The organism is uncultured Brevundimonas sp., from assembly GCF_963975535.1.
Classification (GTDB): Bacteria; Pseudomonadota; Alphaproteobacteria; order Caulobacterales; family Caulobacteraceae; genus Brevundimonas.
The window spans coordinates 222323-276930 of the sequence record NZ_CAXBHE010000005.1; the positions used below are offsets into that span (position 1 = coordinate 222323).

The 54608-nt window shown below is 68.2% G+C and carries 59 protein-coding genes (2 of these 59 running past the window's edge); 39 read left to right on the forward strand and 20 right to left on the reverse strand.

All coding sequences use genetic code 11. From position 1 onward, the window contains the following. The 3 genes in view from AACZ75_RS09205 to AACZ75_RS09215 are tightly spaced (at most 50 nt apart) and all read left to right on the forward strand, a layout consistent with a single transcriptional unit that may run on beyond the window. Positions 1 to 118, forward strand: the 3' portion of a protein-coding gene (locus AACZ75_RS09205; RefSeq protein WP_339872554.1) for an EcsC family protein. 656 nt of this gene lie to the left of the window's left edge; the window shows 118 of its 774 coding nt (coding positions 657-774); its start codon lies off the left edge, out of view; the stop codon is at positions 116 to 118. 50 nt (positions 119 to 168) lie between these two features. Beyond that, positions 169 to 552 carry a VOC family protein gene (locus tag AACZ75_RS09210; RefSeq protein ID WP_339872555.1) on the forward strand — a complete coding sequence of 128 codons (384 nt, stop codon included), beginning with the start codon at positions 169 to 171 and terminating at the stop codon, positions 550 to 552. 38 nt (positions 553 to 590) lie between these two features. Next, positions 591 to 1007, forward strand: a complete 417-nt coding sequence (locus tag AACZ75_RS09215; protein WP_339872556.1) for an HIT domain-containing protein — start codon at positions 591 to 593, stop codon at positions 1005 to 1007. On the opposite strand, the gene AACZ75_RS09220 is transcribed toward AACZ75_RS09215, so the two are convergent. After that, positions 1008 to 1499, reverse strand: coding sequence for a hypothetical protein (locus tag AACZ75_RS09220; protein WP_339872557.1), 492 nt, complete (start codon positions 1497 to 1499; stop codon positions 1008 to 1010). 188 nt (positions 1500 to 1687) lie between these two features. Here AACZ75_RS09220 and sdhC point away from each other — a divergent pair, with 188 nt between their 5' ends. From sdhC to AACZ75_RS09240, 4 genes are read left to right on the forward strand one after another with little or no spacing between them, the layout of a single operon-like run. Continuing rightward, the gene (gene sdhC, locus AACZ75_RS09225) at positions 1688 to 2143 is read left to right on the forward strand and encodes a succinate dehydrogenase, cytochrome b556 subunit (RefSeq protein ID WP_339872558.1); all 456 of its coding nucleotides are present in this window, start codon (positions 1688 to 1690) and stop codon (positions 2141 to 2143) included. Beyond that, positions 2140 to 2547: a succinate dehydrogenase, hydrophobic membrane anchor protein gene (gene sdhD / locus AACZ75_RS09230; RefSeq protein ID WP_339872559.1), complete on the forward strand. Its 408-nt coding sequence runs from the start codon at positions 2140 to 2142 to the stop codon at positions 2545 to 2547. The genes sdhC and sdhD overlap by 4 nt, the downstream gene beginning before the upstream one ends. 6 nt (positions 2548 to 2553) lie before the next feature. Next, entirely contained in the window at positions 2554 to 4338 is a 1785-nt protein-coding gene (gene sdhA / locus AACZ75_RS09235) for a succinate dehydrogenase flavoprotein subunit (protein WP_339872560.1), read from the forward strand. 2 nt (positions 4339 to 4340) lie between these two features. Beyond that, positions 4341 to 5144 carry a succinate dehydrogenase iron-sulfur subunit gene (locus AACZ75_RS09240; protein WP_339872561.1) on the forward strand — a complete coding sequence of 268 codons (804 nt, stop codon included), beginning with the start codon at positions 4341 to 4343 and terminating at the stop codon, positions 5142 to 5144. Between the two features lie 29 nt (positions 5145 to 5173). On the opposite strand, the gene AACZ75_RS09245 is transcribed toward AACZ75_RS09240, so the two are convergent. Together AACZ75_RS09245 and AACZ75_RS09250 are read right to left on the reverse strand one after the other, a co-directional pair. Beyond that, complete coding sequence (locus AACZ75_RS09245; RefSeq protein WP_339872644.1) at positions 5174 to 5557, reverse strand: PIN domain-containing protein; 384 nt, start codon at positions 5555 to 5557, stop codon at positions 5174 to 5176. Positions 5558 to 5559: 2 nt separating this feature from the next. Then, positions 5560 to 5787 carry a hypothetical protein gene (locus tag AACZ75_RS09250; RefSeq protein WP_339872562.1) on the reverse strand — a complete coding sequence of 76 codons (228 nt, stop codon included), beginning with the start codon at positions 5785 to 5787 and terminating at the stop codon, positions 5560 to 5562. 79 nt (positions 5788 to 5866) lie between these two features. On the opposite strand from AACZ75_RS09250, the gene AACZ75_RS09255 reads away from it, so the two are divergent. Beyond that, positions 5867 to 6187: a 2Fe-2S iron-sulfur cluster-binding protein gene (locus AACZ75_RS09255; RefSeq protein ID WP_339872563.1), complete on the forward strand. Its 321-nt coding sequence runs from the start codon at positions 5867 to 5869 to the stop codon at positions 6185 to 6187. A gap of 1 nt (position 6188) precedes the next feature. After that, positions 6189 to 6980, forward strand: a complete 792-nt coding sequence (locus tag AACZ75_RS09260; protein WP_339872564.1) for a kinase — start codon at positions 6189 to 6191, stop codon at positions 6978 to 6980. Here AACZ75_RS09260 and AACZ75_RS09265 read toward each other — a convergent pair. The 4 genes from AACZ75_RS09265 to AACZ75_RS09280 form a co-directional block, all read right to left on the reverse strand. Continuing rightward, positions 6977 to 7543, reverse strand: coding sequence for a hypothetical protein (locus tag AACZ75_RS09265; protein WP_339872565.1), 567 nt, complete (start codon positions 7541 to 7543; stop codon positions 6977 to 6979). The genes AACZ75_RS09260 and AACZ75_RS09265 overlap by 4 nt on opposite strands. 141 nt (positions 7544 to 7684) lie before the next feature. Then, positions 7685 to 8221: a rhodanese family protein gene (locus AACZ75_RS09270; protein ID WP_339872566.1), complete on the reverse strand. Its 537-nt coding sequence runs from the start codon at positions 8219 to 8221 to the stop codon at positions 7685 to 7687. A 114-nt stretch (positions 8222 to 8335) separates the two neighbouring features. Then, on the reverse strand, positions 8336 to 9181 hold the full coding sequence (locus tag AACZ75_RS09275; protein WP_339872567.1) for a haloacid dehalogenase-like hydrolase: 846 nt from the start codon (positions 9179 to 9181) through the stop codon (positions 8336 to 8338). 68 nt (positions 9182 to 9249) lie between these two features. Continuing rightward, positions 9250 to 11577, reverse strand: a complete 2328-nt coding sequence (locus AACZ75_RS09280) for an ATP-binding protein (protein ID WP_339872568.1) — start codon at positions 11575 to 11577, stop codon at positions 9250 to 9252. Between the two features lie 118 nt (positions 11578 to 11695). Between AACZ75_RS09280 and AACZ75_RS09285 the strand changes: the two genes are divergently transcribed. The 3 genes from AACZ75_RS09285 to AACZ75_RS09295 all read left to right on the forward strand — a co-directional run bounded on the left by AACZ75_RS09285 (position 11696) and on the right by AACZ75_RS09295 (position 14175). After that, complete coding sequence (locus AACZ75_RS09285) at positions 11696 to 12106, forward strand: metallopeptidase family protein (protein WP_339872569.1); 411 nt, start codon at positions 11696 to 11698, stop codon at positions 12104 to 12106. Between the two features lie 160 nt (positions 12107 to 12266). Next, positions 12267 to 12689 carry a DUF2141 domain-containing protein gene (locus tag AACZ75_RS09290; RefSeq protein ID WP_339872570.1) on the forward strand — a complete coding sequence of 141 codons (423 nt, stop codon included), beginning with the start codon at positions 12267 to 12269 and terminating at the stop codon, positions 12687 to 12689. Between the two features lie 22 nt (positions 12690 to 12711). Next, positions 12712 to 14175 (forward strand): carotenoid oxygenase family protein, encoded by a 1464-nt coding sequence (locus tag AACZ75_RS09295; RefSeq protein ID WP_339872571.1) that lies wholly within the window; start codon positions 12712 to 12714, stop codon positions 14173 to 14175. 10 nt (positions 14176 to 14185) lie between these two features. Here the strand turns inward: AACZ75_RS09295 and AACZ75_RS09300 are convergent, their stop codons facing one another. Both AACZ75_RS09300 and AACZ75_RS09305 read right to left on the reverse strand, forming a co-directional pair. After that, complete coding sequence (locus tag AACZ75_RS09300; RefSeq protein WP_339872572.1) at positions 14186 to 14947, reverse strand: LytTR family DNA-binding domain-containing protein; 762 nt, start codon at positions 14945 to 14947, stop codon at positions 14186 to 14188. Between the two features lie 73 nt (positions 14948 to 15020). Then, a complete protein-coding gene (locus AACZ75_RS09305; protein WP_339872573.1) occupies positions 15021 to 15788 on the reverse strand; it encodes a TetR/AcrR family transcriptional regulator in 768 nt (255 codons plus the stop codon). A 176-nt stretch (positions 15789 to 15964) separates the two neighbouring features. Here AACZ75_RS09305 and AACZ75_RS09310 point away from each other — a divergent pair, with 176 nt between their 5' ends. From AACZ75_RS09310 to AACZ75_RS09365, 12 genes are all read left to right on the forward strand, one after another. Further along, on the forward strand, positions 15965 to 18178 hold the full coding sequence (locus AACZ75_RS09310; RefSeq protein ID WP_339872574.1) for a TonB-dependent receptor: 2214 nt from the start codon (positions 15965 to 15967) through the stop codon (positions 18176 to 18178). A gap of 141 nt (positions 18179 to 18319) precedes the next feature. Continuing rightward, positions 18320 to 19822, forward strand: coding sequence for an MFS transporter (locus AACZ75_RS09315; protein WP_339872575.1), 1503 nt, complete (start codon positions 18320 to 18322; stop codon positions 19820 to 19822). Between the two features lie 83 nt (positions 19823 to 19905). Beyond that, positions 19906 to 21096 (forward strand): ADP-forming succinate--CoA ligase subunit beta, encoded by a 1191-nt coding sequence (sucC, locus tag AACZ75_RS09320; protein WP_339872576.1) that lies wholly within the window; start codon positions 19906 to 19908, stop codon positions 21094 to 21096. Continuing rightward, positions 21096 to 21599: a hypothetical protein gene (locus tag AACZ75_RS09325; RefSeq protein ID WP_339872577.1), complete on the forward strand. Its 504-nt coding sequence runs from the start codon at positions 21096 to 21098 to the stop codon at positions 21597 to 21599. Before sucC ends, AACZ75_RS09325 begins: the two co-directional genes overlap by 1 nt. 58 nt (positions 21600 to 21657) lie before the next feature. Further along, entirely contained in the window at positions 21658 to 21915 is a 258-nt protein-coding gene (locus tag AACZ75_RS09330) for a DUF6364 family protein (protein WP_339872578.1), read from the forward strand. Further along, complete coding sequence (locus AACZ75_RS09335) at positions 21899 to 22324, forward strand: PIN domain-containing protein (protein WP_339872579.1); 426 nt, start codon at positions 21899 to 21901, stop codon at positions 22322 to 22324. Before AACZ75_RS09330 ends, AACZ75_RS09335 begins: the two co-directional genes overlap by 17 nt. An 18-nt stretch (positions 22325 to 22342) precedes the next feature. Then, positions 22343 to 23245 (forward strand): succinate--CoA ligase subunit alpha, encoded by a 903-nt coding sequence (gene sucD, locus AACZ75_RS09340; RefSeq protein WP_339872580.1) that lies wholly within the window; start codon positions 22343 to 22345, stop codon positions 23243 to 23245. Between the two features lie 166 nt (positions 23246 to 23411). Continuing rightward, the gene (locus AACZ75_RS09345) at positions 23412 to 26423 is read left to right on the forward strand and encodes a 2-oxoglutarate dehydrogenase E1 component (protein WP_339872581.1); all 3012 of its coding nucleotides are present in this window, start codon (positions 23412 to 23414) and stop codon (positions 26421 to 26423) included. Between the two features lie 35 nt (positions 26424 to 26458). Then, positions 26459 to 27982 (forward strand): 2-oxoglutarate dehydrogenase complex dihydrolipoyllysine-residue succinyltransferase, encoded by a 1524-nt coding sequence (gene odhB / locus AACZ75_RS09350; RefSeq protein WP_339872582.1) that lies wholly within the window; start codon positions 26459 to 26461, stop codon positions 27980 to 27982. Between the two features lie 55 nt (positions 27983 to 28037). Continuing rightward, a complete protein-coding gene (locus tag AACZ75_RS09355; protein WP_339872583.1) occupies positions 28038 to 28328 on the forward strand; it encodes an AbrB/MazE/SpoVT family DNA-binding domain-containing protein in 291 nt (96 codons plus the stop codon). Continuing rightward, the gene (locus tag AACZ75_RS09360; protein ID WP_339872584.1) at positions 28316 to 28786 is read left to right on the forward strand and encodes a type II toxin-antitoxin system VapC family toxin; all 471 of its coding nucleotides are present in this window, start codon (positions 28316 to 28318) and stop codon (positions 28784 to 28786) included. Before AACZ75_RS09355 ends, AACZ75_RS09360 begins: the two co-directional genes overlap by 13 nt. Before the next feature lie 7 nt (positions 28787 to 28793). After that, the gene (locus AACZ75_RS09365) at positions 28794 to 29117 is read left to right on the forward strand and encodes a hypothetical protein (protein WP_339872585.1); all 324 of its coding nucleotides are present in this window, start codon (positions 28794 to 28796) and stop codon (positions 29115 to 29117) included. Here the strand turns inward: AACZ75_RS09365 and AACZ75_RS09370 are convergent. Both AACZ75_RS09370 and AACZ75_RS09375 read right to left on the reverse strand, forming a co-directional pair. Further along, on the reverse strand, positions 29114 to 30301 hold the full coding sequence (locus tag AACZ75_RS09370; protein ID WP_339872586.1) for a CaiB/BaiF CoA-transferase family protein: 1188 nt from the start codon (positions 30299 to 30301) through the stop codon (positions 29114 to 29116). The genes AACZ75_RS09365 and AACZ75_RS09370 overlap by 4 nt on opposite strands. 178 nt (positions 30302 to 30479) lie before the next feature. Continuing rightward, entirely contained in the window at positions 30480 to 33653 is a 3174-nt protein-coding gene (locus AACZ75_RS09375) for a TonB-dependent receptor (RefSeq protein WP_339872587.1), read from the reverse strand. A gap of 679 nt (positions 33654 to 34332) precedes the next feature. On the opposite strand from AACZ75_RS09375, the gene AACZ75_RS09380 reads away from it, so the two are divergent. From AACZ75_RS09380 to AACZ75_RS09390, 3 genes are all read left to right on the forward strand, one after another. Beyond that, entirely contained in the window at positions 34333 to 35523 is a 1191-nt protein-coding gene (locus tag AACZ75_RS09380; protein ID WP_339872588.1) for an acyl-CoA dehydrogenase, read from the forward strand. Positions 35524 to 35595: 72 nt separating this feature from the next. Further along, positions 35596 to 36996: a trypsin-like peptidase domain-containing protein gene (locus tag AACZ75_RS09385; protein WP_339872589.1), complete on the forward strand. Its 1401-nt coding sequence runs from the start codon at positions 35596 to 35598 to the stop codon at positions 36994 to 36996. A 321-nt stretch (positions 36997 to 37317) separates the two neighbouring features. After that, a complete protein-coding gene (locus tag AACZ75_RS09390) occupies positions 37318 to 37662 on the forward strand; it encodes a DUF2794 domain-containing protein (protein WP_339872590.1) in 345 nt (114 codons plus the stop codon). A 57-nt stretch (positions 37663 to 37719) separates the two neighbouring features. Here AACZ75_RS09390 and AACZ75_RS09395 read toward each other — a convergent pair whose 3' ends face one another. After that, complete coding sequence (locus tag AACZ75_RS09395; RefSeq protein ID WP_339872591.1) at positions 37720 to 38469, reverse strand: Bax inhibitor-1/YccA family protein; 750 nt, start codon at positions 38467 to 38469, stop codon at positions 37720 to 37722. Between the two features lie 126 nt (positions 38470 to 38595). Here AACZ75_RS09395 and thpR point away from each other — a divergent pair, with 126 nt between their 5' ends. The 6 genes from thpR to AACZ75_RS09425 all read left to right on the forward strand — a co-directional run bounded on the left by thpR (position 38596) and on the right by AACZ75_RS09425 (position 42177). Then, positions 38596 to 39135, forward strand: a complete 540-nt coding sequence (gene thpR, locus AACZ75_RS09400; protein ID WP_339872592.1) for an RNA 2',3'-cyclic phosphodiesterase — start codon at positions 38596 to 38598, stop codon at positions 39133 to 39135. Then, positions 39132 to 39698, forward strand: a complete 567-nt coding sequence (locus tag AACZ75_RS09405) for a GNAT family N-acetyltransferase (protein ID WP_339872593.1) — start codon at positions 39132 to 39134, stop codon at positions 39696 to 39698. Before thpR ends, AACZ75_RS09405 begins: the two co-directional genes overlap by 4 nt. Positions 39699 to 39757: 59 nt before the next feature. After that, positions 39758 to 40303 carry a lipocalin family protein gene (locus tag AACZ75_RS09410; RefSeq protein ID WP_339872594.1) on the forward strand — a complete coding sequence of 182 codons (546 nt, stop codon included), beginning with the start codon at positions 39758 to 39760 and terminating at the stop codon, positions 40301 to 40303. A gap of 82 nt (positions 40304 to 40385) precedes the next feature. Next, positions 40386 to 40754 (forward strand): hypothetical protein, encoded by a 369-nt coding sequence (locus AACZ75_RS09415; protein WP_339872595.1) that lies wholly within the window; start codon positions 40386 to 40388, stop codon positions 40752 to 40754. Between the two features lie 40 nt (positions 40755 to 40794). After that, positions 40795 to 41043, forward strand: coding sequence for a hypothetical protein (locus tag AACZ75_RS09420; protein WP_339872596.1), 249 nt, complete (start codon positions 40795 to 40797; stop codon positions 41041 to 41043). Between the two features lie 270 nt (positions 41044 to 41313). Beyond that, a complete protein-coding gene (locus tag AACZ75_RS09425) occupies positions 41314 to 42177 on the forward strand; it encodes a hypothetical protein (protein ID WP_339872597.1) in 864 nt (287 codons plus the stop codon). Between the two features lie 163 nt (positions 42178 to 42340). Here the strand turns inward: AACZ75_RS09425 and AACZ75_RS09430 are convergent, their stop codons facing one another. Continuing rightward, positions 42341 to 43324, reverse strand: a complete 984-nt coding sequence (locus tag AACZ75_RS09430) for an IS1595 family transposase (protein ID WP_339872598.1) — start codon at positions 43322 to 43324, stop codon at positions 42341 to 42343. Positions 43325 to 43428: 104 nt separating this feature from the next. On the opposite strand from AACZ75_RS09430, the gene mmcB reads away from it, so the two are divergent. Further along, a complete protein-coding gene (mmcB, locus tag AACZ75_RS09435; RefSeq protein ID WP_339872599.1) occupies positions 43429 to 43887 on the forward strand; it encodes a DNA repair putative endonuclease MmcB in 459 nt (152 codons plus the stop codon). A gap of 130 nt (positions 43888 to 44017) precedes the next feature. Here mmcB and AACZ75_RS09440 read toward each other — a convergent pair whose 3' ends face one another. Both AACZ75_RS09440 and AACZ75_RS09445 read right to left on the reverse strand, forming a co-directional pair. Further along, positions 44018 to 44572 carry an ActR/PrrA/RegA family redox response regulator transcription factor gene (locus AACZ75_RS09440; RefSeq protein ID WP_339872600.1) on the reverse strand — a complete coding sequence of 185 codons (555 nt, stop codon included), beginning with the start codon at positions 44570 to 44572 and terminating at the stop codon, positions 44018 to 44020. A 16-nt stretch (positions 44573 to 44588) separates the two neighbouring features. Beyond that, the gene (locus AACZ75_RS09445) at positions 44589 to 46100 is read right to left on the reverse strand and encodes an ActS/PrrB/RegB family redox-sensitive histidine kinase (RefSeq protein WP_339872601.1); all 1512 of its coding nucleotides are present in this window, start codon (positions 46098 to 46100) and stop codon (positions 44589 to 44591) included. A gap of 55 nt (positions 46101 to 46155) precedes the next feature. Here AACZ75_RS09445 and AACZ75_RS09450 point away from each other — a divergent pair, with 55 nt between their 5' ends. Next, positions 46156 to 46782 (forward strand): SCO family protein, encoded by a 627-nt coding sequence (locus AACZ75_RS09450; protein WP_339872602.1) that lies wholly within the window; start codon positions 46156 to 46158, stop codon positions 46780 to 46782. Here AACZ75_RS09450 and AACZ75_RS09455 read toward each other — a convergent pair. Together AACZ75_RS09455 and AACZ75_RS09460 are read right to left on the reverse strand one after the other, a co-directional pair. Then, the gene (locus tag AACZ75_RS09455) at positions 46779 to 47150 is read right to left on the reverse strand and encodes a DUF6768 family protein (protein ID WP_339872603.1); all 372 of its coding nucleotides are present in this window, start codon (positions 47148 to 47150) and stop codon (positions 46779 to 46781) included. The genes AACZ75_RS09450 and AACZ75_RS09455 overlap by 4 nt on opposite strands. Next, positions 47150 to 47701, reverse strand: coding sequence for a sigma-70 family RNA polymerase sigma factor (locus tag AACZ75_RS09460; protein ID WP_339872604.1), 552 nt, complete (start codon positions 47699 to 47701; stop codon positions 47150 to 47152). The genes AACZ75_RS09455 and AACZ75_RS09460 overlap by 1 nt, the downstream gene beginning before the upstream one ends. Before the next feature lie 175 nt (positions 47702 to 47876). On the opposite strand from AACZ75_RS09460, the gene phaZ reads away from it, so the two are divergent. Beyond that, on the forward strand, positions 47877 to 49157 hold the full coding sequence (gene phaZ / locus AACZ75_RS09465) for a polyhydroxyalkanoate depolymerase (protein WP_339872605.1): 1281 nt from the start codon (positions 47877 to 47879) through the stop codon (positions 49155 to 49157). Then, positions 49123 to 49839 carry a SprT family zinc-dependent metalloprotease gene (locus AACZ75_RS09470; protein ID WP_339872606.1) on the forward strand — a complete coding sequence of 239 codons (717 nt, stop codon included), beginning with the start codon at positions 49123 to 49125 and terminating at the stop codon, positions 49837 to 49839. The genes phaZ and AACZ75_RS09470 overlap by 35 nt, the downstream gene beginning before the upstream one ends. Here AACZ75_RS09470 and AACZ75_RS09475 read toward each other — a convergent pair. Beyond that, positions 49836 to 50207 carry a helix-turn-helix domain-containing protein gene (locus tag AACZ75_RS09475; protein WP_339872607.1) on the reverse strand — a complete coding sequence of 124 codons (372 nt, stop codon included), beginning with the start codon at positions 50205 to 50207 and terminating at the stop codon, positions 49836 to 49838. The genes AACZ75_RS09470 and AACZ75_RS09475 overlap by 4 nt on opposite strands. Before the next feature lie 116 nt (positions 50208 to 50323). Here AACZ75_RS09475 and AACZ75_RS09480 point away from each other — a divergent pair, with 116 nt between their 5' ends. Beyond that, the gene (locus tag AACZ75_RS09480; RefSeq protein WP_339872608.1) at positions 50324 to 51139 is read left to right on the forward strand and encodes an SDR family NAD(P)-dependent oxidoreductase; all 816 of its coding nucleotides are present in this window, start codon (positions 50324 to 50326) and stop codon (positions 51137 to 51139) included. Positions 51140 to 51184: 45 nt separating this feature from the next. Continuing rightward, on the forward strand, positions 51185 to 52198 hold the full coding sequence (locus AACZ75_RS09485; protein ID WP_339872609.1) for a zinc-binding alcohol dehydrogenase family protein: 1014 nt from the start codon (positions 51185 to 51187) through the stop codon (positions 52196 to 52198). A 21-nt stretch (positions 52199 to 52219) separates the two neighbouring features. Here the strand turns inward: AACZ75_RS09485 and AACZ75_RS09490 are convergent, their stop codons facing one another. Both AACZ75_RS09490 and AACZ75_RS09495 read right to left on the reverse strand, forming a co-directional pair. Then, positions 52220 to 54229, reverse strand: coding sequence for a PBP1A family penicillin-binding protein (locus tag AACZ75_RS09490; RefSeq protein ID WP_339872645.1), 2010 nt, complete (start codon positions 54227 to 54229; stop codon positions 52220 to 52222). 309 nt (positions 54230 to 54538) lie between these two features. Then, positions 54539 to 54608, reverse strand: partial view of an alpha/beta hydrolase gene (locus tag AACZ75_RS09495; RefSeq protein WP_339872610.1) — the final stretch only. Its footprint extends 875 nt past the window's final position; only the last 70 of its 945 coding nucleotides appear in the window; the start codon falls outside the window, past its right edge — the gene reads right to left on this strand; the stop codon is at positions 54539 to 54541.

Consider the following 54608-nt stretch of genomic DNA (forward strand, 5'->3'; position numbering starts at 1 on the left):
CCAGCTGATCCCGGTGGTCGGCGCGCCGATCGGGGCGGTGGTCAACTGGCGGCTGGTCGAGCGACTGGGCGAGACGGCGATGATGGCCTGCCGGATGCGGTGGCTGGCGGGGGCTTGAGTTCCTGTTTTGTTCGTGCGCAGATAACAGACTAACGGGAGGATTTCGACATGATCGGCTATGTAACACTGGGCACCAATGACCTTGAGCGCGGGGCGAAATTCTATGACGCCCTCGCCGCCGAACTGGGCACGCCGCGGATGATGGAGGAACCGACCTTCATCGCCTGGGGCACGCCGGACGGCGGGGCCGGGATCGGCCTGACCAAACCCCATGACGGCAAGGCCGCCACGGTCGGCAATGGCGTGATGGTGGCGCTGCAGGCGGCGTCGCGCGACCAGGTCCGGCGGCTGTACGACATCGCCCTGGCCAATGGCGGCACCTGCGAGGGCCCGCCCGGACCGCGCGGCGGGCCGTTCTACGCCGCCTATTTCCGCGACCTGGACGGCAACAAGCTGAACGCCTTCCTGATGGAAGCCGGCGCGGGGACCTGACGCCTTGACCCCGGGGCGTCCGCGGGCGACCGGTGGGGATGGCCCGTGAATTCACCCTCGACTCCGCCTTCGGGCCCGGCTCCGTCTTTGTCGCCGACTGGCCGCTGTGCCAGCTGCGGCTGCAGGACGACGCGCGCTTTCCGTGGCTGGTCCTGATCCCGCGTGTGGCCGGGGCGGTCGAGCTGGCCGACCTGTCGCCGGCGGACCGGACACGGCTGATGGAGGAGATCGTCCGGGCCGGGGACCGGGTGCGGGATCTGGGCGCGGCGGCCGGGCGGCCGGTCGACAAGCTGAATGTCGCCGCCCTCGGCAATGTCACGGCCCAGCTGCATGTCCATGTCGTCGGACGGCGGCGCGACGATGGCCTGTGGCCCGATCCGGTCTGGGGTCGGGCCGGCGCGCGCCCCTATGACGCGGCGGCGCGGGCCGCGCTGCTGGCGCGCCTGACCGCCTGATCAGGGGCGATGCAGGGTCACCGGGCGGGCCTGGCCGTTGTGCACGAACTCGCCCCGCCAGCCGCCGTCGCTGCGCCGCAGCCGCAGGGTGCCGCGCCGGTCCAGGGTCAGGGTGGCGCGGCTGCCGTCCACGGCGATGGCCGAGACCAGGCGGGCGCGCCCGTCGTCGCCCTGACGCCAGGCGCCCTCGACGGTGCCGTCGCCGGCATCGCGCAACACCAGGCTGAGCAGCGGACGACCGTCGGGTCCCAGGGCCCGCCAGCGCCCGTCCAGCGGTCCGGCCCGGGCGTCGGCGCTGGCCTCGGCGGCGGTCACCCCCTGGTCGAAGAAGGTCTCGACATCGCGGACCCCGGGACCGGGCGCGGTCTCGAACGGGCGGATGGCCGGGGGGCGATAGATCTGGCGGGTCGCGTCGGCGGCGGGCGTATAGGGGCGCGCGCCGGGATCCTGAAGCAGAAGGACGGCGGTGGCGGCGATAACGGTAAGAAGCATTGCCCCAGACTGCCGCACCCGGACCGAAAATTCCACCCGACCGCGACAGGGAGGGCAAAACCGCCCCCGAAAACCGCCTTGGGGTCGGGGTCGGGGGGAGGCCTTCGTTGACACCGCGCCGCCGGGGTCACTAAAGCCTGTATGCGCCCTCGGGCGATTGAATTCCTTCGGTTTTGAGAACCATTCGCATGACGAGCCCTCCCACGGCCTCGGGCGATGCCCGGAGCGACCGCCCGGTCCTCCAGCCCAACGGCCGGCCCCGCCCCCTGTCTCCCCATCTCCAGGTCTGGCGCTGGCATGTGACCATGGCGGCCTCGATCCTGCACCGGATCAGCGGCAGCGCCCTGTCGGCCGGCGCGGTCCTGGTCGGGATCTGGCTGCTGGCCCTGGCCTTCGGCCCCGAGGCCTATGCGACCTTCACCGGCCTGTCGGCCTCGCCGCTGGGCCTGCTGGTCTGGTTCGGCCTGACCCTGGCCCTGACCTATCACCTGGCCTCGGGGATCCGTCACCTGGTCTGGGACGCCGGCAAGGGTCTCGATCCGAAGACGGCGAGCCTGTTGAGCAGCCTGTCGATATGGCTGGGCCTGCTGGTCGGGGTGGCCTTCTGGGTCTGGCTGTTCGTGTCCGGGAGTGTGTCGCTGTGAGCGGTTCGACCAAGACCTTCGTCAAGGGCGTCAAGGTGTCCGAGCGCCACGGGGCCGGCGAGTGGAAGGCCGAGCGCCTGTCCTCGCTGATCCTGGTGCCGCTGACCCTCTGGGGTCTGTGGAGCGCGGCCCAGCTGGCCGGTGGCGGCTATGACGGGGCCCTGCTCTGGTTCCAGAGTCCGGTCAATGCCGGGCTGCTGGCCGTCACCCTGCTGGCCAGCCTGTGGCACATGAACCTGGGTCTGAAGGTCATCGTCGATGACTATATTCACAAGCCCTCGACGCGCGGGATCCTGCTGACCCTGATCGCCGCCCTTTGTCTGGTGCTGGCCTTCGCCAGTGTCTTCCTCATCGTGCGGCTGGCGCTGGGTTCAGCGCCGCTGCCGGCCGGTTTCGGAGCCTGATCGCTTATGGCGACCTATGATTTCATCGATCACGAATATGACGTGGTCGTCGTCGGTGCCGGCGGCTCGGGCCTGCGCGCGGCGCTCGGGGCCGCCCAGCAGGGGCTGAAGGTCGCCTGCGTCACCAAGGTGTTCCCGACCCGGTCGCACACGGTCGCGGCCCAGGGCGGCATCTCGGCCTCGCTCGGCAATATGGGCGAGGATGACTGGCGCTGGCATATGTACGACACCGTCAAGGGGTCGGACTGGCTGGGCGACCAGGATGCCATCGAATATCTGGTGCGCGAGGCCCCCAAGGCCGTCTATGAGCTGGAACACTGGGGCGTGCCGTTCAGCCGCACCGAGGAAGGCAAGATCTACCAGCGGGCCTTCGGCGGCATGACGCGCGACTTCGGCAATGGTCCGGTGCAGCGCACCTGCGCCGCCGCCGACCGCACCGGCCACGCCATCCTGCACACCTTGTACGGCCAGTCGGTGCGCCGCGAGGTCGAGTTCTTCGTCGAATATTTCGGCCTCGACCTGATCATGCAGGACGGCGCCTGCACCGGGGTGACGGCCTGGAAGCTGGACGACGGCACCATGCACCGCTTCCGGGCCAAGCTGGTGATCCTGGCGACCGGGGGTTACGGCCGCGCCTATTTCAGCGCCACCAGCGCCCACACCTGCACCGGGGACGGCAATGCCATGGTGCTGCGCGCCGGCCTGCCGCTGCAGGACATGGAGTTCGTGCAGTTCCACCCGACCGGCATCTATGGCGCGGGCTGCCTGATCACCGAGGGCGCGCGCGGCGAGGGCGGCTATCTGACCAATTCCGAGGGCGAGCGCTTCATGGAGCGCTATGCCCCGTCGGTGAAGGACCTGGCCCCGCGCGACATGGTCAGCCGCTCGATGACCATCGAGATCCGCGAAGGACGCGGCGTCGGTCCGAACAAGGACCACATCTTCCTGCACCTCGACCATCTGGACCCGAAGGTGCTGCACAAGCGACTGCCGGGCATTTCCGAGAGCGCCAAGATCTTCGCCGGCGTCGACGTGACCAAACAGCCGATTCCGGTGCTGCCGACGGTCCACTACAATATGGGCGGCATCCCGACCAACTATCACGGCGAGGTCCTGACCAAGGTCGGCGACAATGCCGACACCGTGGTGCCCGGCCTGATGGCCGTGGGCGAGGCCGCCTGCGTCTCGGTGCACGGGGCCAACCGTCTCGGCTCGAACAGCCTGACCGACCTGGTGGTGTTCGGCCGCGCCGCCGGCCTGCGCGCCGGCGAGGTGGTCGACAAGGCGTCGAAGGTGCCGGACGCCCCGGCCGCAACCACCGACGGCCACCTGGCCCGTTTCGATCGCTTCCGCAACGCCTCGGGGTCGACCCCGACGGCCAAACTGCGCATCGAGATGCAGCGGGCCATGCAGTCGGACGCCGCCGTGTTCCGTACCGGCAAGACGCTGGAGGAGGGCGTCGCCAAGCTGCGCGACATCCACGCCCGCGGTGCCGACATCAAGACCACCGACCGCGGCCTGATCTGGAACACCGATCTGGTCGAGACGCTGGAATACGACAACCTGGTCGACCAGGCGCTGGTGACGATCGAGGGCGCGCTGAACCGCACCGAGAGCCGCGGGGCCCATGCCCGCGAGGACTTCCCCGACCGCAATGACGCCGAGTGGATGAAGCACACCCTGGCCTGGAAGACGCCGACCGAGGCCGTGAAGATCGACTACCGGCCGGTCCACAACTACACGATGTCCGACGACATCGCCTATATCGAGCCCAAGGCACGGGTGTACTGAAGATGGTCCAGCTTACCCTCCCGCGCGGCTCCAAGCCGACCCCCGGCAAGGTCCACAAGGCCGCGCCCGGATCGACCAACGTCAAGACCTACAAGGTCTATCGCTACGACCCCGAGGTCGACGCGGACCCGCGCTGGGACGTCTATGAGGTGCCGGTGGCCGACCACGGCCCGATGCTGCTGGACGCCCTGATCCACATCAAGAACGAGATCGACCCGACCCTGTCGTTCCGGCGCTCGTGCCGCGAGGGCATCTGCGGCTCGTGCTCGATGAACATCGACGGGCGCAACACCCTGGCCTGCACCAAGGGCTGGGACGAGTGCTCGTCGGACACGATCTCGATCGCGCCCCTGCCGCACCAGCCGGTGGTCAAGGATCTGGTGACGGACCTGACCCTGTTCTACGCCCAGTACGACTCGATCCAGCCGTGGCTGCAGTCGGACGAACCGGACCCGACGACCGAGCGGCTGCAGACCCCGGCCGAGCGCGAGAAGCTGGACGGGCTGTACGAGTGCATCCTGTGCGCCTGCTGCTCGACCTCCTGCCCCAGCTACTGGTGGAACCAGACCGAATACCTCGGCCCGGCGGCCCTGCTGCAATCCTATCGCTGGATCGCCGACAGCCGCGACGACGCCACCCAGAGCCGGCTCGACGACCTCGAGGATCCGTTCAAACTGTATCGCTGCCACACGATCATGAACTGCGCCCAGGTCTGTCCCAAGGGGCTGAACCCGGCCAAGGCCATCGCCGAGACCAAGAAGCTGATGGTGGCCCCGGACCGCAGGAAGGCGACGGCGACGGTCTGATGGGGAACCTTCGCGGCGACCGCTAGCCGTCAGACCGCCAGCGTCAATCCGCAGTGGGTGGCGAAATGGCGGAAGTCGGGGTCGTGGGCGATCAGCGGCACGCCGGCGTCGATACAGCACTGGGCGATCAGGGCGTCGGCCAGTCGAGCCTTCAGCCCGAGCGCCAGTATGGTCTGCCGGTTCTGTCCAACGCGCATCCAGAAGCCGTCATTGAGCGGCAGGACGGGCATCTGGGCCAGCATCTGCTCCAGCAGTGCGCGGGGTTTGGGATAGGACAGAAGTTCTGCCATTGCCGGCGGCGTCAGCCTGAAATTGTCGCGGTCGAACGCGGACTGTATGCGTTCGACGTCGGGACCGTCCCGCCCCTCCAGATAGCGGACAAGGCTGCTCGTATCGGCGGATACCAGCGTCATCGTCACGGTTGTTCCCAGCCGTAGTCCTTGTCTTCCCTCAACTCATCCAGCGACAGATCACCGAAATCCACCTTCCCCCGCAAGGCCTCCATTCGACGATAAAACTGCTCCCGGCGCAATTTCTCGAGGCCCTGGCGCACGGTCTCTGTAATGCCGGCTCCGGTCGCCGCCTGGGCCCCGTCGATCAGCTCACTGGGCAGATGCACGGTTATTTTTCGCAGGGCGGTCATGGGTGGAACATGCCATAAATGAATGCCAGCATCAATCTATGGCCTTGCCTCGCCCGCCTGGCTTTGCCAAGACCGTCCCATGGCGAAAATTACCTACATTGAGAATGACGGCCGGGAGCACGCGGTCGAGGTCAAGACCGGCCTGACCGTGATGGAAGGGGCGATCCGCAACAATGTCCCCGGCATCGACGCGGACTGCGGCGGGGCCTGTGCCTGTGCCACCTGCCATGTCTATATCGACGAGGCTTGGCGCGAGGCGACCGGCAAGCCCAGCGCCATGGAGGAGTCGATGCTCGACTTCGCCGAGGCGGTCGAGCCCAACTCGCGCCTGTCGTGCCAGATCCGGGTCTCGGACGCGCTGGACGGCCTGATCGTGCGGCTGCCGGAAAACCAGCACTGAGATGATCGATCCACGGCTGATCGCGGCCGTGGAGACCCTGATCGCGGCGCACGCCCGTCCCGGCCACGTGCCGCTGATCGCCATCGCCGGGTCGCAGGGCTCGGGCAAGACCACCCTGGCCCGCGCCGTGGCCGCCCGCACCGGGGCGGCGCATCTGTCGCTGGATGACGTCTATCTGACCCACGCCGAGCGTCAGGTCCTGGCCCGCACCGTCCATCCGCTGTTCGCGACCCGGGGGCCGCCAGGGACCCATGATCTGGCCCTGTTGCACCGGGTGATCGCGGCCCTGTCGGCGGCCGGACCCGACGACCGCACGCCCCTGCCCGTCTTCGACAAATTGGCCGACGATCGTTTACCGCCGGAGGCCTGGCCGGTGTTCACCGGGCGGCCGGTGGCCATCCTGCTGGACGGCTGGTGTCTGGGGGCGAGCCCGCAGGACGCGGCGGCCCTGGCCGCGCCGGTCAATGCGCTGGAGCGAAACCGGGACGCGGACGGCCGCTGGCGGCGGGCCGTCAATGACCGGCTGGCCGGGCCCTATCGGGCGCTGTTCGCCCGGTTCGACGCCCTGCTGTTCCTGCAGGCTCCGGGCCTTGACGTGGTGCTGGACTGGCGTTGCGAGCAGGAGGCCGGACTGATGGGGCTGGCCCCGGCCGGGCTGCCGGCGGCGAGGCGCGCGCGCGTGGCCGGTTTTATCGAATATTTTGAACGGATCACGCGGTCGATGATCGACGGCGGCGTTGCGGCCGACGTCGTTCTGGGCCTGAGCCGGGCGCGTCGGGTCGTCGCCGGCTAGTTCACCGTCGGGGTCCCGTGCAGATGGACGTCACGCCCGGAGTGGCGTTTCAGAATCCCGACCGCCCGCGCTTCGTCGGCGGCGTTCCAGGTCCGCACCCAGAGCAGCAGGCCGCCGTGATCGAGTTGTTCCTGGAGGCGGCCGGCCTGGTGGTCCCCGACCAGGCGGGCGAGGACGGTACCGGCAAGACCGCCGGCGCCGCCCGCGGCGGCGGCCCCGATGACGGCGGCGGCGAGGCTGCCCCCGGAAACGAGGATGGCCCCGGTCGCGGCGACCGCGCCGGCGTAGAGCAGGCCGCCGATCAGCGCCCCCTCGGCCCCGCCGATCGATTCCGGCGAGACATAGCAGACCCGGGCGGCGGTCGGGTCATCTTCCAGTTCGGCGACCTTGCGATAGTGGTGGCCGAGCTTCGCGACGACGGTGTCCTCGCCGGCCAGCAGGCTGAGTTCCGCGCGGTCAAAGCCGGAGGTCAGCAGGTCGTCGATCGCCGCCTGCAGGGTGTCCGCCGAGGCGAAGACGCCCACGGCCTCGCGCACGGTGTCGGGGCTGTCGTCTGCGGTCATGGTGCGTCCTCCATCGGGATTGAACGCAGGATGTCGCGTCCGCAGGCGCGCGTCCTTGACTCAGGTCAGTCGGCCGGCGGGCGTCCGGCGCTGCCGGTGAGGCGGCCGGACAGCCGGGATGCCCCGGTCGCGGAATACGCCCTAGGTCGCCGGAAAGGCGTTGCGATTCCAGGGCAGCACCGCCAGCAGCCGGGCCATGCCACAGAACCCCGTGGCCCCGGCGTAGAACAGGCCGGCACCGACGAAGGCGGCGAGACCCCAGAAGGCCGGATGGACCAGCAGGCCGAGGCCCGCCCCGATCAGGATCAGCCCGCCGGCGGTCATCTGGACCTGGCGCATCATCTCCAGCGGGGCACGGCGGTTCTTCGCCGTGGCCAGACCGGCGGCCTTCCAGCCGTCGATGCCGCCGGCGAGAACATGGGCGTGACCCGATACCCGGGCCGCCAGTCGGTCGCAGGCGGACCGGGTGCGGTTGCCCGAGCGGCACATGAAGACCACGTCGCGGCCGGGCAGGATCTGCAGGTCGGCCTTCTCGAACAGGGACAGGGGCGTCGTGGTCGCGCCGGGGATGTGTTCACGGGCGAATTCGTCGGGTTCGCGAATGTCGATCAGCAGGACGGTGCCGGCCTCCAGGCGTGCATTGAGCTCGGCGGGCGACAGGGCGGTGAGAACGGTCATGCGGTCAGTCTTGTGCTGGTGTTTCGGGAGATGGAGGCGGCGCGGCGGATCACTGTCCGCCCGGCGCTTCGGGTCGGCGGGTGCCGAGGGCTGCCGGAGCAAGGGCCGGGCGGGTCAGTCGGCCGGCATGCGCCCGGCGTTGACGGCGATGCGGCCGATCAGGCCCTTGACGATCAGGTCGACGGCCGAGCCCTCGCGATAGTCGGCGGCGGCGACGAAATTGACCCGGTCCTCGCTGATCAGCCGGTGCACCTTGTCGCGGTCGCGCGGCGTGCTGTCGGGATCATAGACGGCGATCGAGAAGCCGCCCTTGGTGTGCATCATCTTCATGGTCGGCACATCGGTGTCGCCGTCGCCGAGGAAGATCATCCGTTCGAACGGCACCGGCCGCTCGTCGTCGGGGATGAAGCGGTTGATGCGTTCGTCGTCCCAGTGGTTGTGGACGCCCTTGTTGATGCGGAACAGGTACTGGGTCTTGGTCGTGTAGTTGACCCCGACCGCCGGCCAGACGGCGACGTCGTCGGCGTCATAGGCATATTTTGACGCGAACACGTGTTTGAAGGCGGGATTGATCGGGCAGCCCTCGATCATCTCGGTCAGACCGGCGGAGATGATGTAGTGCTCGATCTCCAGTCCGTACTGCGCGCCGATCGCGTTCATCCGCTCGAACCAGCTGAGGTCGCGCAGCCCCTCGAACAGGGCCACGTCCTGGCCGTGGTCGCGCAGCGCCTTGCGGGTCACCGGCTGGCCCTGCTCGCGGGCCACCTGCAGCATCATCTGCATATACATCAGGATGCCGTCGCCATCGCAGGCGATGGTCTGGGGCTGGACCGTCTCGTTCCAGAACTGGGTCGGCGTCATCCCGATCGACGGAATGAAGCTGACCTCCTGCATGTTGCCACGGGCCAGGGTGCCGTCGAAATCGTAGATCAGGGCGGTCTTGAGGGGCTTGAGGGCCATCGGATGTCCAGGTCGGGAAGGGGTGGCGGCCGCTAGTTAGGGCCTGACGCGCAGGCGGTCAAAGCGCGTCACTCGACGCCGGCCAGACCGCCGAGTCGCAGTTCCGGCGCGGCGGCGGCGGACGAGGCCCGCAGCGGCAGGTGCAGGATGAAGGCCGCGCCCTTGCCGGGCTCGCTTTCGACCTCGGCCCAGCCGCCGTGCATCTCGACCATCGCCTTGACCAGGGCCAGGCCGACGCCCGGGCCGCCGCGGTCACGGCGCACGAAGCGGTCGAACACATGCGGTTGCAGATGATAGGGGATGCCGCGCCCGGTATCCTCGACCCGGATGCGCAGTTCGGAACTGTTGGCCTCGGCCGTCAGGGTGACCTCGCCGCCCTCGGACACCGCCCGGACGGCGTTTTCCAGCAGGTGGTCCAGGGCCTGGGTGATGCGGCGCTCGTCGGCGCGCACGGTCGGCAGCCGGGCCGGGCATTTGGCCTTCAGCGTGGCTCCGCGGCCCTCGACCCGCGGCCGGTAGCGCGACACGATCCCGGCGAACATGTCGCGCACGTGCAGGTCGCCGAGGCTCAGCTCCATCTCGCCCGCGTCGATCTGGGCCATGTCCAGCACGTCGTCGATCGAGCGGGCCAGCTGGCTGGCGGCGACGCGGATGGCCCCGGCCTGCTGGCGGCTGCGCTCGGGCAGGCCGCCGAGGGTCTCGAGCAGTTCCGAATAGCCGACGATGGTGGTCAGCGGCGTGCGCAGCTCATAGGAGACGCTGCCGACGAACTCGCGCTTCAGGGCCTGGCTTTCCTCGAGGGCCGCGGCCTTGGCGGCCAGGGCCTGTTCCAGTTCGCGCTGGGCGGTGACGTCGGAGAAGGCGACCAGGGTGGCACCGTCGGGCAGGGGGCGGGTCTGCCACGCGGCGATACGGCCGTCGGCGGTGCGGCCCTCGCCGGAGATGGCGACGCGGCTCTCGGGATCGGGATCGGCGACCCGCGCCTTCAGCCCCAGCCACAGGGCCGGGTCGGGCAGGGCGGCCTTGCACAGCTCGGCGATGGCGTCGAAGTCCGAGGCCTCGGTCAGCTGCTCGGCGGTCAGCTTCCAGAAGCCCTCGAAGGCCTCGTTGTGCAGACGGATGCGGCCGTCCGAGCCGAACACGGCGACGGCGTCATTGAGCTTGTCGAGGGTCGCGGTCTGGACCTGGATCTGGGCGTTGAAGCGGCTGCGCAGCTGCAGTTCGTCGGTGATGTCCGAGAACAGCAGCAGGATGCCGCCCAGCGGATGCGGCTGGCGCACGACGCGCAGGGTGCGGCCGTCCGGCAGGGACCAGCTGTCGTCGGGTGTGACCTCGGAGGCGCCGTAGAATTCCAGCTCGCGCGCCTTCCAGCCGGCATAGTCGATGACCTCGGGCAGCAGGCGACGCTGGCGCAGCCGGTCCAGCAGTTCGGCATGGGTCGGGCGCTCGTCCAGCCAGGCCGGGTCGATGTTGAACAGGGCCTGGAAGGCGGTGTTGTGGAAGGCCAGCCGTTTGGACGGGCCGAAGATGGCCACCGCGTCGGCGAGATGGTTCAGGGTCTCGTCATGGGCCTCGACGTGGCGACGCAGGGTGTCGCGCGTCTCCTCGGCCTCGGTCATGTCGATGGCGAAGGCGACCACGCCGCCGCCGGGGGCCGGCTCGGCGATGATTCGCCAGGCGCGACGACGGCCGCCCCCGGTGGTCCAGCGGAAGCCTTCCTGACGGGCGTGCATGCGCCCGGCCTCGGCCACGATGGCGTCGGCCCCGCGGTCGAAACTCAGCGTACGTGCGATCGCGTCCTCGAGGCTGTCGGCCTTCATTTCGGCCAGCCAGGCCCGGTTGGCCCAGGCCAGACGCCCGGCTGGATCGACGATCCAGGTCGGGGCCGGCGAGGAATCGGCCAGCAGACCCAGGCCGCTCTCGGCCACCTGGGTCACGGCCCCCAGACGCGCCAGACGCAGCCAGGCGGTGCCCGCCGCCGGACGGCCGTCGATGCGCCAGGTCCCGGACGGCAGGTCCAGCACCTGGTCGAACGGTTCGCCGGTGGCGATCAGGGCATCGAGCCGGGGACCGGCACCGGCGCGCACGGCGTCGAGCACGGCGTCGATCGGCCGGGTGTCGGCCCCGGGCAGGTCGCGCGCCATGTCGCTCCAGACCTCCGGCGCGCCGATCACCCCGGTCACGCCGGTGGCGTCGAGCGACAACCGGGTGTCGTCGAAGGCGGCCAGGGTCCCTTCGCAATCGGCCAGGGCGGTGCGGGTGGCGACCAGTTCGGCGCTGCCATGACGGTCGCGCGAGGACAGGCGGGCCCGCATTCGCCACGCCCAGGCGCTGACCGCCAGGGCCAGGCCTGCCGCTCCCGCGGTCGCTACATAGGCAATATCGGCCTCGGCCATTCGCAGATCTATCCGCCGGTTCGTGCTGACTCGCCCGGCTACCATAGCGCAAGCTGGGAAAAAGCCACGCCCACTGAACGCGATTGCCGCAGAGACCCATTGTGCCGATATGGAAGGCATGACCTCGCCCTGGACCGATCAGACCGCCCCCGCCCTCGACGACTTCGCCCGGCTGGCCCGCGCCGCCCTCGCGGCCCTGCCCGAACCGTTCCGCGCGCTGGCCGGGGATGTGGTGCTGCGTATCGATGATTTCGCCGACGACGAGACGCTGGCGGGGCTGGGGATCGACGACCCGTTCGAGCTGACCGGCCTGTATCACGGCGTCGACATCGGTCGTCAGGAGGGCTTCGGGCCCGCGCCGGAGCCGTCGCGTGTCTTCCTCTATCGCCGGCCGATCCTCGATGAGTGGTGCGAGCGCGGCAACGTGGGCCTGTACGAGATCATCAGCCATGTGCTGGTGCACGAGATCGGCCACCATTTCGGCCTCGACGATGACCAGATCCATCATATCGAGGACTCCGCCGACTGAGCGGGGCGGGCGTTCACGCGTCGCCAGTGGACACCGGCTGCCCGTTCACGAACCCGGCCTGTCCGCCGCCGCAAGCGGGGTGGTCCCGGCGGCGGGGCGGGGCGAGGGTCCGGACATCGGGACCCGGCGACCGGGTCTCGCCCTGAACAGGATGTCCGCCATGAAGACCGTAACCGCCGCCCTCGCCGCCCTGACCCTGGCCACCGCCGCCCCGGCCCTGGCCGTCGAGCCGTCCCGCCTGACCCTGACGTTCGAGACCGGTGCGCCGACCGGGGCGGTGATGGTCGCCCTGTATGACAGTGAGGCGGCCTGGTCGGACGGGGCCCCGGTGCGCAGCGCCCGCCTCGACGTCGCCGCCGGCCAGCGGACCGCCACCTTCGATGACCTGCCCGCCGGCGATTACGGCATGAAGGCCTATCACGACGTCAACGGCGACGGCACGATGAACACCAACCCGTTCGGCATGCCGACCGAGCCCTATGCCTTCTCCAACAATGCGGTCGGCAATATGGGACCGGCGCGCTGGGACCGGGCCCGGTTCGCTGTCCCCGGCACGACCGCCCAGACCATCGTCATTCGCTGATCTGAACCGGACAGGAGCTGACATGACCCCCTCACGCAGAGCCTTCCTGATGGGCGCGGCCGCCGTATCGGCCGCGGTCCTCACCCCCGACGCGGCCCTGGCCGCCCAGACCGGAGCCGCGACCCGGGACTGGGCCCTGGTGACCGCCGATGTCGAGGCCGACATCGCCCCGCACGCGATGCGGCGGCTGCACGGCCAGGCCCCGGCCGGACTGGAGGGGGCGCTGTATCGCAACGGTCCCGCCAAATTCCGGCGGCCGGGCGGGGCGGCGGGGCACTGGTTCGACGGCGACGGGCTGATCCGGCGTTTCCGCATCCGCGACGGCCAGGCGGAGCTGGCGGCGCGGTTCGCCGATACGCCCAAGCGGCGGCAGGAGACGCGGCTCGACGCCATGGTCATGCCGGGCTTCGGCACCGCGGCCGACCCGCGGGCCGAGATCGGGTCGGTCGATGACGCCAATGCCGCCAACACCGCCCTGCTGATGGTCGGGGACTCACTGTGGGCCCTGTGGGAGGCGGGCTCCCCGCTGGCGCTGGACCCGGAGACCCTGGCCACCCACGACTTCGTCAGCCTGCGGCCCGACCTGAAGGGCATGCCCTTCCTCGCCCATCCGCGGGTCGAGCCCGGCGGACGGATCTGGAACCTGGGCATGAACGGCGACCAGGCCGTGGTCTGGCGGCTGGCCGCCGACGGCACGCTGGAGGACGCCCGGGTGATCGCCCTGCCCCGGGCCAGCTATGTCCACGACTTCACCGCCACCGCGCGCCATCTGGTCATCGTGCTGCAGCCGTGGATCCGGGCGCGCTCGGTGATGCCCTACAGTGCGGGGTTCGACTGGCGGCCGGAGGCGGGCACCCAGGTGCTGGTGCTGGACAAGGCCGATCTGACGGTGCGGCGGCTGTATACCCTGCCGAGCTTCGGCTTCTTCCATCTGGGCGACGCCTGGGAGACGGCGGACGGGGCCATCCAATTCGACGTCTGCGCCCATGAGGACATGCGGTTCGCCACCCTAGGCGGCGGCGAGGTGCTGAACGGTGTCCCGCTGGGCGGTCAGCCGGCGCGGCTGGCGTTCGTGACCCTGGCGCTCGACGGACGCGGCAGCCTCGAGCGCACCGGCATCGTCGCCGAGTTTCCGCGCAGCGACCCGCGCCGCGCCGGTCAGGCACGACGGCTCAGCCTGTATACGACCGGCGAAACGCCCGGCCGGCCGTTCGCCCGCGCCGTCGGCCTGTATGACCGGGACGCCCAGCAGGCGCGATCCTTCGATTTCGGGTCCGATCATGTGCTGGACGAAATGGTCTTCGTGCCGAAACCGGGGGCGACGGACGAGCGCGACGCCTGGCTGATCGGTCCGTCGATCAATCTGGCGGCCCGGACCAGTGAACTGCATGTGCTGGACGTGGCGCGGATCGAGGACGGTCCGGTGGTCTCGTGGCGCAGCGACACCGTCGTGCCCGCCGGCTTTCACGGCCTCTGGCACGGCTGACGCCGGCCGGTCAGTACCAGCCGGCCTTTCGCAGGCCGGGGGCGTAGCGGCGGCTGACCGGCGCGGTCAGGCCGCCGTCCAGCGTCAGCAGGGCCCGGCCGTCGCCACGGCTGACGTCGCGCACCGCCCCGCGCGCCACCCACCAGCTGCGGTGGGTGCGGGCCCCCTCGAGGCCCTCCAGCTCCGCCAGGGCGTCCGACAGCCGCATCAGGATCAGGTCGGAACCGCGGTCGGTATGGACGCGCAGATAGTGGTCCTCGGCCTGGACCGCGATCAGGGTGGCCCCGCGCAGCCGGGGCGGCAGCCGGTCGGGAAAGCGGGCGGGCGGCCCGCCCGGCGCGGCGGCGTGGGTGGCGACCGGCCGGGCCCGGTCGAGGAAGATGTTGAGCACCGTCATGGTCGCGGTCACCACCGTCACCGGCAGCAGAAAATGCGGCAATATGCCGAGGCTGTAGAGGCCTTGGCCGAAGGCTGGACCGGTCAGGGCCCAGACCAGCACGGTCAGCGGGCCGGAGATGGCAACAGTCACCACGGCGGCCGTGAGCCAGGGCTGTCGTTCGGGGTCGAGCCGGCGGGCGATCACGATCGAGCACAGGTGACCCCAGGCTCCGCCGGCGATCATCAGCGGGATCCAGTAGGCGAGGCGGTTGAGGATCGGATAGTGGCCGAGGCTGAAGGCCCCGCTGATGGCGAGAAAGGCCCCGGCCGCCACGGCCACAACCAGCATCCTGAGGCCGGGCGGGCGTTCGGGCGGGCTGTCAGTCTGACTCATTCGGTATCCCCGGGGCGCGTCCATGCCTTGAAACCATGAATCGGCCCGTCCCTGAAGCGAGCGTTGATCCGGTCTAGCCGGCCCGCGGGGTCGGGCCCGGGCCGCAGACGGCCCGGAAGCCCGCCGCGGCGAAGCGCACCATATAGTCGCAGGCACTTTCCAGATCGCCGGACCGGCACTGGCCGCCGGACAGGCGGTCGAGGCGGCCGGTCTCGCCCAGTGTCAGCGTCAGCGCGCCCGACAGGTTGTGATAGGCCCAGTAGAGGTCGACCTCGGGCGCATCCGGAACGATCTGTTTGATCAGTTCGATCAGCCGCCGCGCCGCCGGATCGAAATAGCGGGTCATGATCTCGCCGCCGAAGGCCGGGTTGGCATTGGTCTGGGCCACCAGGGCGGAATAGTGTTTCCAGCCGGGGCCGCCCTTCAGTGACCAGGCGAACGGCGGGCGCAGGAAGGCCTCGAGCAACCCCTCGAAGGTCATGCCGTCCGGTCCGACCTCCTGGGCATAGCGGTTGATGGCGTCGACCCGTTCACTGTTCCAGATCTCGGCGCGGCGCAGGAAGACGGCGTCGAACAGGGCCCGCTTGGCCCCGAAATAATAATGGACCAGGGCGGTGTCGACACCGGCCTCGCGCGCCACCTCACGGATGGTGACGCCATAGAAGCCGTGTTTGGAGAACAGGTCTTCGGCCGCGTCGAGGATCGACTCGCGCGCCACCCCGGCACCGGCGGACCGGGCCTTGGACGGGCGCCCGCGACGGGCGGGGGCACCGGCGGCCGGCGCGGCCGGGGCCTTGGGCGCGGCGTCGGAAGCGGGGTCTGGGGCGTCTGGCCTGGTCATGGCCCTAGGCTAGGCCGCCTGACCGCTCCTGTGCAACGGCGCCACAGGCGGCGGATTTGGCGCGCCGGGAACGTCACGTCGTTTGACAGGGCGGGGAAAGCGGATAGGTTCCGTGAAAATCATTGAACGCTGAATAAAAGCGTCAACGGGCTGGAACACAACAATTGGGGTACCAAATGAACAGATATGTAAAGACCGCCTTGCTGGCGGGTGCCGCCCTCGGCGCGCTGTCCACCGCGGCCATGGCCCAGGATACGGGCGCCATGGCGACCGGACCGCAGGCCTCCTCGCTCGATGACGTCATCGTCACCGCCCGTCGTCGCGACGAGCAGCTGAAGGACGTTCCGGTCGCCGTCACCGCCCTGGGGGCCGAGCGCCTCGAGGAAACCGGTGCCTCGGACATCACGGCCCTGCAGCAGCAGACCCCGAACGCCACGGTCCAGGCCGCGCGCGGTTCCAACTCGACCCTGATCTCCTTCGTCCGCGGCGTCGGCCAGCAGGACCCGCTCTGGGGCTTCGAGCCCGGCGTCGGCCTCTATATCGACGACGTCTACGTGGCCCGCCCCCAGGGTGCGGTTCTCGACATCTTCGACATCCAGCGCATCGAGGTCCTGCGTGGACCCCAGGGCTCGCTGTACGGCCGCAACACCATCGGCGGCGCGATCAAATATGTGACCGCGCGCCTGTCGGACACGCCGGAAATGACCCTGCGCGGGACCTACGGCAGCTACAACCAGATGGATCTTCTGGCCAGCGGCAGCCTGCCGCTCGGTGACACCCTTCGCATCGGCGGCGCGATCGCCAGCTACAACCGTGACGGCTACGGCGAGAACCTGAACACCGGCGCCGAGTCCTACAACAAGGACGTCCTGGCCGGTCGCCTGAGCGTCGAGTTCCAGCCGAACGACAACAGCCTGTTCCGCCTGGCCTATGACCGGACCGAGGACAATTCCAACCCGCGTCACGGTCACCGTGAACTGGCCGGTACCGGTGTCGGCGCGGGCGTCACGCCCAACGTCTATGACACCTATGCCGGCGTCGGCGACAAGAACTCGGTCATCACCGAGGGCGTGTCCCTGACCGGTGAATTCTACCTCAGCGACAGCCTGACCTTCAAATCGATCAGCGCCTATCGCAGCGGCGAGACCGACACGGTCATCGACTTCGACAACACCCCGGCCCCGACGCTGGATATCCCGGCCGTCTACGGTGACCATCAGTTCACCCAGGAGTTCCAGCTCCAGTTCGAGAGCGACCGGGTCCAGGGCGTCATCGGTGCCTACTACCTGAACGCCAAGGCCTCGGGCGCGTTCGACACCATCCTCGGAAACTTCGGCTTCGTGATCGGCACCGGCGGCTTCGTCGAGACCGAGAGCTTCTCGCTGTTCTCCGACGTCAACGCCGACCTGACCGACCGCCTGCACCTGTCGATCGGCCTGCGCTACACCCAGGACAGCAAGACCGGCGATGTCTTCCGCGCCAACTACGCCACCGCGACCCGCAGCCCGCTGCTGGGTGGCACGGCCCGGGCCCCGACCCTGGTGCGCACCGACTACACCAACAGCCGGGACTTCACCGACATCTCGCCGCGCTTCGCCCTGTCGTATGATTTCAGCGACCGGATCACCGGCTACGCCTCGTTCTCGACCGGCTTCAAGTCGGGCGGCTTCGACATGCGCGGCGACGCGATCCTGACCCCGGGCACCGTCGGGGGTTACGAGCCTGAAAACGTCGACGCCTACGAAATCGGCCTGAAGGGGTCCGCCTTCAACCGCCGCCTGTCGTTCAGCACGGCCATGTTCTACAACGAGTACCAGGACCAGCAGGTCACCACCCAGGTCCCGGCCGTCGGCGGCATCGCCAGCTTCGTCGACAACGTCGGCTCCTCGACCATCTCGGGGGCCGAGTTCGAAGGCTCGCTGCGGATCGCGGACTCGCTGACGGCCAACTTCGCCGTCGGCTACCTGAACGCCGAGTTCGACGAGTTCCAGCGCTTCAACCTGGGCACCGGCCGGTACGAGAACATCGCCAACCTGGTGGTGCTGCAGAACGCGCCGAAATACACGGGCTATTTCGGCCTGACCTGGCGCGGCCAGATGGCCGGTGGCGCGCTCGCCGTCACGCCGTCCATCAGCTACCGCGATGACTACAGCCAGTTCGAGTTCCCGAACGCCGTCCTCGACCAGGAGGCCTATTCGCTGGTCGACCTGTCGGTGGTGTGGACGGCCCCGAACGACAAGTTGACGCTCGGCGTGTACGGCAAGAACCTGACGGACGAGGAATACCGCATCGGGGGCTACAACTTCCCGGGCGCGGCGTTCAACAACTCGGTGATCGGCTACTACGGCCCGCCGCGGACCGTCTCGGCCATGCTGCAGGTCAAGTTCTGATCACGATCGATCACCTGAAAGCCTGATCCCCCGGGATCGAAGGGGCGGCGGTTCTCCGGGGCCGCCGCCCTTTTTCTTAGGTGCTGTCCGAAAGCACCGCTACCGTCCGCCCAACAAGAAGACCAAGTCGAGGGAAACGCCATGACCGCCACGGACGCCGCCGCGCCCGCCGTTCAGCCCGGATATCGCTTCTATGTCCTGGCGATACTGATCCTCGTCTACATGCTGAATTTTCTGGATCGCCAGATCATCGGCATCCTGGCCGCGCCGCTGAAGGCCGAGTTTGGCCTGTCGGACAGCCAGTTCGGCCTGCTGGGCGGCATCGCCTTCGCCTCGGTCTATTCGACCCTCGCCATCCCCCTGGCCTGGCTGGCCGACCGGTTCAGCCGGGTCTGGATCATGTCCGGGGCCCTGGTCGTCTGGAGCGGATTCACCGCCCTGTGCGGCCTGGCGGGTTCGTTCGGCCAGCTGTTCCTGTTCCGCATGGGCGTCGGTGTGGGCGAGGCGGGCGGCGTGGCCCCGGCCTATTCGCTGATCGCCGACTATTTTCCGCCGCACCAGCGGGCCCGCGCGCTGGCCGGCTTCGCCTTCGGCATCCCGCTCGGCACCGCGGCCGGGACCCTGGTCGGTGGCCTGCTGGCGGCCCAGTACGGCTGGCGCACGGCCTTCATCGTGGTCGGACTGATCGGGATCGTGGTCGCACCGCTTCTGCTGCTGACCGTCCGCAATCCGAAGCGCGGCGGCACCGACGCCGCCCCGACCGAGGCCCAGGTCGCCGCGGCGGCGATCGCGCCCCCGGCCTCGAAACGCGCGGGGCTGAAGGCCTCGCTGATCATGCTGGCGCTCGGGGTCGCCGCCCTGGTGGCCGCCGCGGTCAGCTATCTGAGCGGCGGGACGATGGCCCTGACCTTCGCCTTCGGCGGCGGTCTGGCACTGGTGATCGCGATTTCGCTGTTCATCGCCCGCGCGACCGCCTCGGTGGTCGTGGTCAAGCCGAGCTTCTGGCTGCTGGCGCTGGGCGCGGCCTCCTCATCGGTCTGCGGCTACGGCGTCGCCGGCTGGCTGCCGCTGTTCTTCATGCGCAGCTTCGACCTGACGCTGCGGCAGACCTCCTACTACTATGCCGGCATCGCCCTGATCGGCGGGGTCCTGGGTATCTGGCTGGGCGGGGCGATCGCCGACCGGCTGGCCCGGCGCGGCAAGGGGGCCTATCCGCTGGTGCCCGCGATCGCCTTCCTGATCTCGGCCCCGACCTTCATCCTGGCGATGAACTCGCCGTGGCTGATCCAGCAGTTCATCCCGTCCGGCGGCACCGACGCCCAGGCCCTGACCGTCGCCTTCCTGATCTTCCTGATCCCGACCGGCCTCAACCTGGCCTGGCTGGGTCCGATCACCGCGGCGGTGCAGCACCTGGTGGCGGCCCCGATGCGCTCGACGGCCTCGGCCCTGTTCCTGCTGATCAACAACCTGTTCGGCCTGGCCGTGGGCTTCTACTATTTCGGCTGGATGAGTGATCTGCTGCGCCCGGCCTTCGGTGACGAGAGCCTGCGCTGGGCCATCTACACCGGCATGGGGTTCTATGTTCTGGCCTCTTTCCTGCTGATCGGAGCCTCGCGGACGCTGAAGCGGGACTGGGTCGACTGATCGGGCGCGGAACGGTTGCGCCTGCGAAGCCGCAGCCCCTATAAGCGCAGCACTTCCTCCCCAGCGTTTCGGCGGTGCCTCCCATGAATATCCACGAATACCAGGCCAAACAGGTCCTGAAGGGCTTCGGTGCCCCGGTCGCCGCAGGCGTGGCCGTCACCTCCGTCGACCAGGTCGAGGCCGCCGCGCGGTCGCTGCCGGGACCGCTGTATGTGGTGAAGTCGCAGATCCACGCCGGCGGGCGCGGCAAGGGCAAGTTCGTGGAACTGGGCCCCGACGCCAAGGGCGGCGTGCGCCTGGCCTTCTCGGTCGAGGAGGCCGTGGCTCATGCGAAAGAGATGCTGGGCAACACCCTGGTCACCGCCCAGACCGGCGACGCCGGCAAACAGGTCAACCGCCTCTATATCGAGGACGGGGCCGACATCGACCGCGAACTGTATTGCTCGCTGCTGGTCGATCGCCAGTACGGCCGCATCGCCTTCGTCGTCTCGACCGAGGGCGGCATGGACATCGAGGCCGTGGCCCATGACACGCCCGACAAGATCCAGACCATCGTCATCGACCCGGCCACCGGCGTCACCGACGCGGATATCGCCAAGCTGAACACCGCCCTGGCCCTGAGCGGCGACGCGGCCGCCGACGGCAAGACCCTGTTCCCGATCCTCTACAAGGCCTTCGTCGACACCGACATGGCCATGCTGGAGATCAACCCGCTGATCGTGATGAAGGACGGCCGCCTGCGCGTGCTGGACGCCAAGGTCAGCTTCGACGGCAACGCCCTGTTCCGCCACCCCGACATCGTCGCCCTGCGCGACGAGAGCGAGGAAGACGCCAAGGAGATCGAGGCCTCCAAGCACGATCTCGCCTATGTGGCGCTGGACGGTGACATCGGCTGCATGGTCAACGGGGCCGGCCTGGCCATGGCGACGATGGACATCATCAAGCTGTACGGCAAGGAGCCCGCCAACTTCCTCGACGTCGGCGGCGGCGCCAACAAGGAGAAGGTCACCGCGGCCTTCAAGATCATCACCGCCGACCCGAATGTGAAGGGCATCCTCGTCAACATCTTCGGCGGCATCATGAAGTGTGACGTCATCGCCGAGGGTGTGGTCGCGGCGGTCAAGGAAGTGGGCCTGAAGGTGCCGCTGGTCGTGCGCCTCGAGGGCACCAATGTCGCCCTCGGCAAGAAGATCCTCAACGAGTCCGGCCTGGCCATCACCGCGGCCGACGACCTCGACGACGCCGCCCAGAAGATCGTCGCGGCGGTGGGGTGATGCGGGGCCTGCTGCTCACCCTCGCCGGTTGCGGGGCTGCGGCAATTTCCGTCGACACCGCTGTCGCCCAGGCGCAGGTCCAGCGGCTGCGGGACGCCTGCATCGCTACGGACATGAATCGCGAGGCCTTTGAGCGCGCCTTTGCCGATAGCGGTTTCGAGCCGCTGATCCGTGTCGTCAGGTCCGGCCAGCCCGGTCCGTCAGACTGGATGAGCGGCTTTGAGGATCAGGGCGTGCAAATCGTTATGGAGGGCCGGCCGGCATCCGTGGATGCGACAGATTGCGGCGTCCTGGATCCCCGGCCGGCGGAAGGGTGGCGAACGGCTGTTGAGCGTCTGGCGCAGGATCTTCGTATGGCACCGGTAGCATCCGAAGAAATTCCCGGCGCTCTCGAAGCCCAATCCTGGTCCGCGGGCGGAACGCGGCCCTTGACGCTTCATTTCGAAGTCTATCGCCAGGCGGTCATTGTCCGGTTTGCGAGACCGCCGGTTGGCGGCCACTGACCATCGACTCGCGAACACACGGATTGTGTGCTCCACATAACCCGTGTAAATTGGCCCCGTGACCCGCAACCTGACCCTCGCCATCGACGACGACCTGCTCGACAAGGTGCGGGTGCTGGCGGCCATGAAGCGGACCAGTGTCAACGAGATGGTGCGCGGCTTCCTGACCCGGCTGGTCGAGCAGGAGGTCGAGCATGACGAGGCGACCCAGGCGCTGCTCAAACTGATCGACGAGTCCGAGGGCGACATGGGCGACTGGCGCTTCCGCCGTGAGGACGCCTACAGCGGGGAGCCTCGCTTTGATCGCTGGGGCTGACGTCTTTCTCGACACCAACATCCTGATCTATGCGGCACAAGGTGGCCGGGTCGCGCCGGAGAAGCGCGATATCGCTCGCCGCATCATTCTTCAGGGACGGTACGGAACCTCGGGCCAGGTGCTGGCCGAGTTCTACAATGTGGTGACCCGCAAGGGGCTGCGGCCTCTCACGCCGGAGACGGCCGGGCGCTGGGTGCGGACTCTGGCGAAGAAGCCATGCCAGTCCATCGATCCCGCCGTCGTCCTTGCCGGCATCGCGCTGTCGCAACGCTACCAGCTGTCCTACTGGGACGGAGCCATCATCGCCGCCGCCGAGCGGCTGGGGGCCAAGGTGCTCTATTCCGAAGATCTCAACCACGGTCAGACCTACGGGTCGGTCCGCGTCGAAAACCCCTTCCTCCCCGCCTGATTCAACCAGCGAGTTCCCATGTCCATCCTCGTCGACCGCAACACCAAGATCATCGTCCAGGGCCTGACCGGCAAGACCGGCGGCTTCCACACCGAGCAGGCGCTGGCCTATCACGGCACCCAGATGCTGGGTGGCGTCCACCCGACCAAGGGTGGCCAGACCTGGACCGGTTCGCACGGCGAGACCCTGCCGATCTACGCCACGGTCGCCGAGGCGAAAGACGCCACCGGGGCCGACGCCTCGGTCATCTATGTGCCGCCGTCGGGGGCCGCCGCCGCCATCATCGAGGCGATCGACGCCGGGATCCCCTTCATCACCTGCATCACCGAGGGCATTCCGGTGCTGGACATGGTCAAGGTCAAGCGCCGCCTGGAGGGTTCGAAATCGCGCCTGCTGGGCCCGAACTGCCCCGGCATCATGACGCCGGACGAGTGCAAGATCGGCATCATGCCCGGCTCCATCTTCAAGAAGGGCAATGTCGGCATCGTCTCGCGTTCCGGCACCCTGACCTATGAGGCCGTGTTCCAGACCACCAACGAGGGCCTGGGCCAGACCACGGCCGTCGGCATCGGCGGCGACCCGGTCAAGGGCACGGAATTCATCGACGTGCTGGAGCTGTTCCTGGCCGACCCCGAGACCACCTCGATCGTGATGATCGGCGAGATCGGCGGCGGGGCCGAGGAAGAGGCGGCGCAGTTCCTGATCGACGAGGCCAGGAAGGGCCGCAAGAAGCCGATGGTCGGCTTCATCGCCGGCGTCACCGCGCCCAAGGGCCGCACCATGGGCCACGCCGGCGCGGTCGTCTCGGGCGGCAAGGGCGACGCCGAGTCCAAGATCGCCGCCATGCAGCGGGCGGGCGTCACGGTTTCACCGTCGCCGGCGCGCCTCGGCACCACCCTGGTCGAGGTCCTCAAGGGCTAGGTCCGGGTGGGCCGCGCTCGCCGGGCGGGCGCTTTTTTCCGTCATCCGGGGCAAAATTCGCCTTTTCGCCCTGCTTCGGTCATGACCCATAAGGAAACACCGCCTATATGACAGGCGGCTCCTTCACGCAGACGTGTGCGTGGGGGCGAAAGGGACGACGGAAAAAATGGCGGACGATGCCGGTCGGCTGAATCAGGTCTTTGCCGAGACCAGCTTTCTGTACGGGTCGAACGCCGCCTTCATTGAGGACCTGCACGCGCAGTGGGCCGATGATCCCGCGTCCGTCTCGGGCGAATGGCGCGACTTCTTCAACCAGTTGCGCGACAGCGCCGCCACGGTGAAGGCCTCGGCCGGGGCCGGGGCCTGGGGCCGTGACCGGGCGACCGAGGCGACCGAGGAAACCGGCGTGTTCGACGGCCGCTGGCCGACGCCGCGCCCGGTGCCCGGCAAGGGGGGCGCGCCGGCTGCTCCGGCCGCCGCCGCCTCCGGGGCCACGACCGACGAGGTGCGTGCCGCCGCCCATGATTCGATCCGCGCCCTGATGCTGATCCGCAGCTATCGGGTGCGTGGCCACCTGCACGCCAAGCTGGATCCGCTGGGCATCGAACAGCCGATCGACAATCCCGAACTGACCCCGGAATTCTACGGCTTCTCCGAGGCCGACCTGGACCGTCCGATCTATCTGGACGGCGTTCTGGGCCTGCAGACCGGCACGGTGCGGGAGGTCATGGCCCTGCTGGAGCGCACCTACTGCGGCACCATCGGCATCCAGTACATGCATATCGCCGAGCCGGAGGAGAAGTCCTGGCTGCAGGCGCGCATCGAGGGGCCGGACAAGTTCGAGCAGAACGCCTTCACCCGCGAGGGCAAGCTGGCGATCCTGAACAAGCTGATCGAGGCCGAGGGCTTCGAACGCTTCCTGCACAAACGCTTCCCCGGGACCAAGCGGTTCGGCCTCGACGGCGGCGAGGCCATGGTTCCGGCCATGGAGCAGATCATCAAGCGCGGCGGGGCCCTGGGCGTCGACGAGATGGTGTTCGGCATGGCCCACCGTGGCCGCCTGAACATGCTCGCGGCCGTGATGGCCAAGCCGTACAAGGCCATCTTCCACGAGTTCCAGGGCGGCTCCAGCGTGCCCAGCGACATCGAGGGCTCGGGCGACGTCAAATACCACATGGGGGCCAGCTCGGACCGCGCGTTCGACGGCAACAAGGTCCACCTGTCGCTGACCGCCAATCCGTCCCACCTCGAGATCGTCAATCCGGTGGTGCTGGGCAAGGCCCGCGCCAAACAGGCGTTCGACATCCGGGCCGCCAACGCCGGCAAGCCCGAGGCCGAATGGGCGCTGGACCGCTCCAAGGTCATGCCGGTGCTGATCCACGGCGACGCCGCCTTCGCCGGCCAGGGGGTGGTGGCCGAATGCTTCGCCCTGATGGGGCTGAAGGGCTACCGCACCGGCGGGACCATGCATTTCGTGGTCAACAACCAGATCGGTTTCACCACCAGCCCGCGCAACAGCCGCAGTTCGCCCTATCCGTCGGACGTGGCCCTGATGGTCCAGGCCCCGATCTTCCACGTCAACGGCGACGACCCGGAAGCCGTGGTCTTCGCCGCCAAGGTGGCCACCGAATTCCGCCAGAAATTCCACAAGGACGTGGTGGTGGACATGTTCTGCTACCGCCGCTTCGGCCACAATGAGGGCGACGACCCGACCTTCACCCAGCCGCTGATGTACGCCAGGATCAAGGCCCAGCCGTCGACGCGGGAGATCTATTCCCAGCGCCTGGTCGACGAGGGCGTGATCGATGCGGCCGGGGTCGAGGCCGCGATCGCCGATTTCGACGCCTTCCTCGACGCCCAGTTCGAGGCCGGCAAGACCTTCGAGGCCGACAAGGCCGACTGGATGGACGGGCAGTGGCAGGGCATCGGCCTGCCCGAGGGCGACGAGCGCCGCGGCAAGACCGATGTGCCGGCCGCCAAATTGACCGACCTCGGTCACCGGCTGACCACGGTCCCGAACCAGATCGACATCCACCGCACCCTGAAGCGGGTCATGGACGGTCGCCGCGAGACCATCACCACCGGCGAGAACATCGACTGGGCCACGGCCGAGAGCCTGGCCTTCGCCACCCTGCTGGACGAGGGTTTCCCGGTCCGCCTGTCGGGCCAGGACTCCGTGCGCGGCACCTTCAGCCAGCGCCACTCCGGGGTCATCGACCAGACCACCGAGGAACGCTACATCCCGCTCAACAACCTGCGCGAGGGCCAGGCCGAGTTCGAGGTGATCGACTCGGCCCTGTCGGAAGAGGCGGTACTGGGCTTCGAGTACGGCTATGCCGTCACCGACCCCAATACCCTGGTGATGTGGGAGGCCCAGTTCGGCGACTTCGTCAACGGGGCCCAGGTGGTGATCGACCAGTTCATCTCGTCGGGCGAACGCAAATGGCTGCGCATGTGCGGCCTGACCATGCTGCTGCCGCACGGCTATGAGGGCCAGGGGCCGGAGCATTCCTCGGCCCGTCTGGAGCGCTTCCTGCAGCAGTGCGCCGAGGACAATATGCAGGTCGCCAACTGCACCACCCCGGCCAACTATTTCCACATCCTGCGGCGGCAGATGCAGCGGCATTTCCGCAAGCCGCTGATCCTGATGACGCCCAAGAGCCTGCTGCGCCACAAGAAGGCGGTCTCGACCCTGGCCGAGATGGCCGAGGGCAGCTCGTTCCACCGCGTCCTGCACGACGACGCCGAGCGCCGTCCCGAGGTCGCCGGGATCACGCTCAAGCCCGATGCCGACATCCGTCGCGTCGTGCTGTGTTCGGGCAAGGTCTATTATGACCTGCTGGAGTCGCGCGAGGCACGCTTCAAGGCCGGCGAGACGGTCGACGACGTCTATCTGATGCGGCTGGAGCAGTTCTATCCGTGGCCGCTGAAGTCGCTGATGACCGAACTGGTGCGCTTCCCCAAGGCCGAGCTGGTCTGGTGCCAGGAAGAGCCGAAGAACATGGGCGGCTGGACCTTCGTCGACCCGTGGCTTGAACTGACGCTCGAGAAGCTCGACCTTGCCTCGACGCGCGCCCGCTACGTCGGTCGTCCGGCCTCCGCCTCCACGGCGGCGGGCCTGATGAGCCGCCACCTGAAAGAACTCGAATCCTTCCTGAATGACGCCTTCGCCGCCTGACCGCGACGGACCAAGACAAGAAACCTGGATACCTCATGGCCGACATCCTGACCCCCGCCCTCGGTGAATCCGTTGCCGAGGCCACCATCGCCAAATGGACCAAGAAGGCCGGCGATGCCGTGAAGAAGGACGAGATGCTGGTCGAGCTGGAGACCGACAAGGTCTCGCTGGAAGTCGTGTCGCCCGCCGACGGCGTGCTGGCCGAGATCAAGGCCGCCGAGGGGGACACCGTCATTCCCGGGACCGTGCTGGGCGTGGTGACCGAAGGCGCGTCCGCCGCCGCCCCGGCCGCCGCGGCCCCCAAGGCCGCCGCCCCCGCAGCCTCTGCCGCTGCGCCTGCGCCCGCGCCCGCCACCCCGGCGGCCGCCGGGGGCGTGACCATCGCCGTCCCGACCATGGGCGAAAGCGTCGCCGAGGGCTCGATCGGCACCTGGCACCGCAAGTCCGGTGACGCGGTCAAAAAGGACGACCTGCTGGTCGAGATCGAGACCGACAAGGTCGCCGTCGAGATCGTGTCGCCCGCCGACGGCGTGCTGGAGATCGTCGAGGCCGAAGGGGCCACCGTCACTCCGGGTCAGGCCATCGGCCGGGTCTCGGGCACCGGGACCGCCGCTGCCCCGGCTGCTGCCCCGGCCGCCACCACGCCCGCCCAGAGCCCGGCCAAGGCCGCCGGCGATATTCCGCTGTCGCCGTCGGTGCAGCGCATCGTCGCCGAGAACAATCTGGATCCGAAGGCCATCCAGGGATCCGGCAAGGACGGTCGCATCCTCAAGGGCGACGCGCTGGAGGCCGCCGCCGCCCCGGCTGCGACCCCCGCCGCTGCGGCCCCGGCCGCCGCCCCGGCCCCGCGCGACGCCGCGCCGCGCGAGACCCGGGTCAAGATGACCCGGCTGCGCCAGACCATCGCCCGTCGCCTGAAGGAATCGCAGAACACCGCCGCCCAGCTGACCACCTTCAACGAGGTGGACATGACCACGGTCATGGCCCTGCGCAGCCAGTACAAGGAGGCGTTCGAGAAGCGTCACGGGGTGAAGCTGGGCTTCATGAGCTTCTTCACCCGCGCCGTCGTCGCCGCCCTGCAGGAGATCCCGGCCGTGAACGCCGAGATCGACGGCACCGACATCATCTACAAGAACCATTATGACATCGGCGTCGCCGTCGGCACCGAAAAGGGTCTGGTGGTTCCGGTCCTGCGCGACGCCGACACCCTGTCGCTGGCCGGCATCGAAAAGGGCATCGCCGCCCTGGGCAGGGCCGCCCGCGACGGCGACCTGACCCTGGACCAGCTCCAGGGTGGCACCTTCACCATCACCAACGGCGGTACCTATGGTTCGCTGATGTCGACGCCGATCCTGAATGCGCCGCAGTCGGGCATCCTGGGCATGCACAACATCATCCAGCGGCCGATGGCCATCAACGGCGAGGTCAAGATCCGGCCGATGATGTACCTGGCCCTCAGCTACGATCACCGCATCGTCGACGGCAAGGAGGCGGTGACCTTCCTCGTCCGCGTCAAGGAACTGCTGGAAGACCCGGCCCGGGCCCTGCTGGACCTGTGATTGCCGGCCTCCGCGACCTGACCTAATATCTACTCGCGTAGATACGGAGGTCGGTGTGGCCGATTCCAAACCGGGTGTGGGGGAGACAGCCAAGGTCTTCACCCATGGCGGCAGCCAGGCTGTCCGGCTGCCCAAGGCCTACCGGTTCGAAGGCAAGGAGGTACGTATCCGCAAGGAGGGCGATGCCGTGATCCTCGAGCCCAAGCCCGCCCAGCGCCGCCGACCGCGTACCGACGCGGAGTGGCAGGCGTTCTGGGCCCGGATTGATGCGCTGGGTGATCCCGCAGAACCCTTTCCGGATCCGCCGCCCCAGACGGTCACGCCGATCAGGTCGTGGGACGATTGATCCTCTGTCTCGACAGCGCCACCCTGGTTGATCTGATCCGGGGCCGATCGCCGGACGTACGCGAAAACTACCGCGTCGCGGTTCAATCCGGCCTTGAGTTCGTGGTGCCTGCCGTCGTCATGCACGAACTGTTTTCCGGCATGATGGCCAGTCGAAACCCGGCTATCGAGCGGAAGCGGATGGATGAGACCCTGGTCGGGCTGCCCGTCATCGATCTCACAGCCGGGGACGTGGAAACCACGGGCCGTGTCGCGAGTGATCTTCGGGCGCGCGGTCGCTCGATCGGCGATATCGACACCCTGATCGCCGGGCAGGCGCTGGCGCGGGGGTGGACGGTGGTGACGCGCAACGTCCGTCATTTCGGGCGCGTCGAGGGCTTGCCGCTGGTCGACTGGGCGACCGGGCCGGGGCTCCTGTCAGCACAAACCATTGCGGCGCGTGTCAGCATGGCGGATTGATACGGCCATGATCGAGATCGCCCGTTTCGCCGATGTCTATGAGGCCGAGATCGTCGCGTCGCGGTTGCGGGCAGACGGCTTCTCGCCGACGCTGGGCGGGGCGGAGCACGCCAAGGCAGACCCGTTCATTCTCCAGGCCCTGGGCTGGATCCGGCTGTCGGTACCAGACGGGGAAGAGATTACGGCGCGGGCTCGGCTGGCCGCCCTGCGTGGCGGAGCCGAGGCTATCGCGGTCGAGGCCGAGCCGGGGTCCGGCCGGGTGCCGGACCGCACGCTTCCGGCCAAACTCACGCTCGGGGCCATCCTGCTGGCGTTTCTGGCGGGTCGCTAGGGCCTGAGGCCGCTGAGAACTTCGTCGGTGTCCTGACCCAGGGCCGGCGGCGGGCGGTCATAGGCGACCGGGGTCCGCGACATGCGGATCGGCGAGGCCACGGTGCGGACCGGGCCGGCGAGGTCGGCGCGGCCCTGTTCGACCACCAGGCCGCGATGGATCGCCTGGGGCTCGGTGAACACCTGATCGACCGTATTGACCGGGCCGCAGGGCACGCCGGCCGTCTCAAGCGCCGTCATCAGGGCCGCCATGCTCCGCCCGGCGGTCAGGGCCGAGACCTCGGCCGACAGGGCGGCGCGGTGTTCGATGCGCAGGGCGTTGGTCAGGAAGCGCGGATCGGCTCCCAGTCCGGGCGCGCCCAGGGCGGTGCCGAGGGCGCGGAACTGGCCGTCATTGCCGACGGCGATCACCACCATGCCGTCGGTGCAGGGAAAGGGCTGGTAGGGGGCCAGGTTGGGGTGGGCATTGCCCATCCGCGTCGGGGCCCGGCCGGAGACGAAGAAATTGGTCGCCTGGTTGGCCAGCATCGCCGCCTGGACGTCGAACAGGGCGATGTCGATGTGCTGGCCCTCGCCGGTGGCCCGGGCGTGCAGCAGGGCGGCGAGGATGGCGTTGGAGGCGTACAGGCCGGTGAACAGGTCGGCGACCGCCACCCCGACCTTCATCGGCTCGGCCCCCGGGGTGCCGTCGGCCTGGCCGGTGACGCTCATCAGCCCGCCCATGGCCTGGATCATATAGTCATAGCCGGCGCGGTGGGCGTCGGGCCCGTCCTGGCCGAAGCCGGTGATCGAGCAATAGACCAGCTTCGGATTGAGCGCGGTGAGGCTGGCGTGATCGAGCCCGTATTTGCGCAGGCCCCCGGTCTTGAAATTCTCGACCACCACGTCGCAGGTCTTCGCCAGTTCGCGCACGGCGGCGGCCCCTTCGGGGGTGGCGATGTCGAGGGCCACCGACTTCTTGCCGCGGTTGGCGCACAGGAAATAGGCGGCGTCGCCGGGGGTACCGTCGGCCCGGGTCGTGAACGGCGGCCCCCACTGGCGGGTGTCGTCACCGACGCCGGGGCGTTCGATCTTGATCACCTCGGCCCCGAGGTCGGCCAGGGTCTGGGTCGCCCACGGCCCGGCGAGGACCCGGCTGAGATCGAGCACGCGCACGCCGGACAGGGGGCCTGGGGTCTGGGTCATGGCAAGGGTCGGTCCCGTTGTCCGGGCGAGGGCGTGCCCGGGTCCCTCGCTTAACGCGGCCGGACCGGCGCGCCAATCCCGGCGGACCGGCGACGCGGCGGCCGCCCGGCCCACCGGGCAAGAAAAAGGGCGGCGGACCGAAGTCCGCCGCCCCCTTCCGTGGGTCGTTCCGGATGGATCAGAACGGACGGTAGTTGACGCTCAGGAAGAAGCGGCGACCGAACAGCTCGAAGTTGTCGGCCGAGGTGCCACCCATCCAGCGAGCCGGTTCGGCGTCGAACGCATTCACGACGCCGGCGCGGATGGTGACATTGTCCCGGGCCTGCCAGCGGACCGAGAAGTCATGCTGCGAGAAGTCGCCCGTCTGGCTGTAACGGAGGTCCTCATAGCGATCGAGGTTGGCGGTCAGGTTGTTGAGATCGTCGATCTCCTGGCTGGCCTGCCAGTCCCAGTCCCATGAGAAGGCCAGGTCAGGCGTCGGAGCCCAGTTGACCGTCGACAGGAAGCGGACGCGCGGCATGCCGACGGTGTCCGCAAAGATGCTCGGATCGGTCGGGTCGACGATGTTGACGTAGTCGTTCTGCTCGATCAGCCAGTTGCCCCGGAGGGAGTGGCTGAACGTGCCCCAGTTGGTGCCGAACCATTCCGGCAGGTCGAAGCTGTATCGGGCGGTGAAGTCGAGGCCCTTGGCGGTCAGGGACGCATAGTTGAGCGAGCCCTGGATAAAGCTGGTGACCAGGAAGGTGGACGGGTTCCGCGTCTGGGTGAGGCAGACCGCCGTGTTGACCTGATCGCCGCTGACGCACTGGTTGGCGGCGTTCTGGGCCGAAACCGCGGCGATCGCATCGTTGATCTCGATGTCATAGTAGTCGAGGACGATCGACAGGTTCGGCAGCAGATAGTCGGGCGTCCAGACCGCTCCGAAGGTGAAGCTTTCCGAGGTTTCCGGCTTCAGGAAGGGGTTGCCCCCGGACAGGCCGGACACCGAGCCGCTGCCGTAGTTGGGCAGATAGGCATTGGGCGACGACGGGTCGCTGAACACCAGACCCGGCAGGCCGGCCTGGGTAGCCAGGGTTCCGCAGTTGGCGATACGGTTGGTGCGGATCTGCGGGTTGGCCAGGTTGTTGATCACCGTGGCGCTGCAGGGATCGCTGAAGCCGTTGGCGAAGGTCTGCGACAGCGGATCGTTGGTCTCACCGAGGTTCGGCACGCGGATGGCGGTGGCGGTGGTGGCGCGGAACATCAGTTGATCCACCGGACGCCACTGGGCCAGGACGCTGTAGGTGTCCTGTTTGCCGACGTGCGAGTAGTCAGAGTGGCGATAGGCCCCGCTGATTTCCGCCGAACGACCGAGCCAGCTGTCGACGAACAGCGGGATACGCAGTTCGGCGAAGACGTCGTTGGTGTCGTAGCTGGCCTCGGTGAAGTCGGCCCCGCCGTTCAGGAACAGGAAGCGGCCTGCGGTGTCGGCGTCGCGGCCGATCCCGCTGGTGATTTCCTTGCGGTACTCATAACCGATCGAGGCACCGATCGGGCCGGCACCCCAGAAGTCCCACAGGTCGCCGGAGGCGAAGGTCAGGAAGTCATGCTGCTTGTTCTGGTCGGTGACCGTGATGGCCGCCGTCAGATAGTCCAGGGCTTCGGCGCTGAAGCCGCCGGCACCGAAGACGCGGATCGGGACGCATTTGTTGATGACGTCGCCCTGGCGCGAATAGGTCACGCCGCCGACGACGGCGTCCGGCACGGTCCGGCCCTGGGCTTGCAGCAGCTGGACCCGGCAGACGATTTCACCGGCGCGGCCATTGACCGCACCGAAGGTGTCGACGACGGCGTCGGCCGCGGCCTGGTAACGAACAACGTCGACCGCCTGTTCGCGGTTGGCGTTGTTCATCTCGCCGTAGGTGTAGGCCGCTTCCCAGTTCACATCGCGGAAGAAGCCGATGTCGCCGGCATCGCCACGGGCACCGATGACATAGCGCTGCAGGTCACGGTTGTTCAGCTGGTTGCGGACCGGGCCGTACAGCTTGTGCTGGGCGCGGGGGTCGGCGACGGTGCTGGTGATCACACCGGCCGAGTTGAAGACGTCCCGACGGTTGTTCTGGATGGCCAGACGGACGTCGGCCGGCAGATAGGCGTTGTCCAGACCGATCTCGAACGCGGTGGTGCCGGTGATGGCCCCGACGGTGTTGGGCGCGAAGGCGCGGATGTTCATGTCGTGGAACACGCGCTGGCCGGCGTCGTAGGTCTCTTCCTCGACGTATTTGACTTCACCGAAGATGTTGACGGCGTCGGTCAGGTCGAAGTTGAAGCCCGACTGGAAGCGCCAGTTGGTCGATTCCGGCAGACGGCTGGACTGGCCCTGCTCGGTGTTCTGCACCTGGCCGAGGCCGCCGTTGCTGGCGTTGCGCGTGAAGCCGGCACCCTGACGGATCGGGCCGAACACGACGGGCTGCGACGCCCCGGTGTCGGTGTACAGGAAGCCGTTGTCCAGACGGTTGGACGGGGCGAGCGAGAAGCAGTTCGCCGAGAAGCTGGTCGTCGGGCAGGTGCCGAACGGGACGTCCGGGTCGCTGGCCGGGCTCGGCCGGACGCCGGTGGCCAGGATGGTCACGCCACCGAAATTGGTACCGCGGATATAGGTGCGGACGTCACGCAGCAGGATCAGGTCCGGCACGCCGTCATTGGGTGCGCTGGCCGGGTCGACGTCGTTGCTGACCAGGTTCCAGGAGGCGCGACGCCAGTCGACGTCGCTGTCCAGCACTTCGTCGTTGCGCTGGAATTCACCCGACACATAGTAGTTCAGGCGACCGTCGAGCAGGTTCTGGCCCCACAGGACCGACAGGCGCTGGCCGAGTTGACCGTCCTGGTTGATCTCGGCCACCGAGGCGTCGATTTCCAGACCGTCGAAATCGGTCTTCAGGATGAAGTTGACGACGCCCGAGACGGCGTCGGCACCGTAAACGGCGGCGGCACCACCGGTGATGATCTCGGTGCTGGCGACCAGCAGGCGCGGGATGGTGTCGACGTCCACCGACAGGGTGCCGGGGCTGGACCCGACGTGGCGACGTCCGTCGACCAGGGTCAGGGTGCGGACCGAACCGAGGGCGCGCAGGCTGAGCAGCGACAGGCCGCCGTCGTTCAGGTTCGACCCGGTGGTGTCTTCCGGAACGATCGAGGTCGACAGGGCCGGAATGTCCGCCAGGAAGTCGATGACGTTGGCTTCACCCGACTGGAGGACTTCCTCCTGGCCGATCTGGATCAGCGGCGTGGGCGAATTGGTCGGGTCCCGACGGATACGCGAGCCGGTGATGACAACGTCATCTATGCTGTCCGGTCCCGCGCTCTGGGCCATGACCATTGTCGGTGCGGCGCCGATGACGGCGGCAGCGGACAAACCTGCGAGCAACGAGCTGCTCAGCAACAATGATTTTGTATTTCTCATCTTCCCCTCGGCGACGCCCAATGCGTCCTATCGCGAATTACAGTGCGATTAACGGCTAATAAGTAGTCCCGGCCGGTTCGCAACAATCTTGCAGAGCAGTTGGGCCTCAAGCGCGATTTTGACATGTTTGTGCAGCATTTTCGCCACTGCGGGCCTCATCATGTGCCAGTCTGTTCCGTGAAACAGAAAAGTGTTCACGTGAAACATCCCGGCCTCAAGTCTTCGTGCCGGGCGCGTCGTGGACAACTACTTGGGGTGAGAATGCCCGTTTGCGGCTGACATGACGCGGGTCTCCGGGTCCGACCCGGTACCGGGCGGGACCCGCGTTGATTTCGCAGTGATTTGTGCCCCGCCGGTGCCGGGATCGGTGTGCGGGGCACGACCCTGGGTTATGCTGGGCGATCGGTGCCGCTCCGACCTCCGGCCCGGCGTCGCGCCGTTTCACCGTTCGCTCCGGACGCGTCGGCCGGTACCGCCCCTACCCGAATGCGCCGTTTTGGCCTAAACCGCCGCCCTGTCCCCGGAGGGGCGCCGTCACCCGGGCGTGGCGGACCGTCCGGGCCCCGTTTTGCTGAGGAAGACCCCCGATATGGCTGATGGCCCCACCGCTCCGCACAAGACCTTCCGCTGGGACGATCCGCTGGACCTGTCCGGCCGGCTGACCGACGACGAGCGGATGATCCAGGACGCGGCGCGGTCCTATGCCCGCGACTCCCTGCTGCCCCGCGTGGTCGAGGCCTTCCGCGACGAGACCTTCGACCGGGCGATCATGACCGAGATGGGCCAGATGGGCTTCCTCGGGGCCATGCTGCCTGAGCAGTACGGTGGTTCCTCGGTCAGCCACGTCGCCTACGGCCTGATCGCGCGCGAGATCGAGGCCGTCGACAGCGGCTATCGCTCGGCCATGAGCGTGCAGTCGTCGCTGGCCATGTATCCGATCTACGCCTTCGGCTCGGAAGAGCAGAAGATGCGCTTCCTGCCGAAGATGGCGGCCGGTGAGTTGATCGGCTGTTTCGGCCTGACCGAGGCCGACGGCGGCTCCGACCCCGCCGCGATGAAGACCAGGGCGGTCAAGGTCGACGGCGGCTACAAGCTCAACGGGGCCAAATACTGGATCACCAACTCGCCGATCTCCGACCTGGCCATCGTCTGGGCCAAGCTGGACGACGTGATCCGCGGCTTCATCGTCGAGCGCGGCATGGATGGTTTCACCACCGACAAGATCGGCGACAAGCTGTCCCTGCGCGCCTCGATCACCGGCGACATCGGCCTCAATGACGTGCTGGTGCCGGAAGAGAACCTGCTGCCGGGCGTGAAGGGCCTGCGCGGGCCGTTCTCCTGCCTGAACAAGGCCCGCTACGGCATCGCCTGGGGGGCGATGGGGGCTGCCGAGGCCTGCTTCCACCTGACCCGCGACTATGTCGGCGAGCGCATGCTGTTCGGCCGGCCGCTGTCGTCGCGCCAGCTGGTGCAGAAGAAGCTGGCCGACATGCAGACCGACATCTTCCTCGGCTTCGAGGGGGCGCTGGCGCTGGGCCGGCTGCTCGACCAGGGGGCCTGGGTGCCCGAGGCCATCTCGATGATGAAGCGCAACAACTGCGGCAAGGCGCTGGATATCGCCCGCGTCGCCCGCGACATGCACGGCGGGGCCGGCATCACCGGCGAGATGCATGTGATGCGCCACGCCATGAATCTCGAGACGGTCAACACCTATGAGGGGGCCCACGACGTGCACGCCCTGATCCTGGGTCGCGCCATCACCGGCGAAAGCGCCTTCTAGGGCGGCCGCCATCAGGGGCATCGTCACGGCGCGCGTCCCGCGCTAGGGTCGGGCGATCACAGGGGGGCGATGATGCAGCGTGTCAATTTCCGGGATGAGCGTCTGACGGTGTGCACCGCCCGGGCCGTGGTGCTGGCGGCGATCGTGGGGCTGCTGGCCAGCCTGCCGGCCCAGGCCCAGTCCGCCGACCGGCCCGCGCCCCCCCAGGCCCGGGCGGCGACGGTCACCCCGATCCCCTTCGACACGCGCCGCGGCGTCTTCAGCTTCGCCTCGGAGCTGGAGAAATCCCTGCCGGCCGTGGTCCAGGTCACCACCCAGGGGCGGTCCGAAGGGCCGCGCTCGGACGACAATGAACCCCAGCCCATGGCGACGGGGTCGGGCGTCATCCTCGACGCCGCCACCGGCATCATCGTCACCAACAACCATGTGGTCGAGGGCGGCAGCAAGTTCACCGTCGACCTGCTGGACGGCCGCCTGGTCGACGCCACCCTGATCGGGACCGACAAGGCGACCGACCTCGCCGTGCTGCGCATCGCGCTCGACGGCCTGACCCAGGTGGCGGTGGCCGATTCCGACGCCCTGCGCAGCGGCGACCTGGCCTTTGCCGTCGGCTATCCGCTGGGTCTGGACCAGACCCTGACCATGGGGGTGATCTCCGGGCTCGGGCGCTCGGGCATGGGCGATGCGGTCGAGGACTATATCCAGACCGACGCGGCGGTGAACTCCGGCAATTCCGGCGGCCCGCTGCTGGACAGCCTGGGCCGGCTGATCGGCATCAACACCTCGATCCTGTCGGGCGGCGGCGGCGGCAATGACGGCATCGCCTTCGCCGTGCCCAGCCGCATCATGCTGCATGTGGTCGGCCAGCTGCGCGAGTTCGGCGAGGTCCGTCGCGGCAGCACCGGGGCCATTTTCGGCTCGCTCAATGCCGAACGGGCCCGGGCCCTGGGGCTGAGCGTCGTGCGCGGTGCCGTCGTCGACGACGTCGCCCCCGGCTCGCCGGCCGAAGCGGCGGGCCTGCAGCGCAACGACATCATCACCCGGATCCAGAACCGGCCGGTCGCCAACGCCGGCTCGGTCCGGGCCACGATCGGCATCGCCGCGCCCGGGGCGCGGCTGCCGCTGGCCTATCTGCGCGCCGGACGCGAATACACGACGAGCCTGCAGGTCGCGGTGGCCGGTCCCGATCGGGTCGTCCTCGGCGCGACCGAGGTCCTGGCCTACGGGGCCGGCTTCCGCAATCTGCGACCGGCCGACGGCGTGACCCGGGACGGTGTGCTGGTCACGGCGGTCGAGGGCGGGTCGATCGCGGCCATGCAGCAACTTCGGGCCGGGGATGTGGTCACGGCCGTGGGGGCTGTGGCGGTGGGCGACATCGGGGCCCTGGCCGCGGCCATGACGGCGGCGACCGGCGGCCTGAACCTGACCGTGCTGCGTGACGGACGGACGGTGACGATCGCCCTGGCCGGCTGACCGCCCGCCGGGGTCCCGGACAGCAAAACGCCCGCTCTGCCGGAGGGGGGGAGGATGGCTGAGCGGGCGTCTCGCTTTGGAGGAAGCATCGGCCCGTCGAAGCCCTTGGTGGAGAAATCCAGGGGGGCTGGGGGGGCTGTTCAGGATCCGGGACCGCTCCGAACTCCAACAGGCCGATGACTCCTGTTTCGACGCCCAAACAGGCGGGCGCTGGACCGAAAGGGGGCGATTTCGTGTCGCGTGCGAATTTGTCACCGAAGCCGGTGCCGTTGCGGTTGCGCGGGCTGGTATTTCCGGCCTGCCGACCTAATCTGGCCGGCGATGACCGATGAGTCCGCCAGTGGTGGCAGCCCGGCCTGCGGCACCGCCCCCGTCTTCTTCGACCGGCCCGAGCTGGATCTGATCCTGCGGGTCTATGGCCGGATGGTCGCGGCGGGCGAGTGGCGCGACTATGCGATGGTCGGCCATGGCGACGTGGCCGAATTCGCCGCCTTCCGCCGCTCGGGCGACGCCCCGGCCTGCCGTATCGAAAAGCGCCCGGCCCTGCGCCTGAAACAGGGTCAGTGGGCGGTGATCGGCGAGGGCGGTCTGGTGCTGAAGCGCGGCCGTGACCTGGCCCAGGTGCTGCGGGTCTTCGACAGCCGCCGCTTCGCCGTCGTCAAATAGAAAAAGGGCCCCGGCGTTTCCGCCGGAGCCCCGTTTCGGTCGTCGGTATCGGCAGGCCTAGTCGCGGCTGCCGCCCATGAACATCAGCAGGAACTGGAACAGGTTGACGAAATTGATGAACAGGCTGAGGGCTCCGAAGCCGGTGGCCACGCCCATCGCCGCCTCGTTGCCGCCCAGCTGGTAGTAGGTCATCTTCAGCCGCTGGGTGTCATAGGCGATCAGGCCCGAGAAGATCAGCACGCCCAGGCCCGAGATGACCAGGGCCATCATGCCGGACTGCAGGAACATGTTGACCACCATGGCGATGACCAGGCCGATCACGCCCATGATCAGGAAGGTGCCCATGCCGGACATGTCCTTCTTGGTCGTGTAGCCGAACAGGCTGAGCCCGCCGAACGCCGCCGCCGTGACGAAGAAGGTCGTGGCGATCGAGGTGCCGGTATAGATCAGGAACAGCACGCCCATGCCCGCGCCGATGGTCGAGACCACGGCCCAGTACAGCAGGTTCACGCCACCGGCTGTGGGGTTCTTCATGAAGAACATCGAGCCGAACAGCATCACCAGCGGCGAGAACTGCACGATCATGCCCAGCATGGTCAGGCCGATGCGGCCGTCCGCGCCCCGCTGGAACAGCAGGGCCTGAACCTCCGGCACATTGCCGGTGACATAGGCCAGCACCCCGGCCACCACCAGGCCGAGCGCCAGCTTGTTATAGACGCCCAGCATGAAGGCGCGCAGGCCGGTATCCACGGCCATGTCGGCCGTTGCGGGCGCGGGTCTCGAAAAACCGCCTCTGAAATCGCTCATCGCGAACCGTCTCCAAATCGGGGCCGGGTCAAACCCCCGGCGTTGCCATGAATATCGTCATCGTGACCCCCGGATGCAAGGGATTCCGGGCTTCCGGCCGCGACCGATGATCGCTACCTACAGCGCATGATCCGTCTGTTCGCCGCCCTGCCGATTCCGTTCGACGTCGCCGAGACCCTGGCGCGGCGGCAGAGCGGCCTGCCCGGCGCGCGCTGGCGACCGGTCGAGGCCCTGCATGTGACCCTGGCCTTCTATGGCGACGTCGACGAACGTCGGGCCGACGATCTGGTCGCCGAGCTGGGCCGGGCCGCCAGCGGCGGACCGTTCGCGATCACCCTGAACGGGGTCGGGGCCTTCGGCGAGGTGCATCGCCGCCAGACCCTGTGGGCCGGGGTCGAACCGTCCGGCCCACTGACGGCCCTGGCCGGTCGCTGCCGCGCGGCGGCCGAGCGGGCCGGCATCCGGATGGAGCACCGCGCCTACCGACCGCACGTCACCCTGGCCTATCTGAAGCCGCAGACCGACCCGGCCCGGATCGCGGCCTGGATGGCGGGCCACAACCTGCTGCACTCGCCGCCGATCCGCATCGACCGTTTCGGCCTGTGGTCCAGCGTCCTGTCGGACAGCGGCAGCCATTACACGCTCGAACAGGAGTTTCCGCTGTGACCCGTCCCGCCCCCGGTCCGACCCTCGAAACCGCCCGGCTGATCCTGCGCCCCACGGCCGAGGCCGATTTCGCGCGCTGGTGCGACTTCATGGCGGATGAGGAGACGGCGCGCTTCATCGGCGGTGTCCAGGCCCCGTCCCAGGTGTGGCGGTCGATGATGGCCATGGCCGGGGCCTGGACCCTGACCGGGGTGGCGATGTTCTCGGTGATCGAGAAGTCCAGCGGTCAATGGATCGGCCGCATCGGTCCGTGGCAGCCGCATGGCTGGCCCGGTACCGAGGTCGGCTGGAGCCTGCACCGCGACGCCGCCGGCAAGGGCTATGCGCTGGAGGCCGCCACGGCCGCCATCGACCATGCCTTCGACCATCTGGGCTGGAGCGAGGTGATCCATTGCATCGCCCCGGACAATGCGGCCTCGATCCGGCTGGCCGAGCGGCTGGGGTCCCGCAACCGCGGTCCGGGACAGCTTCCGGCCCCGTTCGAGGCGGCCACCATCGACCTGTGGGGCCAGACCCGGGACGAATGGCGCGACAACCGCCGGCGCAGCCTCGGCACGGGCTGAGGCAACCGAAGGCCGGTCCCGGCCGTATCTGTCGGGACCCGAGACCCAGGAGTTCCCGAATGTCCGCGATCCGTCCCCGCCCCCTCACCGTCCTGATGTCCGCCCTGGCGGCCGCCGTGGCGCTGTCCGCCGGTCCGGCCGCGGCCCAGTCACGGCATGTCGATCTGGACCGGTTCGAGGGCCGCTGGTTCGAGATCGCCCGCAATCCCAATGACGTGCAGAAGGACTGCCGCCGGGCCCAGATCGACTTCACGCCCCAGGCGCGCGCCGATCGCTACGGCCTGCTGGTCACCTGTACCCGTCGCGCCGACGGCGGGGTCGAGACCCTGCGCGCCAATGCCCGGGTGACCGACACCACGACCAATGCCAAATTCCGCTTCACCCTGACCGGCCTGCTCAGTTTCGGCGGCCTGGCCGGGCAGAACTACTGGGTCTGGGACCATGCCCCGGACTACAGCTGGGTCATCATGGGCCTGCCCGACAAGTCGGGCTGGTGGATCTGGAACCGCAGCCAGAGCCCGTCCGAGGCGACCCGCGGCCGGATCCTGGCGCGCGCCGCCGCGCTCGGGTTCAACACCGCCAATCCGGTGCATACCGGACGCTGAGACGCGGCCTTGGCGTATCCGTAGTTGACACAACCGGAAAACGAATCGTGTTATGCGGGAGCCTGCACTATTGGAGGGCGCGATGGTTGATCTGACAGAAGTCCGCTACGGCAACGGGTCCGTCCGGTTTTTCGGCGAGGTAGAGCCGACGCCCGCAACGTCAGAGACGCGCGACAATATCACCATCAACAACATGGGTCAGCCGGGCGCGTCCTCTCGTTATGAGGTCACCTACATGATCTCATGCGACTTCAAGATGGGCGGCGCAGAAGTCAGGAACACCTTCCATTGGACCGTAGCCCTTAGCGGCGCGAACCGAGATGATCAGTACGCAAGCATTGAAGCTGAAGGTGCTCAACAGCTCGCTCCAATGCTTCGAGCCGTTGCTGAACGGATTGAGGCAGAGGTCGCTGCCTTTGAAGCGGAACGGGCGGCGCAGAAGGCCGAATAGCGGTCGTCATTGGGCGGCTCCGATATGGTGGAGGGGTGGGATGTTCTTTCCGACGAGAGACGCGATGGCCCGCGCGGGCACCCTTCAGCGGGGCTCGTTCAGCGAGGCTTTTGACAGCGACACGGTAGCCGACGAGCACGCCGTAGCTATCGCCACGGTCCACGCTCGGCAGGACCTTGTTCTGATCTATTCGATGCTCGTGGACTGCCACCGCCAGACCGTGAACGTCTCGCGCGGCGTCTGGGCGCTAGTGGTCGTGGGCCTGCTGATCTTGGCGCGCGTCGCTTAGGTGTCGCGACGCTGCTCCAGCAGGGCGATGATGCGATCCAACCGCTTCAGGATGTAGTGGCCAATAGCGATTAGGACGACCAGCGCTCCAAAGATGACGAGGAGCGGGTTCATTTCGTCTCCGGCTCAGTCTCCGGCTTAGGCCCAGTAGCCACCTTCCGCACCTTGTCCTTGAACGCGGCTTCGTCCTCGTCGCACTCTAGCTCACGGGCTAGGTCGCGGAACTTGTCTGGTTGACTCGATTCAGGGTCGGCGGCCAATTCAACACCTCATGGCTGACAAACATTATGTAATTTACGCGGACGAATCCGACAAGCGCGGCAGGTTCTTCTCGAATTTTTTCGGCGGTGTTTTGCTGTCAGCAACAGAACAGCAAGCGATCAACCGTGAACTGGACGCCAAGAAAGAAGAACTCGGCCTCACCCACGAACTTAAGTGGCAGAATGTCGATCAGTCCTGCGTTGATCGCTACATAGCGTTTATCAAGGTCTATTTCTCATACGTCGCGACCTCTCGCCTAAAGGTGAGGATCATGTTCACCCAGAATATGCGGGTGCCCACAAACCTCCAGAAACGCCACCACGATGACCAATATTTCCTGCTCTACTATCAGTTCATAAAGCACGCGTTTGGCCTGAAGTTCGCCGACCACAACCCGTATCAGGCGGTGTTTGTGACGGTCCTTCCGGATAAGATCCCGGACACGAAGGAGCGCGTGGACCGCTTTCGAGATTATCTGTGTCGCATTCCAGGATCGTCGTGGATGCGAGGCTGTAATCTCTACATCCCGAAAGCCACGATCAACGACGTCGATTCCAAAAAGCACGCGATCCTTCAAGGCCTCGACATCATCCTCGGCTCCATGTCGTCCAAGCTGAACGACAAGCTGAGAACCATCCCAGCTGGTAAGTACCGACGGGGCAAACGGACCGTGGCGAAAGAGCGGCTGTATAGGGCGATCAACGAGGAAATCCGGAAGATTTATCCGAACTTCAATGTGGGGGTCGGGACAGCTTGCCACTACGGCCCGTCGGACCGCTGGACGCACCCATACCGCCATTGGCTGTTCATGCCGCGAGGGCATGTAATTGACCGGAGGTTGGGGAAGCGGCGACCCCGAGAAAACCTACATTAGGGTCCGACGCAAGCGTGGGGCTTCGGTTCCCTCAGGGTCACTTGACAAGATGGCGATTCGGCGCCTTGAACGCAAGATGTTTTTGCGCAACAGGTTGTGTTGAGGGCCGATTCGCACTCAACATTTAGTGCGCCAGCGACTGCGACGTCTCGGCTTGATTCGCTTAGGCGGTTTGGGGCCGGCGGTTAGCTCCCCCTCGGTATGTGAGCCGCTTGCCCACGACGCCGAGCACCGCACGAAGGGCGCGCTCCTGATCTTCGCAGCCGGTCGCGGACCGGTTGGAGTAGCGGAAGTCAAACTCGGCCATATAGCGGTGCAGATGCTTCTTGGAGCAGTGCTGATAGACGCCCCTCATGCCGCGCTTGAAGATGCTGAAATAGCCCTCGATGCTCTGGGTGTGAACCATCGGGTTGTCTCGCGAGACGTATTCCTCACGCGAGTGATCGACGACGCCATGACCGGCGAAGTTCCAGCCGATGGTCTGATAGACGCGGGCCTGATCGCTCATCAGGTGAGCCTCGCGGCTGACGTTGGCGGACAGGATTTCAGCGACGGTGCCGACGTCCACGCGGTCCACGACATAGGACTTGGCGCGACCGGTCGAGCGATCGACTAGGCTGATGACCTTGTTCTTGTGGGGTGTGCGGACCTTTTGGCCCTGCTTGACGGGGTGGTCGGGATCGAAGCCGATGTAGGTTTCGTCCACCTCCACAGCGCCGCCGCCTTGACCGAACGGGGCAAGCTCGCCCGAACGCATAGCCTCACGGATGCGATGGGCCAGGAACCACGCGGTGTTGTATTGGACCTCAAGGGTGCGCTCCAGTTGGAGGGCGCTGATACCCTTCTTGCTGGAGCACATGAGGTAGATCGCCTGTAGCCACTTGTTCAGAGGCAGGTGGCTTTCCTCGAAGATGGTGCCCTTGCGAACGGTGAACTGCTTACGGCAGTCGCCGCACTTTTTCAGGCCGTGGCGAACCACGCCTTCCGGGTTCTTCTTCGAGGGCTTGGAGCGCACGTTCTTGAGGGCGTAGGACCGGCCCACGACGCCGCAATGCGGGCACACCGGCTCGCTTCCCCAGATGATGCCTTCAACGAAAGCAAAGGCGGCGGCTTCATCGTGAAAATAGGGCTTCGACAGAACGGACACGGGGGATTCTCCTTACCCCTTCATCCTACCATTTTCCGTGGGTTTGTCAAATACGGATACGCCGCGGCCTTGCCCCGTGAACGCAAGGCGAACATAGTGGGTCGATGGCCGCCGCCCTGCTTGAAATCGATCTCGTCTTCAGCCGCCCGCAGACCACCCTGGCGGTGACGCGCGGGGCCGGGCGGCTGCTGCGCCACATGGGCTATGCGCCGCTGCTGGAGGTGGGCCTGCCCAACGGCCGCCGCGCCGACGTCATGGCCCTGGGCCGGCGCGGCGACATCGTCATCTGCGAGGTCAAGTCGGGCCTCGACGACTATCGCGTCGACCGCAAATGGGGGGAGTATGCGCCGTTCTGCGACGCCTTCTTCTTCGCCGTGGCCCCCGAATTCCCCGAGGGCGTCCTGCCCGGTGAGCCGGGCCTGATCGTCGCCGACGGCTTCGGCGGGGCGGTGGTGCGCGAGGCCCCGTCCAGCCCCCTGGCCCCGGCCCGCCGCAAGGCCCTGACCCTCGCCTTCGCCCGGCTGGGGGCGATGCGGACGTTGCGGGACGAGGCGAGGGGGTAGGGCGGTAGGTCTTAGGGAGGTAGGGCTTGGGGCTCAGGAATAGGGGCGGGAGGATGAAGGGGGCAGCGCGGCCCTTGGGTCTGGCAGACGGCGTTGCCGCAGCCCTAAGCCCTACCTCCCCAAGCCCTCCCTACCGCGGTGCGCGCTTCGCCAGGATCCGCTGCAGCGTCCGCCGGTGCATGCCGAGGCGGCGGGCGGTCTCCGAGACATTGTGCTCGCACAGCTCATAGACCCGCTGGATGTGTTCCCAGCGCACCCGGTCGGCGCTCATCGGGTTGTCCGGCGGTTCGGCCGTCTCGCCGGCGGCCATCAGGGCCTTGACCACATCGTCGGCGTCGGCCGGCTTCTGCAGATAGTCGACGGCCCCGGCCTTGACCGCGGCCACGGCCGTGGCGATGGCCCCGTAGCCGGTCAGCATGACGATACGGGCGTCCTCGCGCTGCTCGCGGATGGCCTCGACGATCTTCAGCCCGTTGCCGTCGTCCAGCCGCATGTCCAGCACGGCGAAGGCCGGAACCGAGGTGCGCAGGGCCTCGCGGGCCTCGGCCACCGAGGCCGCGGTGGTGACGATGAAGCCGCGATTCTCCAGCGCCCGGCCCATCCGGGTCCGCAGGGCCTGATCGTCGTCCAGCAACAGCAGGGTCTTGTCCGGGGCGGCGGCGATCCGGGCTTCGAGGTCGGGCATCAATGTTCTCCTGCGTTCAACTTGGGCGCGCCGCGCCTGCGGTCAAGGTGTCACGTTCGTCGGCGGGCATTTCCAGGGCCGGGCGTGGCCAGCGGATGGCGACCCGGGCCCCCCTCGGCTGGCCCTTCTCGCCGTCGCCGGTGCCGACGGTGACGGTACCGCCGGTCCGTTCCAGCAGGGTCCGGGCGATGAAGAAGCCCAGCCCCATGCCGCCCTGGCTGGGCGTGATGGTCGGCGCGTTGGTCGCCGCCGGCAGGGCCTTCCTGCCCTTCCTGCCCTTGCGGCCGGGCAGGGTCGGCCGGGCCGCGGCGATCTGGGCCGCCAGGGCCTGACGGGCCTTGCCCTGGGGACGGCTGGTCACATAGGGCTCGCCCAGGCGCGGCAGGATCTCGCCGGCGAAGCCGGGGCCGTCGTCGACCACCTCGATCGTGATCGTGTCCGCCTCGACCCGGGCCTGGACCCGCACCCGGTGGTTGGCGAAATCGGCGGCGTTCTCGACCAGGGCCGACAGGCCGTGGATCACCTCGGGCATGCGCTGGACCCGCGGTGCGGTTTCGCCCGGCGGGGTGCGCACCGCGACTGTGAATTCCAGATCGAAGCCGCGATGGGGCTCGACCACCTCCTCCAGCAGGGCTTCCAGCCCGACGTCGGCATAGAGGGCGTCGCCCGCCTCGGGCTGTTGCGACAGCTTCTTGAGAATGCCGCGGCAGCGCTCGGCCTGCTGCACGATCAGGGCCGCGTCCTCGGCCGCCCCGCCGTCGGGCGGCGAGGCCCGCAACAGTTCGCGCGCCACCACCTGGATGGTGGCCAGGGGCGTGCCCAGCTCATGCGCCGCCGCGGCCGCCAGCCCGCCCAGCGCCGCCAGTCGCTGTTCGCGCTGCAACACGTCCTGGGTCGTGGCCAGGGCCAGTTCCAGCTTCTCGGCCTCGGTGGCGACGCGCCAGGCATAGGTGGCGGTGAAGACCACGCCGGTGATCAGGGCCAGGGCGGTGCCGAAGCGATACAGGGGCGGCAGGCTCAATTCGGTGCCGGCCTCCCACGGCAGGGGCATGGCCCAGAAGAACAGGGCGATGGTCGCCAGCAGCACCATCAGCCCCAGCAGGATGGCCTGACGCGCCGGCAGGGAGGCGGCCGAGACCGTCACCGGGGCGACCAGCAGCAGACAGAACGGGTTCTCCAGCCCGCCGGTCAGGGCCAGCAGGGCGGTCAGCTGCAGGATGTCGAAGCCCAGGTGGGCGGCGGTGGCGCTGCCGTCGCTGAAGCGGCCGTCGGTCGGCTTCAGCCGGGTCGTGGCCCACAGGTTCATGGCCACGCTGGCCCCGATCACCGCGAGGCAGGGCCACAGCGGCAGGTCGAAATGCAGGAAGGCGGTGGCGACGAGGATGGTGGCGCTCTGGCCGGCGATGGCCAGCCAGCGCAGGATGACCAGCGTCCGCAACGACAGGCCGCGGCTGCGCCGGGACAGGTTGCGCCAGCCGGCGAAACGGCCGGTCGCATGCGACGATGCGGGGTCTTGGGTCGGGCTCACCCCTCTTCTATAGACGGCTCGCACCCGAAGTGGGTGAATTCCCCGGGAGTCCTGGATGCCGCGTCGTTCTGTCCTGTTGTTCGCCGGTCTCTGCCTCGCCGCCGCGGTTGCTCTGGCCGTCACCACCCTGGTCGTGGTCAACGGCCGCGACAATGCCGCCACAGGCAGCCAGCCGGTGTCCTCGACCGGCCAGCCCAGCGTCGGTGGTCCGTTCAGTCTCGTCGATCAGGACGGCCATCCCGTCGACCAGACGATGCTGGACGGCAAATGGACCCTGGTTTTCTTCGGCTTCACCTGGTGCCCGGACTACTGCCCCACCACCCTGGCCACGCTGAAGGCGACCCAGGACCGGCTGGGCGACCGGGCCGACCCTCTGCAGATCGTCTTCATCAGCGTCGACCCGGAGCGCGACACCCCGGGGGTGCTGAAGGACTACCTGTCCAGCGACGGCTTCCCCGCGGGCGTCATCGGCCTGACCGGTACCCCGGACCAGGTCCGGGCCGCGGCCGACGCCTATCGCGCCTATTACCAGAAGGTCGGCGAGGGCGAGGGCTATACGATGGACCACTCCCTGACCGTCTATCTGATGGGGCCCGACGGCCGGTTCCGCAGCGCCCTGGCCGGTGACCTCGGCCCGGAACGCTCGGCCGAGGTCATCCGGCGGGCCATGGCGCGGGGTTAGGGCACCCCGCGGCTCACGGCGATCTGCAGCTCGAGCCGCTTCAACTCGCGCATCACCCGGTTGGCCTGCAGAACCGGCATCAGCGCCGTCTTCAGAATGGTGGCCATCAGCACCAGCACGGCGGCGGGCAGGCCCCAGTGCAGGGCCGACAGGGTGTCGGTCGCCTGGAAGAAGCGCCAGCCGGCCCAGACCCCGGCGATGAAGATCACCCCCTGGGTCACCATCAGCACGGCATTGGCCCAGCCCATGCCGCCGCTGAAGATACCGAACGCCTGGTTGAAATAGCCCGGCTCGCGCGCGGTCTCGCGGAACAGGGTCTGGTTCTCGCCCTCGAGGGCCTCGTCGATCATCCGGTCGATATCCTGCATCACAGGTCTCCTTCCAGCGCCGCGCGCAATTTGCGCCGGGCATGCATCAGGCGGGTCTTCACCGTGCCCGCCGGCACGTTCAGGGCGATCGCCGTCTCGGCGATGCTCAGATCCTCAAGGTGGAACAGGGCGATGGCCGCCCGCTGGTCCGGGGGCAGGGCCGCCAGGGCCCGGGCCACGGCCGGGGTGATGACGGCGTCACCGTCCTCGACCGTGCCGCTGTCCGGCGCGTGTTCGACCGTCACGGCCGAGACCAGGGCCCGCCCGCGCTGCCGCTGGCCGATGCGCCGGGCACAGCGGCGCGACACGATCTGATAGGCCCAGGCGGCAAAGGCCTGGTCGTCGCGCAACCGGCCCAGGCTGCGCACGATCTCGATCCAGCCGTCCTGGGCCGCCTCGCGCGCCAGCTCGACCTCGCCGGTCAGCCGCCAGGCGTGGGCCAGCAGCCGCCCCTGCCAGCGCCGGGCCAGCAGGGCGAAGGCCTTGCGGTCCCCGGTGCGCGCCGCCGCCACCAGATAGTCGTCGAACAGCTGTGTCCTGGTCCGGATCATCGTCCCGGTGTTCCTCCGTTGCCCTAGAGGTGCGCCGATCCGGTCGGCCGGTTCAATGGCGTCGCGCCGCCGACGCGGTGCCCCCGGAGATCACGTGAAAATTGATAACCCTTTTGCAGCTCCATGCGTTGTATGCTGCACTGCCGCATCAGTGCGGTGTCGACCCCAGGATTTCATGCTCTATTCCCTCCACGAGCTCGCCTATCACTCGGCCTCGCCGTTCCGGATCGGGGCCCAGATGGCCCGGCAGTTCTGGAATTCGCCGTTCAACCCGGCGGCCGACACGGCGGTCGGCCGCACCGCCTTCGCCTCGGCCGAGCTGTTCGAGGGGCTGACGCGACGCTACGGCAAGCCGGCCTGGGGCCTGGAGACGGTCACGATCAACGACCACACGGTGCGCACCACCGAACAGGTGGTCTGGTCCTCGCCCTGGGTGCGGCTGGTCCGCTTCGCCCGCCACATCGGTGACCTGAAACGGGCCGGCAAGCCCGCCGCCGCCCCGGCGGTGCTGATCGTCGCCCCGCTGTCCGGCCACTATGCCACCCTGCTGCGCGGCACGCTCGAGGGCTTCCTGCAGGACCACGACGTCTATGTCGCCGACTGGGTCAATGCCCGGCAGGTGCCGATGCTGGAAGGCCGGTTCGACTTTTCCGACTATATCGACCACGTGCGCGACATGCTGGCGGTGATCGGCCCGCGCGCCCATGTCGTCGGTGTCTGCCAGCCGGGCCCGCCGGTGCTGGCCGCCTGTGCCCTGATGGCCGAGGACAATGACCCCAACCGGCCCGCCTCCATGACCTTCATGGGCTCGCCGATCGACGCCCGCCTGTCGCCGACCGAAACCAACCAGCTGGCCGAGGCCAGGCCCTTCGCCTGGTTCAAGTCGAACATGATCCACACCGTGCCCTGGCCCTATCCCGGCTTCGGCCGGCGCGTCTATCCGGGCTTCGTCCAGCTGTTCAGCTTCATGTCGATGAACGAGGAACGCCACATCGACGCCCACCGCCAGTATTTCGAGAACCTGGTCAACGGTGACGGCGACGAGACCACCCGGCACGAGGATTTCTACAATGAATACCTGTCGGTGCTGGACCTGACCGAGGAGTTCTATCTCCAGACCATCGACATCGTCTTCCAGCAGCACCTGCTGCCGCGTGGCTTGCTGGAGCACCGCGGCCGCACCGTCGACCTGACCAAGATCACCGACATCGGCCTGATGACGGTCGAGGGCGAGAAGGACGACATCTCCGGCGTCGGCCAGACCCAGGCGGCGCACGGCCTGACCCCGAACATCGCCGAGGATCGTCGCGTCCTCTATGTTCAACCGGACGTCGGCCACTATGGTGTGTTCAACGGTCGCCGCTTCCGGGACGAGATCTACCCCCGGGTGCGCGACTTCATCACCGCCAACGAGAGCCTCTGTGCTGTACCGGAACGGGCAAAGACTGCCGCTTGACGGCGAGGGCCTGGCCCTCCGCCTGTCGGTCAATCCCCGCGCCCGGCGCATCTCGATCCGCATCGACGCGCGGGCCGGCGAGGCCGTGGCCGTGGCCCCCAGCGAACGCCGCCTCGCCGACGCGGTGGCCTTCGCCCGCACACGGACCGACTGGATCCTCGAGCGGCTGACGGCCCGTCCGGCGGGCCTGCCGCTGGAGCCGGGCAGCACGGTTTCCCTGTCGGGGCAGTCGATGCGGCTGGTGGCCGGCGGCGGGGCCGGGGCCGCGCGCCTGTCGAGCGACGCCGCCGGTCCGGTCATCATCTCCGGCGGCGAGGGGGAGGCCTTCTCGCGCCGCGTCCAGAACCTGCTGAAGCGCGAGGCGCGCCGCGCCCTGGTCGCCCGCACCGACATCCATCTGCGGGCGCTGGGCCAGAAGCCGGTCCAGGTCTCGATCGCCGACGGTCGCTCGCGCTGGGGCTCGTGCAGTCCGCACCGACGCACGATCCGCTATTCCTGGCGGGTGGTCATGGCCCCGCCGGCGGTGCTCGACTATCTGGCCGCCCATGAGGTGGCCCACCTGGTCCACGCCAACCACAGCCCGGCCTACTGGGCCGTGGTGCACGAACTAATTGGCGACCCGTCACCACACCGGCGCTGGCTGCGCGATCACGGGGCCAGCCTGCACGCCGTGGGGCGCTAGCTTCCGGGCCGTTTCGGATACTGCGAGCCCCAGTCGCGCAGGGCCTCCATCACCGTGCGCAGACGCCGACCCTTGTCGGTCAGGCTGTATTCCACCCGCGGCGGCACCACGGCGAAGACCTCGCGGTGCACGATGCCGTCGGTTTCCAGCTCGCGCAGCTGTTTTGTCAGGCTGCGCTGGGTCACCCCGCCCAGACGCCGCGCCAGTCCGTTGAAGCGCAGGGTCCCGTCCAGCAGGTGAAACAGGATCAACCCCTTCCACTTGCCGGAGATTTGCTCCAGCGCCGCCTCGACCGGGCAGCCGTCGCTGCAGTCATAGCGGTCGAAGCGGGCGATGCTCGTGTCGGGGCCGGGACTAGTGGTATCCATTATGTACCTATAGGCAGAAAAGGTGCGTACTTGCACCAATCACCCTGCCCGGACATATGCCTGTGCTGACACGGGCTGTCAAAAGCGCGGCGGTCCCTGAACGAAGGAGTCCTTCCATGGCCAAGACAATCCTGATCACCGGCGCGACCGACGGCATCGGCCTGCAGACGGCGAAGCGACTGGTCGTGGCCGGTCACACTGTCCTGTTGCACGGTCGCAGCGCGGCCAAACTGGCCGCCATACAGGCGACGCTTGCCGCCCTGCCGGGTGCGGGGCCGGTCCAGACCTTCCTCGCCGACCTGTCGCGCCTGGACGAGGTCGAGGCCCTGGCCGACGCGGTGACCGCAGGACACCCGCGACTGGATGTGCTGATCAACAATGCCGGTGTGTTCATGACGCCCGATCCGGTGTCGGCGGACGGCATGGATGTGCGGTTCGTGGTCAACACCCTCGCCCCGTATTCGCTGACGCAACGGCTGCTGCCGCGGTTCGGTCCGGGCGGGCGGATCGTCAACCTGTCCTCGGCGGCCCAGGCCCCGGTCGACATTGCGGCGCTGACCAGCGGGGCGACGCTGGATCCCGGGGCAGCCTATGCTCAGAGCAAACTGGCCCTGACCATGTGGTCGCAACATCTGGCCGGGACCCTGGGCGCGGATGGCCCGGTCGTGGTCGCCGTCAACCCCGGCTCGCTGCTGGCCAGCAAGATGGTGCGCGAGGGCTATGGTATCCCCGGCAAGGATATCGGCATCGGGGCCGACATCCTGGTGCGCGCGGCCCTGGCCGACGAATTCGCCACCGCCTCGGGCCGGTATTTCGACAATGACTCCGGCCGCTTCGCCGACCCGCATCGCGACGCGCGGGACCCGCTCAAGGTCGCGGCCGTCGTGGGCGCGATCGAGACCTGTCTCGCGGTCCCCCGGCCGAATTCCTGATCCCGCGGCGACAACGCCGACCCCGATTCAGACAAGGACATGCCCATGAAAGCCGTCGGTTACAGATCCCCCGGTCCGCTCGACCGCCACGACGCCCTGATCGATTTCGAGATGGCGACCCCGGTCCCGACCGGCCACGACCTTCTGGTCCGGGTCCAGGCCGTCTCGGTCAATCCTGTCGACTACAAGATCCGCATGGGCCGCCCGGCCGAGGGCGACACCCCGGCGGTGCTGGGCTGGGACGCCGTCGGCGAGGTCGTCGCGATCGGTGACCGGGCGTCGGCCTTCAGGCCGGGCGACGTGGTCTGGTACGCGGGTGCGATCAACCGCCCCGGCACCAATGCCGAGTTCCATCTGGTCGACGAACGGATCGTCGGGCGCAAGCCGGCGTCGGTATCGGCCGCCGAGGCCGCCGCCCTGCCGCTGACCAGTCTGACCGCCCACGAGATGCTGTTCGATCGCCTGCGTGTGAGCGAGCCCGTCCCCGGCGCGGCCCCCGCGATCCTGATTATCGGCGGCTCCGGTGGCGTCGGTTCGATCGCCATCCAGCTGCTGCGGGCCCTGACCGACCTGACCGTGATCGCCACCGCCTCGCGGCCCGAAACCCAGGCCTGGGTGCGTGAGCTGGGGGCCCATCATGTGATCGACCACAGCCAGCCCCTGCCGCCGCAGATCGAGGCCCTGGGCATCGGTCAGCCGGGCTTCGTCTTCTCGACCAACCGCACCGATCTCTACATCGAACAGCTGACCGAGCTGATCGCGCCGCAGGGCCGGTTCGGCCTGATCGACGATCCCGAGAGCTTCGACATCATGCCATTCAAGGCCAAGTCGCTGTCTGTCCACTGGGAACTGATGTTCACCCGCTCGCTGTTCAACACCGTCGACATCGGTCGTCAGGGCGAGATTCTGAATGCCGTCGCCGACCTGGTCGATGCCGGCAAGATCCGTTCGACGGTCACCGAGACCCTGGGGACGATCAACGCCGCCAATCTGAAACGGGCCCATGCCGCGCTCGAGACCGGCCGGGCGCGCGGCAAGCTGGTGCTGGAAGGCTTCTGACCCGACCGCGCGTGGTCAACCCTAGAAGAACAGGGGCTCGGCCTTCTTTTCGGGCGGCGGGGTCGGTTCGGGCCGTTGCGCCGGGGGCTCCTCGCGACGCTGCGTCGGCTGGGGGGCGGTCGGTCGCACCACCGGCTGGGCCGGAGCCGGGCGCGCCGGTGTCTCGACCGGCGGCGCGGGCTCATCGCTGACCGGTGGTTCGTCGGCGAACAGGTCGCCGACGGAACTGATCAGGTCCTGCACGGGATTGGTCGCCTGCCAGCCCTCGGGCATCGGCGGACCGTTGGGAATCGCCATCACGTTCAGGCGCGGCAGGGCCGCCTCCATGAAGCTCTTCCAGATGGCGGCCGGGGCCGCGCCGCCGGTGACGCCGCGCATGGCGGAGTTGTCGTCCTTGCCGACCCAGACAGCGGTGACGAAGCCGCCGGTATAACCAACGAACCAGGCGTCCTTGTAGTCGGAGGTCGTGCCGGTCTTGCCGGCGATGTCGCGCCCGGCGATGGCCGCTGAACGGCCGGTCCCGGACGTCACCACGCCGCGCAGCATCTGGTTCATATAGTAGAGGGGCGGATTGTTGATCACCTGCAGGGCCCGGCCCTCGCGGGCGGCGCGCTGATAGATGACCCGGCCGCGCGGTGTACGGATGCGGCTGATGCCATAGGCGGTGGCGCGCTGGCCGCCGTTGGCGAAGGCGTCGAAGGCCTGGGCCATTTCGATCGGCGACACCTCGACGGCACCGAGCGCCATGGCCGGCTCCAGGCCGATGCGGCTGGTGATGCCCAGACGATGGGCGACGCGCGCGACGTTGTCGCGGCCGACCCGGTCGGCCAGGGCCGCGGCGACGGTGTTGGTCGACTGGGCCACGGCCGTGGCCAGGGTCGTCTCGCCGATGAAGTTTCCGGAATAGTTGCGCGGTGACCAGTTGCCGATGCGGACGGGTTCGTCGACGACGCGGGACTCGGGCGTATAGCCGGCCTCAAGCGCCGCCAGATAGACGAACGGCTTGAACGCCGAACCGGCCTGGCGGCGGGCATCGACGGCGCGGTTGAACTGGCTGTCGGCATAGGAGCCGCCACCGATCATGGCCCGGACCCGGCCGTCGCCGTCGAGGGCGACGAGGGCGGCCTGTTCGACGCCGCGTGACGCGTCGCGGTCGAGGATCCGCCGCACGCTGCGTTCGGCCGCGGTCTGCAGGGTCAGGTCGAGGGTGGTCTCGACGATCATGTCCTCGGTCGGCTCGCCGACCAGGCCGCGGATCTGCTTGTCGAGCCAGTCGATGAAATACTGGGCATGCTGGGTCGCCAGGGTGCGCGACACCCGGACCGGTTCCAGCACCGCGGCGGCGCGCTGTTCGGGCGTGATGACCCCGGCGTTCTCCATCTCGTTGAGCACCACGGTGGCGCGGGCGGCGGCGCGTTCGTGCTCCGACACCGGCGAATAGCGTGACGGGGCCTTCAGCAGGCCGGCCAGCAGGGCGGCCTCGCCCACGGTCAGGTCCTTGGAGCCCTTGTCGAAATAGCGCTGCGAGGCGGCCTCGATGCCATAGGCCCCGGCGCCGAAATAGACCCGGTTCAGATAGAGGGCGAGAATTTCCTTCTTGCTGAATTTCAGCTCCAGCCAGACGGCCAGCATCAGTTCCTGGACCTTGCGCTTCAGGTTCTGGTCCGGCGTCAGGAACAGGTTCTTGGCCAGCTGCTGGGTCAGGGTCGAGCCCCCCTGGACCACCCGCCCGGCCCGCATGTTGGCGGCCATGGCCCGCGACATGCCGATCGGGTCGAAGCCCGGATGCATGTAGAAGCGACGATCCTCGATGGCGATGAAGGCGGCCGGGACATAGTCCGGCAGGGCCTCGAGGTCGGCCGGCGGAGCCTGCTGGGTGCCGCGCACCGCGATCAGGGCCCCGTTGCGATCCAGATAGGTGATCGAGGGCTGGCGGTCGATTTCATACAGGGTCGAGGTGTCGGGCAGGTCGCGCGCGAACACCGCGAAGAAGACCAGCAGGAAGATGGCACCCCAGATGGCCAGCACCATGCCCCAGTACAACAGGCGTTGCAGCGGCGTACGCGCCGCGCCGCCACCCTTGCCGGGACCGAGCCCGAACCACCGCCCAGACCCTGGACCCGCCATGAACACCCTCTCGCCAACCGTCGTTCGGTCCTAGACCATTCGACGCAACACGCAAACGCCCCCGCGTCCGTCAACGGACGGTGACGCGGCAATCCGCCGAAACCATGACCTTGTCGGCGATCATTCTAAAATTGCGTTCACTTGCCAGGCGAACCGGGGGCCGCGTTGCCGCCCGGTTCGCCTGGCCGCAAGGGCCCGGGTCCTGCCGGTCGCCTATTGCAGGAAGGCCTCGACCTCGGCGGCGAACCGCTCGGGCTGGTCCAGCATGATGAAATGGCCGCTG

Coding starts and splice junctions, on each gene's coding strand:
- AACZ75_RS09455 (WP_339872603.1), bottom strand. CDS start 47,150: ATGCAGGATATCGACCGGATGATCGACGAGGCCCTCGAGGGCGAGAAC.
- AACZ75_RS09250 (WP_339872562.1), bottom strand. CDS start 5,787: ATGACCGCCCTGCGAAAAATAACCGTGCATCTGCCCAGTGAGCTGATC.
- AACZ75_RS09485 (WP_339872609.1), top strand. CDS start 51,185: ATGAAAGCCGTCGGTTACAGATCCCCCGGTCCGCTCGACCGCCACGAC.
- AACZ75_RS09415 (WP_339872595.1), top strand. CDS start 40,386: ATGGTTGATCTGACAGAAGTCCGCTACGGCAACGGGTCCGTCCGGTTT.
- AACZ75_RS09475 (WP_339872607.1), bottom strand. CDS start 50,207: ATGGATACCACTAGTCCCGGCCCCGACACGAGCATCGCCCGCTTCGAC.
- AACZ75_RS09270 (WP_339872566.1), bottom strand. CDS start 8,221: ATGACCGTTCTCACCGCCCTGTCGCCCGCCGAGCTCAATGCACGCCTG.
- AACZ75_RS09275 (WP_339872567.1), bottom strand. CDS start 9,181: ATGGCCCTCAAGCCCCTCAAGACCGCCCTGATCTACGATTTCGACGGC.
- AACZ75_RS09440 (WP_339872600.1), bottom strand. CDS start 44,572: ATGCCCGACCTCGAAGCCCGGATCGCCGCCGCCCCGGACAAGACCCTG.
- AACZ75_RS09375 (WP_339872587.1), bottom strand. CDS start 33,653: ATGGCCCAGAGCGCGGGACCGGACAGCATAGATGACGTTGTCATCACC.
- AACZ75_RS09210 (WP_339872555.1), top strand. CDS start 169: ATGATCGGCTATGTAACACTGGGCACCAATGACCTTGAGCGCGGGGCG.
- AACZ75_RS09245 (WP_339872644.1), bottom strand. CDS start 5,557: ATGACGCTGGTATCCGCCGATACGAGCAGCCTTGTCCGCTATCTGGAG.
- AACZ75_RS09310 (WP_339872574.1), top strand. CDS start 15,965: ATGAACAGATATGTAAAGACCGCCTTGCTGGCGGGTGCCGCCCTCGGC.
- sdhA (WP_339872560.1), top strand. CDS start 2,554: ATGGCGACCTATGATTTCATCGATCACGAATATGACGTGGTCGTCGTC.
- sdhC (WP_339872558.1), top strand. CDS start 1,688: ATGACGAGCCCTCCCACGGCCTCGGGCGATGCCCGGAGCGACCGCCCG.
- AACZ75_RS09290 (WP_339872570.1), top strand. CDS start 12,267: ATGAAGACCGTAACCGCCGCCCTCGCCGCCCTGACCCTGGCCACCGCC.
- AACZ75_RS09315 (WP_339872575.1), top strand. CDS start 18,320: ATGACCGCCACGGACGCCGCCGCGCCCGCCGTTCAGCCCGGATATCGC.
- odhB (WP_339872582.1), top strand. CDS start 26,459: ATGGCCGACATCCTGACCCCCGCCCTCGGTGAATCCGTTGCCGAGGCC.
- AACZ75_RS09215 (WP_339872556.1), top strand. CDS start 591: ATGGCCCGTGAATTCACCCTCGACTCCGCCTTCGGGCCCGGCTCCGTC.
- AACZ75_RS09420 (WP_339872596.1), top strand. CDS start 40,795: ATGTTCTTTCCGACGAGAGACGCGATGGCCCGCGCGGGCACCCTTCAG.
- AACZ75_RS09385 (WP_339872589.1), top strand. CDS start 35,596: ATGCAGCGTGTCAATTTCCGGGATGAGCGTCTGACGGTGTGCACCGCC.
- AACZ75_RS09280 (WP_339872568.1), bottom strand. CDS start 11,577: ATGGCCGAGGCCGATATTGCCTATGTAGCGACCGCGGGAGCGGCAGGC.
- thpR (WP_339872592.1), top strand. CDS start 38,596: ATGATCCGTCTGTTCGCCGCCCTGCCGATTCCGTTCGACGTCGCCGAG.
- AACZ75_RS09300 (WP_339872572.1), bottom strand. CDS start 14,947: ATGAGTCAGACTGACAGCCCGCCCGAACGCCCGCCCGGCCTCAGGATG.
- AACZ75_RS09345 (WP_339872581.1), top strand. CDS start 23,412: ATGGCGGACGATGCCGGTCGGCTGAATCAGGTCTTTGCCGAGACCAGC.
- AACZ75_RS09380 (WP_339872588.1), top strand. CDS start 34,333: ATGGCTGATGGCCCCACCGCTCCGCACAAGACCTTCCGCTGGGACGAT.
- AACZ75_RS09240 (WP_339872561.1), top strand. CDS start 4,341: ATGGTCCAGCTTACCCTCCCGCGCGGCTCCAAGCCGACCCCCGGCAAG.
- AACZ75_RS09285 (WP_339872569.1), top strand. CDS start 11,696: ATGACCTCGCCCTGGACCGATCAGACCGCCCCCGCCCTCGACGACTTC.
- AACZ75_RS09425 (WP_339872597.1), top strand. CDS start 41,314: ATGGCTGACAAACATTATGTAATTTACGCGGACGAATCCGACAAGCGC.
- phaZ (WP_339872605.1), top strand. CDS start 47,877: ATGCTCTATTCCCTCCACGAGCTCGCCTATCACTCGGCCTCGCCGTTC.
- AACZ75_RS09410 (WP_339872594.1), top strand. CDS start 39,758: ATGTCCGCGATCCGTCCCCGCCCCCTCACCGTCCTGATGTCCGCCCTG.
- sucC (WP_339872576.1), top strand. CDS start 19,906: ATGAATATCCACGAATACCAGGCCAAACAGGTCCTGAAGGGCTTCGGT.
- AACZ75_RS09325 (WP_339872577.1), top strand. CDS start 21,096: ATGCGGGGCCTGCTGCTCACCCTCGCCGGTTGCGGGGCTGCGGCAATT.
- AACZ75_RS09265 (WP_339872565.1), bottom strand. CDS start 7,543: ATGACCGCAGACGACAGCCCCGACACCGTGCGCGAGGCCGTGGGCGTC.
- AACZ75_RS09255 (WP_339872563.1), top strand. CDS start 5,867: ATGGCGAAAATTACCTACATTGAGAATGACGGCCGGGAGCACGCGGTC.
- AACZ75_RS09395 (WP_339872591.1), bottom strand. CDS start 38,469: ATGAGCGATTTCAGAGGCGGTTTTTCGAGACCCGCGCCCGCAACGGCC.
- AACZ75_RS09490 (WP_339872645.1), bottom strand. CDS start 54,229: ATGGTGCTGGCCATCTGGGGTGCCATCTTCCTGCTGGTCTTCTTCGCG.
- AACZ75_RS09260 (WP_339872564.1), top strand. CDS start 6,189: ATGATCGATCCACGGCTGATCGCGGCCGTGGAGACCCTGATCGCGGCG.
- AACZ75_RS09220 (WP_339872557.1), bottom strand. CDS start 1,499: ATGCTTCTTACCGTTATCGCCGCCACCGCCGTCCTTCTGCTTCAGGAT.
- AACZ75_RS09460 (WP_339872604.1), bottom strand. CDS start 47,701: ATGATCCGGACCAGGACACAGCTGTTCGACGACTATCTGGTGGCGGCG.
- mmcB (WP_339872599.1), top strand. CDS start 43,429: ATGGCCGCCGCCCTGCTTGAAATCGATCTCGTCTTCAGCCGCCCGCAG.
- sucD (WP_339872580.1), top strand. CDS start 22,343: ATGTCCATCCTCGTCGACCGCAACACCAAGATCATCGTCCAGGGCCTG.
- AACZ75_RS09450 (WP_339872602.1), top strand. CDS start 46,156: ATGCCGCGTCGTTCTGTCCTGTTGTTCGCCGGTCTCTGCCTCGCCGCC.
- AACZ75_RS09305 (WP_339872573.1), bottom strand. CDS start 15,788: ATGACCAGGCCAGACGCCCCAGACCCCGCTTCCGACGCCGCGCCCAAG.
- AACZ75_RS09370 (WP_339872586.1), bottom strand. CDS start 30,301: ATGACCCAGACCCCAGGCCCCCTGTCCGGCGTGCGCGTGCTCGATCTC.
- AACZ75_RS09480 (WP_339872608.1), top strand. CDS start 50,324: ATGGCCAAGACAATCCTGATCACCGGCGCGACCGACGGCATCGGCCTG.
- AACZ75_RS09365 (WP_339872585.1), top strand. CDS start 28,794: ATGATCGAGATCGCCCGTTTCGCCGATGTCTATGAGGCCGAGATCGTC.
- AACZ75_RS09295 (WP_339872571.1), top strand. CDS start 12,712: ATGACCCCCTCACGCAGAGCCTTCCTGATGGGCGCGGCCGCCGTATCG.
- AACZ75_RS09390 (WP_339872590.1), top strand. CDS start 37,318: ATGACCGATGAGTCCGCCAGTGGTGGCAGCCCGGCCTGCGGCACCGCC.